Origin of the sequence: Streptomyces sp. R33 (assembly GCF_041200175.1) — a bacterium.
Lineage (GTDB): Bacteria > Actinomycetota > Actinomycetes > Streptomycetales > Streptomycetaceae > Streptomyces > Streptomyces katrae_B.
Genome location: NZ_CP165727.1, coordinates 674706 through 729262, shown reverse-complemented (window position 1 = coordinate 729262; position 54557 = coordinate 674706). Strand labels below are relative to the sequence as shown.

54 protein-coding genes, 3 pseudogenes and 1 riboswitch (2 of these 58 cut by a window edge) are annotated in these 54557 nt (G+C 72.4%); of the genes and pseudogenes, 23 read left to right on the top strand and 34 right to left on the bottom strand.

All coding sequences use genetic code 11. From position 1 onward, the window contains the following. A protein-coding gene (locus AB5J51_RS03745) for an MIP/aquaporin family protein (protein ID WP_369776826.1) crosses the window boundary here: on the top strand, positions 1–668 show its 3' portion. It extends 112 nt beyond the left edge of the window; the window shows 668 of its 780 coding nt (coding positions 113–780); its start codon lies beyond the left edge, outside the window; its stop codon occupies positions 666–668. Between the two features lie 106 nt (positions 669–774). Here the strand turns inward: AB5J51_RS03745 and AB5J51_RS03740 are convergent, their stop codons facing one another. The 3 genes from AB5J51_RS03740 to AB5J51_RS03730 form a co-directional block, all read right to left on the bottom strand. Then, positions 775–1203, bottom strand: coding sequence for a hypothetical protein (locus tag AB5J51_RS03740; protein ID WP_369776825.1), 429 nt, complete (start codon positions 1201–1203; stop codon positions 775–777). Next, entirely contained in the window at positions 1196–1645 is a 450-nt protein-coding gene (locus AB5J51_RS03735) for an Ohr family peroxiredoxin (RefSeq protein ID WP_136227313.1), read from the bottom strand. The genes AB5J51_RS03740 and AB5J51_RS03735 overlap by 8 nt, the downstream gene beginning before the upstream one ends. An 80-nt stretch (positions 1646–1725) precedes the next feature. Continuing rightward, positions 1726–1789: riboswitch (guanidine-III (ykkC-III) riboswitch) on the bottom strand. A gap of 90 nt (positions 1790–1879) precedes the next feature. Beyond that, positions 1880–2188, bottom strand: coding sequence for a putative quinol monooxygenase (locus AB5J51_RS03730; protein WP_053790567.1), 309 nt, complete (start codon positions 2186–2188; stop codon positions 1880–1882). Positions 2189–2487: 299 nt separating this feature from the next. On the opposite strand from AB5J51_RS03730, the gene AB5J51_RS03725 reads away from it, so the two are divergent. Beyond that, positions 2488–3597, top strand: a complete 1110-nt coding sequence (locus AB5J51_RS03725) for a hypothetical protein (protein WP_369776824.1) — start codon at positions 2488–2490, stop codon at positions 3595–3597. Between the two features lie 22 nt (positions 3598–3619). Here the strand turns inward: AB5J51_RS03725 and AB5J51_RS03720 are convergent, their stop codons facing one another. Then, entirely contained in the window at positions 3620–4075 is a 456-nt protein-coding gene (locus AB5J51_RS03720; protein ID WP_053790569.1) for a YbhB/YbcL family Raf kinase inhibitor-like protein, read from the bottom strand. A 226-nt stretch (positions 4076–4301) separates the two neighbouring features. Between AB5J51_RS03720 and AB5J51_RS03715 the strand changes: the two genes are divergently transcribed. Then, complete coding sequence (locus AB5J51_RS03715; protein WP_369776823.1) at positions 4302–5450, top strand: hypothetical protein; 1149 nt, start codon at positions 4302–4304, stop codon at positions 5448–5450. 95 nt (positions 5451–5545) lie between these two features. Beyond that, complete coding sequence (locus tag AB5J51_RS03710; protein ID WP_053790570.1) at positions 5546–5833, top strand: MoaD/ThiS family protein; 288 nt, start codon at positions 5546–5548, stop codon at positions 5831–5833. Between the two features lie 41 nt (positions 5834–5874). On the opposite strand, the gene AB5J51_RS03705 is transcribed toward AB5J51_RS03710, so the two are convergent. The 5 genes and pseudogenes from AB5J51_RS03705 to AB5J51_RS03685 form a co-directional block, all read right to left on the bottom strand. Continuing rightward, entirely contained in the window at positions 5875–7485 is a 1611-nt protein-coding gene (locus AB5J51_RS03705) for a PHB depolymerase family esterase (protein ID WP_369776822.1), read from the bottom strand. Positions 7486–7674: 189 nt separating this feature from the next. After that, a complete protein-coding gene (locus AB5J51_RS03700; protein ID WP_136227318.1) occupies positions 7675–7929 on the bottom strand; it encodes a hypothetical protein in 255 nt (84 codons plus the stop codon). A gap of 247 nt (positions 7930–8176) precedes the next feature. Further along, a pseudogene (locus AB5J51_RS03695) lies at positions 8177–8482 on the bottom strand (MFS transporter); the annotation flags it as partial. A 204-nt stretch (positions 8483–8686) separates the two neighbouring features. Then, entirely contained in the window at positions 8687–10984 is a 2298-nt protein-coding gene (locus AB5J51_RS03690) for a CehA/McbA family metallohydrolase (RefSeq protein ID WP_369776821.1), read from the bottom strand. Between the two features lie 302 nt (positions 10985–11286). Further along, a complete protein-coding gene (locus AB5J51_RS03685) occupies positions 11287–12078 on the bottom strand; it encodes an SDR family NAD(P)-dependent oxidoreductase (protein WP_369776820.1) in 792 nt (263 codons plus the stop codon). A gap of 140 nt (positions 12079–12218) precedes the next feature. Here AB5J51_RS03685 and AB5J51_RS03680 point away from each other — a divergent pair, with 140 nt between their 5' ends. Continuing rightward, positions 12219–12803 carry a TetR/AcrR family transcriptional regulator gene (locus AB5J51_RS03680; protein WP_053790574.1) on the top strand — a complete coding sequence of 195 codons (585 nt, stop codon included), beginning with the start codon at positions 12219–12221 and terminating at the stop codon, positions 12801–12803. Positions 12804–12884: 81 nt separating this feature from the next. Here AB5J51_RS03680 and AB5J51_RS03675 read toward each other — a convergent pair whose 3' ends face one another. Beyond that, positions 12885–13550 carry a response regulator transcription factor gene (locus tag AB5J51_RS03675; RefSeq protein WP_053790575.1) on the bottom strand — a complete coding sequence of 222 codons (666 nt, stop codon included), beginning with the start codon at positions 13548–13550 and terminating at the stop codon, positions 12885–12887. Beyond that, entirely contained in the window at positions 13547–14797 is a 1251-nt protein-coding gene (locus tag AB5J51_RS03670; RefSeq protein ID WP_369776819.1) for a sensor histidine kinase, read from the bottom strand. The genes AB5J51_RS03675 and AB5J51_RS03670 overlap by 4 nt, the downstream gene beginning before the upstream one ends. 266 nt (positions 14798–15063) lie before the next feature. On the opposite strand from AB5J51_RS03670, the gene AB5J51_RS03665 reads away from it, so the two are divergent. The 3 genes from AB5J51_RS03665 (at position 15064) to AB5J51_RS03655 (ending at position 19315) form a co-directional block, all read left to right on the top strand. Further along, positions 15064–17292 carry an MMPL family transporter gene (locus tag AB5J51_RS03665; RefSeq protein WP_369776818.1) on the top strand — a complete coding sequence of 743 codons (2229 nt, stop codon included), beginning with the start codon at positions 15064–15066 and terminating at the stop codon, positions 17290–17292. Positions 17293–17358: 66 nt separating this feature from the next. Next, positions 17359–18405 (top strand): FUSC family protein, encoded by a 1047-nt coding sequence (locus AB5J51_RS03660; RefSeq protein WP_369776817.1) that lies wholly within the window; start codon positions 17359–17361, stop codon positions 18403–18405. Between the two features lie 454 nt (positions 18406–18859). Continuing rightward, positions 18860–19315: a transglycosylase SLT domain-containing protein gene (locus AB5J51_RS03655; RefSeq protein WP_369776816.1), complete on the top strand. Its 456-nt coding sequence runs from the start codon at positions 18860–18862 to the stop codon at positions 19313–19315. A gap of 143 nt (positions 19316–19458) precedes the next feature. Here AB5J51_RS03655 and AB5J51_RS03650 read toward each other — a convergent pair whose 3' ends face one another. From AB5J51_RS03650 to AB5J51_RS03605, 10 genes are all read right to left on the bottom strand, one after another. Beyond that, on the bottom strand, positions 19459–20136 hold the full coding sequence (locus AB5J51_RS03650; protein ID WP_369776815.1) for a hypothetical protein: 678 nt from the start codon (positions 20134–20136) through the stop codon (positions 19459–19461). After that, positions 20133–21503, bottom strand: coding sequence for a hypothetical protein (locus AB5J51_RS03645; RefSeq protein WP_369776814.1), 1371 nt, complete (start codon positions 21501–21503; stop codon positions 20133–20135). Before AB5J51_RS03645 ends, AB5J51_RS03650 begins: the two co-directional genes overlap by 4 nt. A 243-nt stretch (positions 21504–21746) precedes the next feature. Next, entirely contained in the window at positions 21747–22409 is a 663-nt protein-coding gene (locus AB5J51_RS03640) for a deoxynucleoside kinase (RefSeq protein ID WP_030301591.1), read from the bottom strand. Positions 22410–22817: 408 nt separating this feature from the next. Continuing rightward, positions 22818–23948, bottom strand: a complete 1131-nt coding sequence (locus tag AB5J51_RS03635) for a hypothetical protein (protein WP_369776813.1) — start codon at positions 23946–23948, stop codon at positions 22818–22820. Further along, positions 23945–24889: a phytanoyl-CoA dioxygenase family protein gene (locus AB5J51_RS03630; protein ID WP_369776812.1), complete on the bottom strand. Its 945-nt coding sequence runs from the start codon at positions 24887–24889 to the stop codon at positions 23945–23947. The genes AB5J51_RS03635 and AB5J51_RS03630 overlap by 4 nt, the downstream gene beginning before the upstream one ends. 14 nt (positions 24890–24903) lie before the next feature. Next, positions 24904–25365, bottom strand: a complete 462-nt coding sequence (locus AB5J51_RS03625; RefSeq protein WP_369776811.1) for a lasso peptide biosynthesis B2 protein — start codon at positions 25363–25365, stop codon at positions 24904–24906. 1 nt (position 25366) lies between these two features. Then, on the bottom strand, positions 25367–25618 hold the full coding sequence (locus tag AB5J51_RS03620) for a lasso peptide biosynthesis PqqD family chaperone (RefSeq protein WP_053787937.1): 252 nt from the start codon (positions 25616–25618) through the stop codon (positions 25367–25369). Further along, positions 25612–27411, bottom strand: coding sequence for an asparagine synthase-related protein (locus AB5J51_RS03615; protein WP_369776810.1), 1800 nt, complete (start codon positions 27409–27411; stop codon positions 25612–25614). Before AB5J51_RS03615 ends, AB5J51_RS03620 begins: the two co-directional genes overlap by 7 nt. 120 nt (positions 27412–27531) lie before the next feature. Continuing rightward, positions 27532–27654, bottom strand: a complete 123-nt coding sequence (locus AB5J51_RS03610; RefSeq protein ID WP_133895650.1) for a lasso RiPP family leader peptide-containing protein — start codon at positions 27652–27654, stop codon at positions 27532–27534. 176 nt (positions 27655–27830) lie between these two features. Beyond that, on the bottom strand, positions 27831–28898 hold the full coding sequence (locus AB5J51_RS03605; RefSeq protein WP_369776809.1) for a heme A synthase: 1068 nt from the start codon (positions 28896–28898) through the stop codon (positions 27831–27833). A gap of 205 nt (positions 28899–29103) precedes the next feature. On the opposite strand from AB5J51_RS03605, the gene AB5J51_RS03600 reads away from it, so the two are divergent. Continuing rightward, positions 29104–30048 carry a class I SAM-dependent methyltransferase gene (locus AB5J51_RS03600; RefSeq protein WP_369776807.1) on the top strand — a complete coding sequence of 315 codons (945 nt, stop codon included), beginning with the start codon at positions 29104–29106 and terminating at the stop codon, positions 30046–30048. Then, positions 30045–30593: a hypothetical protein gene (locus AB5J51_RS03595; RefSeq protein WP_133895647.1), complete on the top strand. Its 549-nt coding sequence runs from the start codon at positions 30045–30047 to the stop codon at positions 30591–30593. Before AB5J51_RS03600 ends, AB5J51_RS03595 begins: the two co-directional genes overlap by 4 nt. Before the next feature lie 127 nt (positions 30594–30720). Here the strand turns inward: AB5J51_RS03595 and AB5J51_RS03590 are convergent, their stop codons facing one another. Next, a complete protein-coding gene (locus tag AB5J51_RS03590) occupies positions 30721–31206 on the bottom strand; it encodes a hypothetical protein (protein ID WP_369776806.1) in 486 nt (161 codons plus the stop codon). Between the two features lie 33 nt (positions 31207–31239). Here AB5J51_RS03590 and AB5J51_RS03585 point away from each other — a divergent pair. After that, positions 31240–31464 (top strand): annotated as a pseudogene (locus AB5J51_RS03585) (molybdopterin cofactor-binding domain-containing protein); the annotation flags it as partial. 110 nt (positions 31465–31574) lie between these two features. Then, complete coding sequence (locus AB5J51_RS03580; protein ID WP_369776804.1) at positions 31575–32117, top strand: molybdopterin cofactor-binding domain-containing protein; 543 nt, start codon at positions 31575–31577, stop codon at positions 32115–32117. 16 nt (positions 32118–32133) lie between these two features. Here the strand turns inward: AB5J51_RS03580 and AB5J51_RS03575 are convergent, their stop codons facing one another. Continuing rightward, the gene (locus AB5J51_RS03575) at positions 32134–33327 is read right to left on the bottom strand and encodes a hypothetical protein (protein ID WP_159047231.1); all 1194 of its coding nucleotides are present in this window, start codon (positions 33325–33327) and stop codon (positions 32134–32136) included. Between the two features lie 243 nt (positions 33328–33570). Between AB5J51_RS03575 and AB5J51_RS03570 the strand changes: the two genes are divergently transcribed. Beyond that, entirely contained in the window at positions 33571–33723 is a 153-nt protein-coding gene (locus tag AB5J51_RS03570; protein WP_369776802.1) for a hypothetical protein, read from the top strand. A gap of 54 nt (positions 33724–33777) precedes the next feature. Here the strand turns inward: AB5J51_RS03570 and AB5J51_RS03565 are convergent, their stop codons facing one another. Continuing rightward, positions 33778–35409, bottom strand: coding sequence for a sigma-70 family RNA polymerase sigma factor (locus AB5J51_RS03565; protein WP_369776800.1), 1632 nt, complete (start codon positions 35407–35409; stop codon positions 33778–33780). A gap of 316 nt (positions 35410–35725) precedes the next feature. Here AB5J51_RS03565 and AB5J51_RS03560 point away from each other — a divergent pair. Beyond that, positions 35726–35983, top strand: a pseudogene (locus AB5J51_RS03560) (Scr1 family TA system antitoxin-like transcriptional regulator); the annotation flags it as partial. Between the two features lie 70 nt (positions 35984–36053). Here AB5J51_RS03560 and AB5J51_RS03555 read toward each other — a convergent pair. Beyond that, positions 36054–36464 (bottom strand): DUF4345 domain-containing protein, encoded by a 411-nt coding sequence (locus tag AB5J51_RS03555; RefSeq protein ID WP_136226579.1) that lies wholly within the window; start codon positions 36462–36464, stop codon positions 36054–36056. A gap of 93 nt (positions 36465–36557) precedes the next feature. On the opposite strand from AB5J51_RS03555, the gene AB5J51_RS03550 reads away from it, so the two are divergent. Beyond that, positions 36558–37187, top strand: a complete 630-nt coding sequence (locus tag AB5J51_RS03550) for a TetR/AcrR family transcriptional regulator (protein WP_053787945.1) — start codon at positions 36558–36560, stop codon at positions 37185–37187. 164 nt (positions 37188–37351) lie between these two features. Here the strand turns inward: AB5J51_RS03550 and AB5J51_RS03545 are convergent, their stop codons facing one another. From AB5J51_RS03545 to AB5J51_RS03510, 8 genes are all read right to left on the bottom strand, one after another. Next, entirely contained in the window at positions 37352–37636 is a 285-nt protein-coding gene (locus tag AB5J51_RS03545; protein WP_053787946.1) for a hypothetical protein, read from the bottom strand. A gap of 166 nt (positions 37637–37802) precedes the next feature. Next, positions 37803–39227: an aminobutyraldehyde dehydrogenase gene (locus AB5J51_RS03540; protein ID WP_369776798.1), complete on the bottom strand. Its 1425-nt coding sequence runs from the start codon at positions 39225–39227 to the stop codon at positions 37803–37805. Further along, complete coding sequence (locus tag AB5J51_RS03535; RefSeq protein ID WP_369776797.1) at positions 39220–40533, bottom strand: flavin monoamine oxidase family protein; 1314 nt, start codon at positions 40531–40533, stop codon at positions 39220–39222. Before AB5J51_RS03535 ends, AB5J51_RS03540 begins: the two co-directional genes overlap by 8 nt. Before the next feature lie 52 nt (positions 40534–40585). Next, on the bottom strand, positions 40586–41692 hold the full coding sequence (locus tag AB5J51_RS03530) for an ABC transporter ATP-binding protein (protein WP_053787949.1): 1107 nt from the start codon (positions 41690–41692) through the stop codon (positions 40586–40588). A 4-nt stretch (positions 41693–41696) separates the two neighbouring features. Then, complete coding sequence (locus AB5J51_RS03525) at positions 41697–42515, bottom strand: ABC transporter permease (protein WP_369776795.1); 819 nt, start codon at positions 42513–42515, stop codon at positions 41697–41699. Then, complete coding sequence (locus AB5J51_RS03520) at positions 42512–43333, bottom strand: ABC transporter permease (RefSeq protein ID WP_369776794.1); 822 nt, start codon at positions 43331–43333, stop codon at positions 42512–42514. The genes AB5J51_RS03525 and AB5J51_RS03520 overlap by 4 nt, the downstream gene beginning before the upstream one ends. Positions 43334–43415: 82 nt before the next feature. Continuing rightward, the gene (locus tag AB5J51_RS03515) at positions 43416–44546 is read right to left on the bottom strand and encodes a spermidine/putrescine ABC transporter substrate-binding protein (protein WP_369776792.1); all 1131 of its coding nucleotides are present in this window, start codon (positions 44544–44546) and stop codon (positions 43416–43418) included. A 128-nt stretch (positions 44547–44674) separates the two neighbouring features. Continuing rightward, positions 44675–45835 (bottom strand): aromatic ring-hydroxylating dioxygenase subunit alpha, encoded by a 1161-nt coding sequence (locus tag AB5J51_RS03510; protein ID WP_369776791.1) that lies wholly within the window; start codon positions 45833–45835, stop codon positions 44675–44677. A gap of 438 nt (positions 45836–46273) precedes the next feature. Between AB5J51_RS03510 and AB5J51_RS03505 the strand changes: the two genes are divergently transcribed. The 8 genes from AB5J51_RS03505 to AB5J51_RS03470 all read left to right on the top strand — a co-directional run bounded on the left by AB5J51_RS03505 (position 46274) and on the right by AB5J51_RS03470 (position 54391). Further along, the gene (locus AB5J51_RS03505) at positions 46274–46711 is read left to right on the top strand and encodes a hypothetical protein (protein WP_369776790.1); all 438 of its coding nucleotides are present in this window, start codon (positions 46274–46276) and stop codon (positions 46709–46711) included. Beyond that, positions 46708–48006: an NADH-ubiquinone oxidoreductase-F iron-sulfur binding region domain-containing protein gene (locus AB5J51_RS03500; protein WP_369776788.1), complete on the top strand. Its 1299-nt coding sequence runs from the start codon at positions 46708–46710 to the stop codon at positions 48004–48006. Before AB5J51_RS03505 ends, AB5J51_RS03500 begins: the two co-directional genes overlap by 4 nt. Continuing rightward, positions 48003–48194, top strand: coding sequence for a ferredoxin (locus AB5J51_RS03495; RefSeq protein WP_053787955.1), 192 nt, complete (start codon positions 48003–48005; stop codon positions 48192–48194). The genes AB5J51_RS03500 and AB5J51_RS03495 overlap by 4 nt, the downstream gene beginning before the upstream one ends. 1 nt (position 48195) lies before the next feature. Continuing rightward, positions 48196–50265: an acetate--CoA ligase family protein gene (locus AB5J51_RS03490; RefSeq protein WP_369776787.1), complete on the top strand. Its 2070-nt coding sequence runs from the start codon at positions 48196–48198 to the stop codon at positions 50263–50265. Positions 50266–50328: 63 nt separating this feature from the next. Then, a complete protein-coding gene (locus tag AB5J51_RS03485; RefSeq protein WP_369776785.1) occupies positions 50329–51501 on the top strand; it encodes an acyl-CoA dehydrogenase family protein in 1173 nt (390 codons plus the stop codon). Between the two features lie 42 nt (positions 51502–51543). Further along, entirely contained in the window at positions 51544–52716 is a 1173-nt protein-coding gene (locus tag AB5J51_RS03480; RefSeq protein ID WP_369776784.1) for an acyl-CoA dehydrogenase family protein, read from the top strand. An 81-nt stretch (positions 52717–52797) separates the two neighbouring features. Beyond that, positions 52798–53658, top strand: a complete 861-nt coding sequence (locus AB5J51_RS03475; RefSeq protein ID WP_369776782.1) for a 3-hydroxybutyryl-CoA dehydrogenase — start codon at positions 52798–52800, stop codon at positions 53656–53658. Between the two features lie 121 nt (positions 53659–53779). Beyond that, entirely contained in the window at positions 53780–54391 is a 612-nt protein-coding gene (locus AB5J51_RS03470) for a TetR/AcrR family transcriptional regulator (RefSeq protein ID WP_369776781.1), read from the top strand. Positions 54392–54444: 53 nt separating this feature from the next. Here the strand turns inward: AB5J51_RS03470 and AB5J51_RS03465 are convergent, their stop codons facing one another. Then, positions 54445–54557, bottom strand: the end of a protein-coding gene (locus AB5J51_RS03465) for a dienelactone hydrolase family protein (protein WP_136226590.1). Its footprint extends 610 nt past the window's final position; the window shows 113 of its 723 coding nt (coding positions 611–723); its start codon lies off the right edge, out of view — the gene reads right to left on this strand; it ends in the stop codon at positions 54445–54447.

Sequence of the window (54557 nt, the reverse complement as noted above, 5' to 3'; positions counted from 1 at the left end):
TGACCGCGGTGCTGATGTTCGCCGTGGTCACGGCCATCCGCTGGGTACTCGATCCGGCTTCCCCCCTCGCCCTGGCACACGTCCGGTCGGCCCTCCTCGTGGTGGGTGCGCTGGCCGGGGCAGCCGTCTTCGGGCTGATCCGCTCCCCGTGGGGTCGGCGTTCGGGTGGTCACATGAATCCCGCGATCACGCTCGCGCTGTGGCTGTTGGGGGCTTTCCCCGGCCGGGGCGTGGCGGTGTACGTCGTCGCGCAGCTGGGCGGGTCGGTCGCCGGGACGGCTCTGGCCCGCCTGGCCTGGGGGCCGGCGGTCGCCCGGGTCGGCTACGGCGCGGCGGCTGCGGCGCCGTCGTGGAACGGCTGGGCCGTCTTTGCGGCCGAGGGCGGCTGCCTGGTCGTGATCACCCTGATGATCGGCTTTTTCCTCACCCGCCCGGCCCGCGAACGATGGTTCCCCTGGGCCCTGGCGGTTCTCATCTGCGCGATCGTGGCCGTCCTGGGCCCCCTCAGCGGCGGCGCCGCCAACCCCGCCCGGCAGTTCGGACCCGCGCTGATGTCGGGAAGCACCGCAGCCTTGTGGATCTACCTCGTGGCACCCGCTCTCGGCGCCGCCCTGGGCGCTGCCGTCCACCACCTGTTCCGGCGGGGCTCCGCCCACCGCATGGCTTGAAGTCACGCAACTCAAAACCTGACGATCCACACCGCGTACTACGGCACGTGACGGCGTGACGGCAGCGTGCCGGAAAGCGTTCAAGGACGCCTTCCGGCACGTCCGTTCATGTCCGCCAGTACGTGCCCGCACGGGAATCGACGTGTACGAGATGCCGGCCGACGCGCACCACGTGGTAGCCGGTACCGGCCCAGGAGCCGGTGTCGCCGTGGGCGGCGGGCAGTGGGGTCCAGACCTCCAGGAACGTACTGCCGTCCGTGTTGGTGCCCCACTCGATGAGGTTCGCACCCTCCCGCCGGAAGGTGCCCGTGTCCTCGCCGGGCTCGCCCTGCAGGTGGTGGAAGCGCACGCGCGAACCGTCGAAGGACGTGACGCCGGCGAAGCCCCGGCTGTCGGCGAAGTACGGACCGGCCTGCAGCCACACCACCTCGCGGTCTTCCACCAGGGGCCCGCCGTTGCGGCTGATGCCGCGCCGCAGCCACGCACCCCGCTCGGGCACCGGGATGCCCGGCCCGCCCGCCGCCGGCTCAGGCATCGACGGCGGCGGTGTCGTCCACGGCCTGCAGCGAGACCTCGATGTTCCCGCGGACCGCCTGGGAGTAGGGACAGACCGCGTCCGCCCGGTGGAGCAGGGGAAGCAGATCGGCCGCCTTCCACCCCGGCAGGCCGACCGTGAGGCCGACCGCGAGACCGTAGCCCGCGGGCGTGTCGGTGGTACCGAGCTGTACCTCGCACGCGACGCGCGCGGCCGAGGCATCCGCCCCGAACTCGGCGGCGACCTCGGCCAGCGCAGAGGTGAAACAGGCGGCGAACCCGGCCGCGAACAACTGCTCGGGGTTGGTCGTACCGGGCACCTTCTTGCGCGGCGGGGCCAGACGGACGTCGAGGCGCCCGTCGTCGGTGACCACCGATCCGGTACGTCCCCCGCTGGCGTGTGCGGTCGTCCGGTAGAGGGTGCGGGTCAGCGGCACGGTCATGTGGTCAGCCCATCTGTGCGACGAGGGAACGCCGCCCGGGGCCGGACAGCGCGTCGGCGCCTGCCGGTGGGACGGCGCCTGGCGCGTCGTCGTGCATGACCGGGTACGGCGCATCTCGTCCGGGGCCTCGGGTACCGGGCCGCCGGACAATCTAGCAACGGGAGCGGGCCCGCCGGGACCGCCACAAGTGGTGACCCTCCTCACCCGCCCCCACCCCCGGCTGACGCAGCCGGGTCAGCCCATGGTCTGGTGGTCCGCGATGTCGCAGTCGGTGTAGACCGGCGGCCTGGTCATCAAGGCCGAGAGCTGCTGGGCCAGCTCGTTCGTCTCCGGCGCGTTGCTGTTGGCCATCGCGGCCTCGTGGGACTCGAACTGGACCACGGCGAGGTAGCGGTTGGGATTGGCCCGGTCCTTGAGCAGGGTGCGGGACACCGGGGTACCGGTCCGGCCCGTCGATCGGGCCCGCTCCTCGTAGCCGCGCAGGAGGTCTCGGACCTCGTCGATGCGTTCGGTCTCGAAGTCGATGATCTGTGCGAACTGCATGCTTCCGGTTCCTCCTGGCGGATCGCGGCCCCCGCGGACGGGGTCCTTCCTGCCGCCAGCAAACACCGCCGCGCGTCGCACCCCCGCCTGATACGTCCGTCGGCGCGGCGATTCCACGAGGTTGGCGGGTGGCGCGGGGCCCTCCTTCCGGCGAGCGCGGAGCACCGCGGGCCACAGGCCCACGCCCGCCGCTGCGCGCCCGCCGGGGTGATCCGTGTCCGGCTTGCCTTCCGAGCCTCCGGTGCGCGCATCATCGGAAGGGGGGACGCCTGGGAGTCGCCTGGGGATGGTGATGAGGAATGAGGCTGTCGTTCCTGGAACCCCTGTACACGGCGTCCGGCCCGTTCGCCTCGGTGTACCTGGACACCTCGCGGGACATCGCGCAGCCCGACCGGTCCGTCGCCCTGCGCTGGGGCCGGCTCCGCGCGGACCTGACCCGGCAGGGCGCGGACCGGGCGCTGCTCGGCGCACTGGAGGAGGCGGTCGGCGCGGACGCGGAGCTGCCCGGAACGCACGGGCAGGCGATCTTCGCGGCCAGCGGCTCGCTCGTCATGGACGGGGAACTGCCCAGGCCGCCCGCCCGCGACTCGGCCCGCTACAGCACCCTGCCGGATGCGATGCCGCTGGTCACCCAGCATCTGCCGGAGATCCCCTACCTGGCGGTGGTCGTGCACTACGGCGGGCTGCCGACGGCCGAGACGCACGGCTGGGTGAGAGTGGAGGCGGAGTCCGGCACCTGGCCCGCCTCCACGGTGACCCCGGGTGAGCGGCTGCACCACGAGGTGGCGGTGGCCTCCTGGCACCACAGCGCCGTCCGGCTGGGCCACCGGCTGGACGCCTGGGCACGGCGCACCCACGCCGACGCCGTCGTCGTCGGCGGGGACGCGTGGGCGGGCAACGTCCTGGTCCGCCGACTGCCGCACGCCCTGAGCGGCAAGGTCGTACGGGTCGGGGGCCCCACCCCGACGGACACCGGACGGGCCCTGCTGGAGCCACAGCTCGAGAGCGTCTTCCGCGGCCGGATGGCCGCGCACGACCGCGACCTAGTGAACATCTTCATCGGCCGCCGGGCCCTGGGCGGACCCGCGACGGAAGGGATGGAGGCCACTTTGGCCGCCCTCCAGCGCGGCCAGGTCGCGGCGCTGCTGCTGAACCACCTGCCCGCCGCGTCACTGCGGCTGTGGACCGGTCCGCAGCCCAGCCAGCTCGCCCTGACCGAGGAGGAGCTGATCACTTTCGGAGTACGGGCGCCCCACGAGGAACCCGCCGCCGAGGCGCTGGTGCGGGCCCTCGTCGGCACCGCCGCGGAACTGGTCGTCGTACCGGCGGACGACCTGGATCTGGACGAGGGGGTCGGGGCGCTGCTGCGGTACGCCGACGCCGACGCCAACGCCGACCGCCCGGCCTGACGGTGCACCCCGAGGGGAGTCCCTAGCGCCGCTGATAGGTGCCCACCAGGGTGCCGCTCGCGAGGTCCTTGCCGTGCACGGCGCCGTGCACGGCGTCCACGCTGGGCCGGTCGTGCAGGCGGACCGGCTGCGACAGCGCGTACAGGCGGAAGAAGTAGCGGTGCGGCCCGTGCCCGGGCGGCGGCATCGGTCCGCCCCAGCCCGGCCGTCCGAACCCGTTGGGCCAGGACGTCCCGCCGTGCGGCTCCTGCCCCTCCTCCACCCCGCCGGTCCACGGATCGATGCCCGTCACCAGCCAGTGCAGGAAACTGGGCCCCGGCGCGTCCGGGTCCTCGCACAGGAGCAGCAGCTCCGCCGTGCCATCGGGGGCGGCCGTCCAGGTCAGGGGTGGCGAAACGTCTTCCCCCTCGCCGCTGTAGCGGCGGGGGATCTCCGTGTGGTCTGCGAAAACGGAGCTGGTCAGCTGAATTCCGGTCACGGCCGCCGTCTTCCCCGCCCGCGGCCCTCCCCGTACCGCTCCGGACCCGGATTCCAGCCGACCGGCCCCAAGGTCCGTCCCGTACGGGCGAGCGTGCTGCTGCGGCTGACCGGCCGGTCGGCGGGCACGCGACGGGTGGGCAGGGCATCCTGGAAGTGGTGTGCCGTTCTGCGCCGCCATCGTCACGCCGTCCCGAAAAGCCTTCCTGAACCCCCTGGGGGACATCATGGAACTCGGCTTTCTCAAACCTCTCTTCGCCCGCCAAGGGCCCTGGGCCTCGGTATACATCGAGACCACCCGGGCGACCGAGGACGCGCAGCGGATACAGAAGCTCCGTGAGCGCGAGGTCGCGTCCCAGTTGATCGACGCGGGCGCCGACGCATACACCGTCCGGGCCGTGGTGAACCGGCTCGCCGGGGAACCCGTCAGCGGGGCACCGCCCGGCCGCGCGCTGTTCGCCGCGGGCGCCGAGGTCGTACTCGACATCCCGCTCGGCGCGTCCCCGGCCGCCACCGGGGCGACCTGGTCGTTCCTGCCGCACGTCGCCCCGCTGGCCGGCCTGCGCGGCGACGAGCCGAGCTGCCTGGTGGCGTACATCGACCACACGGGCGCCGATCTGGAGCTGCGCGACGCCCATCACCGGGAGGCCGTGGGCCAGGCCCAGGGCCGGGAGTGGCAGGGCCGCGGGCACCGCAGCATCCCGGCGGACCGGTACGAGTGGCACTACCGGAACAAGGTCGAGAACGCCTGGAACGAGACGGCAGGCATCATCGCGACGGAACTCGCCCGGCAGTGGCCGGAGAGCGGCGCCGATCTGGTGGTGCTGACCGGCGATCCCCGCGAGCGCCGGGCCGTCCGCAACCAGCTGCCCGAGCAGATGCGGGCGATGACCGTCGAAGTCGACAGCGGCGGCAGGTCGCCCGGCGCCTCGAAGGCCGCCCTCGACCGCGAGATCGCGCAGGTGCGCGAGAAGTTCGCCCGCGAGCGGCTCGAGAGCGCCCTGGAGCGCTTCCGCATGGGCCGGGGCCGGCCCGGCGAGCACCGCGAGTCCACGGTGGACACCGGTCCGGGTGAGGCGGCCGAGGGCATGCCGGCCGTCGTGGACGCCGTACGCACCCACCAGGTGGCCACGCTGCTGCTCAGCCCCGACGGCTCCGACGCGGCGCGCGAGGTGTGGATCGGTCCCGGCGTCGACGAGGTCGCGGTGCAGCGCGGGCAGGCGGAGGCGATGGGCGTGCACAAGCCCGTACGGGCCCGGGCCGACGACGCGCTCCTGCGGTCCGCGGCAGCGGCCGGCAGCGAGGTGCTCCTCGTACCGGCGGGTGTGCCCGGGCCGTCGGGGGGTCTGGGGGCGGTGCTGCGCTGGACCATCTGACAGCGGACTTCGTGTTCCCCACCCCGGTCCGCGGCCGAGCGCCGGCGGGCCGGGCAGTCCGGCCGTTGTCAGTGGCGGCTCGTACGGTGCGGTGCATGAGTATGGTGACGTTCACCGATGAGACCACCGCCGCGCGCGGCGCCCGCGGCCGGGGTGTGGAGATCGCCGAGGACCGGCTCGCACTGCGTGAGCTGATCCGGCTGCGGGTCTCCAGGGACGCCGTCGATCCGAAGGCGTGCACGGCCCTGGCGCTCACCGCGTTCCGGCGCAGCGGTTTCCTCGTCATGGTCGACAACCGCCGGGTGCGGGACTTGGACGAGGAGATCGACCTCAGACCGGGCACCGAGGTCACCTTCCTGAAGCTGGCGCTGGCGGGCGGCTGACGAACGCCGTCGGCCCCCCCACGGCGGGCCGGGGCGGACGGCTACCGGTATTCGACGGTCAGCGTTGCCCGCGTGTTCCTGTTCACGAACAGATGGGCGAAGGCGGTCTGGTTCCGCTCGAACCGCAGCCGGATCTGGGTCCGGCCGGACCGGTTGACCGCGCCGAGCCCCGCCGGGCTCAGGTTCGTCGACGCCTTGCTGCCCGTGGTGAACGAGGCGACCTCGGCCGCCCCTTGGGCCGTCGCCGGGGCCGCCCAGTCCGAGGGGGCGACGGAGCAGCCGCCCAGGCAGCCGTTCTGGACGTCCACGAGGAGGCGGTTGCCGACCGGGCTCGCCCAGGGGTCGCCCGAGCCGCTGCTCCTGGTCAGCGTCACGTAGGCCCGGGTGATGGTCTTGTCCGCCGGGATGGCGGACGTGTCGAAGGACAGCACCGTCCGGTTGAACTTGGCGTCGGTGCCACGCCCGAGGGCCAGGCCAAACGTACCCTCCAGGGTGCCCACGGCGGCGCCGGAGCCGTCGGCCGCCGCCTTGGTGTAGCCGTCCTCCGCGTCGATGCTGGACAGTGTCACGCTGCCGCCCCCGGGCGGTGTCTCTCCGCCCCCGCCGCCGAGGGCGCGGACCATGGACATGATCGCCTCGATCTGCTTGCCGCCGTGCCGGGAGTAGGCGGAATCGCCGAGGTAGCCCCACCAGTTCCAGCAGCCGTTGGGGTTGTCCAGCGTCGTCGTGGGGATGGCCTGCGGGTAGAGCACGATGAGGTCGTTCGTGTCGGCGTGCTCGTTCAGGTGGGCCTTGTCGAGGAAGGTGGTTCCGAAGCCCTGGTACGAGTACCCCTGCTTGCAGCCGTGCAAGGCGACGACCACCTTGCAGGTGGCGTTGTTCGCACAACTCTGCGGCACGTAGACGAAGCCCGTCTCGTCCATGGAGACCGCCTTGGCCCGCCCGCCGGGTACGTACCGGTTCTGGTCGAACCGGATGAGCGAGCCGCCCGGTGCGGCCGCGGGCGCCTTGACGGAGCCGAGCAGATGGCCCAGGAAGGTCCGCTCGGCGTCGATCCCGCAGTTGTTGATGAACGGGGTGGCCGTGGCCGTGCAGGCATTCGGCCCCAGAGGACTGATCCAGGCGTGGCCCGCGGCGGTGCCCTTGTCGTAGAGGACGTTCGCTCCGAAGTGGGCGTAGTAGTCGGCCAGCGCGCTGACGACCGGCTGCTTGACCGTCGCGTCGCCCGTTCCGCTGAACAGGTAGACCGGATCACCGGACAGCCCCGCGACATCGTCGATCGCGCCCTGTGCCGCCCGGTCGACCGTGGTCTGCTCGAGCTGGGCGAGCTGCGGGTCCTGGGTGGTGTTCATACAGGCGTTCAACGCGGTGTCGAGGTTGTTCCGCGCACAGTGGTACGGGCCGGACGCGAAGACGGCCGAGCCGTCGAACGTACCGGAATAGGCCACGTGCAACTGGGTCGCCATATAACCCCCGGACGAGATGCCGGCGCTGTAGACCCCGTCGACGGCATAGGACTTCAGCTCGCCCGGCACGGGCGGCACCGCGGTCGCCCGCGGTGCCGGTACAGCGACGAGAGCCCCCAAGAGGGCCGCAGCAAGGACGGCAGCGGCCCTGCCGCGCACGCCCGGCCTGCCAAGGAACGAGTTCACGGACACCTCCGGGAAGCGAGCGGCTCACCCGACCCTGATGGCCGGAAGGTGACCGTACGCCCGGCCGGCTCCGCGTACCCATGGCGAGGAGCACCACAATCAGCCGCGGTGCGATGGTGCCTGCGCGCGCCGCCCGTACGGGCGGGAGACCGCGAGTTCCTTCTCCAGGAGCTGCGCGATCGGCAGCGGTCACGCGGGATCGTCCTGGCCACGGCCGGACCCGGAGAATTCCGCTTTCCCGGGGAGAAGGGCAACTGCCGCGGCCGCCGTGACCAGCACTGCCGCGCCCGCGTAGAACGCGGCCGAGACGGCGGTGGTGACCGCAGCCTTGAGAGCCGGGACCAGGTCGGCGGGGATCCCGGCGGGCAGGGGCGACCCCTGCTGTGTCGCCGCGACCGTCTTCCCGATGGAGCGCTCGACCTGGTCGAAGCGGTCGGCAGGCATACGGCCGTCCCGTCGGAGGATCTGGCTCAGCCGCGCGCCCTGTACATTCGCAACGATCGCGCCCATGACCGCCAGACCCAGCGCTGCGCTGATCTCCCGGGCGGTCTGCAACAACCCCGCCGCGCTGCCGCGCATCCGCGTGGCGGTGCCGTTGAGCGCGGTGCTCCAGGCCGGGCTGATGCAAAGAGACGCTGGACGAGATGCCCATGGCCTGGCCCCGCTCCCCGCGTCCGAATTCCTTGACGATGATCACCTGGGAGGCGGGCCGGAGGACCGCTGCACCGGCCCCCTGGGCCGCGCGCGCGGCGATGAGCCAGGCCTCGGACCGGGCCAGACCCGCCGCGATCGAGGCCACGACGAACAGCACGGTTCCGTAGCGGAAGGCGCGTGCGTGCCCGAAGACGTCGCCGACGCGTCCGCCGAGCGGGCTCATACAGGCGAAACTGAGCAGATACGCATTGATGACCCACTGCGCTCCGGTAGCCGAAGCGTCCAGATTCCGCTGGATGGTGGGAAGGGCGACCAACACCACCAGGGCATCGATGGCGATCATCGCCGAAGCGCAGGTCATCCCGCCCAGGACCCACCAACGGTGACGCGCGCCCATGAATTGCTGTCGCCGCTTCACGAATTCCCTTCCGGTAGATTCCGAGCGACGGAGACCAGAGCCTGACGGGAGTTCGGCCTGCTTCGAGAAGGGCACAACCGTAACAAGATGAGCTGACTCGGTTCGTGTGGACACTCTGACGAACGGGTTTCAGCCTGCGCTGACGGCCGTCACGTGCGTCGTGCCGTCACGCAGGGCGGTGATGCGAACCTGCCCTGCGGGGAAGGGGTCCCTCCCGTTCGGACCGGGAATCTGGGCGAACGGCGTCCAGGAGCCGTCCGGCCTCCTCACGTTGTGCCAGATCCGGCCGTCGAGCCCGACCGCCACGACCTGGGCGGAGCCGTCCGGAGTTCCGGCGATTCCGATGGCGCTGGCGCCCATGGTGGGGGTGGTGACGCCCCGCGGCGGCCGGAATCCGGTCCAGGAGCCGTCGGGCCGCCGCTGCTGGTGGTACACCATCCCGTCCAGCCCGATCGCGAGGACCTGGGAGGAACCGTCGGGCATGCCGGCGATGGCCAGGGCGGGACCCGAGAACGTCGCGGCACCGTTGTACCCGGCCAGGCGGCCCCAGGCCGTCCACGTACCGTCCCGCCCGCGAACGCAGTGGTACATGGCGCCGTCGGTGCCGTAACTGAGCAGCTGGGCGGACCCGTCGGGCATGGCGGTGACCGACACCTTCGTCGCACCCCAGCGGCTCTTCGCGCTGAACCCGGACACGGCCCGGAACCCGGGCAGGGTTCCGTCGGCGCGCCGCTGCTGGTGGTACGTGGTCCCGTCCAAGGCCGTCACCACGAGCTGGCAGGTCCCGTCGGGGAACGCGGCGATGTCCGCCTCCCGGATGGTGAACCCCGTTGCGCCGTCCGGTCCCGCGACGCGCTGCCAGGGCTGGAGCGTGGCCGAACCCCGTACGGCCGTCAGCCACAGGCTGTTGTCGAGCGCGATGCCGAGCACCACGACCGAGCCGTCGGCCATGCCGGCCGCCGCGCTCTGCACCCCCGCGAAGGACGCGGCACCGGCTCCGGCCCCCGGCAGCGGACGCATACTGCTCCACGATCCGTCGGGGCGGCGCTCGGTGTGGAAGAGCGCACGCCGCTCGACGTCGTACGGGGGCAGTTGCGCGGAGTAGAACCACACCGGGTTGGTGATGGCCACCAGTTGGTCCAGCGTGGTGGAGGCGGGCTTGGGCCGCCGCACCTCGGCGCGGGCGAACAGGGAGGCCTTGCCCCAGCCGCGCCAGTGCAACCGTCCCCTCCCGCTGCCGTCGATGCAGGTGGCGGCCATGATGCCCCACTCGGTGTACAGCGTGGCGATGCTATCCGGGGCGCCCGTCACGTCCAAGGTCACGTCGACGGCGTCGAAGAGCGACAGGGGCAGTTCCTCGCCGGGTCCGGCGACCGCCCTGCCGGTGCGGGCGGTGAAGTCCACGGTCACGGCCGCGGATTCGACGGCGTACGACCGGCCCAGGCGCAGTGCGTCCAGTACGGCCGTCGTGGACAGGCTGGTCGCGTGCACCACGTTGTGCGGCCGGCCGACGGCGTCCGCGGGGCTGTGGGCGTCGCTGTTGCCCACGGCGGCGACGCGCTTGCCCAGGCACAGCATGACGTGCCAGGCGGCGATGTTGGCCGCATCGTCCAGCGTCCACGGCCCGTTCCACACCTCCAGCGCGTCCACGCGGTCGAGCCCGAACTCCCAGAAGGAGCCCGCTGCCGGAGTGAGCGGATGGGCAGCGATCGTGAGGCCGCCCAGGCTGTGCACGCGCCGGGCGTGGCTCTCGAACGCCCCCTGGTCCGCAGGGCCGTAGCGCCAGTCCACCCATTCGCCCTGGGGCAGGCCGACGGCCAGCCAGTGACCGTGGCGGGTGGTGACCTCCTCGGCGTTGATGACCAGCAGGTCCGTCGGGACGTTGCCGCGCCATGTCAGGCCGGTGGAGCTGGTGTTGTGGTCGGACGTGGCGATGAAGTGCAGCCCCTCCTGGCGGGCGGCGGCGACGATCTCGTCCACCGTGCGCTTCCCGTCGGAGTGCACGCTGTGCAGGTGCAGGTCGCCCCGGTACCAGCCGGGCCCGTGGCCCGCCAGCGAGCCGGGCAGGAGGTCGTACGGGGCCCGGGGCAGCGGGTCTCCGAAGTGCAGGGTGACGTCGACCTGCCAGGCCATGCCGCCGTCGGCGCCGACCATCGGCCCGAGGATGACGGACCAGCTCCCGGGCTCGACCGGCGCCGGTATGTAGCCGGGGGTGGCGTCCGCCGCGGAGAGGGTGAAGCCGGCCCGCTCGCCGCCCGACCAGCCGCGGAAGCCGGACGGGCCGAAGACACCGAGGTCCAGGATGCCGGCGGCTGCGTCGTGTGAGGTCTCGACGGAGATCCGCTGCACCCCCGTGGGGACGTCGAAGGCGACGTACGCCCACTGGTCGTTGCCCTTCGGGGCGCGGCCCTGGTAGGTGGTGGTCACGGTGTCGGTCCCCTGGCCCCGCGTCGCGGCGTGCGCGATCGGTGCGGGAAGCAGTGCGGAGGCCCCGCCTGCGGCCAGCAGGGCGCCTAATCGGAGCAGGGACCTGCGCTCGACACCCGGGCCGGGGTCGGCCACGGCATTCGGGAGGTGTTCACTCGACACGGCGGTGCTCTCCGTTCACGTGAGGTGGCAGGGAAGGCGTGCGGGTGCGAGGGCGTGCGGGTGCGGGCTCCGACGGAGCCGCGCAAGGGTGGGGGAGGGGGAGCCGGCGGTCCCGCCGGGCGGAGCGGGACCGACACCCCCTAGCGGTGTGAGCGCTGGGCCTCGACGATCTGTCGCACGGAGCCGTCGAGGTCCGCGCGGGACTGGACCCGCTCGGCGAAGCCGGGGAACTGCCCGGCGATGGCGCTCAGCAGCCGCAGCTCGAGCGGTGCCACGTTCACCTCGCACCGGTCGCGGTGGACGGCCCGTACGACGCCGTCGGCGACCTGGCCGGGCGTCACGGTCCTGACGCCCTTCGGCGGGGTGGCTCCGGTGGCCGCGAACATCCCGGCGTCGCGGACGAACCCGGGCTGCACCAGGGACACGCCCACGCCCGTGCCCCTGAGTTCCTGGCGCAGGGCGAGGGCGAATCCGCGCAGACCGAATTTCGTCGCGTTGTACAGGGACGTCGACTTGGTCGCCGCCTTGCCCGAGAGGGAACCGACCAGCACGATGTGGCCGCGCCCGCGTGCCACCATCTGCTCCGAGAACAGCCGGGACAGCAGGACGGGCGCGCGCAGGTTGACGTCGAGTGCGCGGTCGAGCTGCTCCTCGGTGTAGTCCCTGAGGTCGCCGCTGGCGGGCAGGGCGGCGTTCGCGACGAGGACGTCCGTCTCGGCGCAGGTCTCGGCGAGGCGGACGATGTCGGAGCGGACGGCCAGATCGGCGACCGCGGTGCGGGCGCCCCAGGCATCTGCGACGGCCTCGAGGGCTTCCTTCCTGCGCCCGCTGACCGTGAGTCGGGCTCCTTGCGCCGTCAGGCGCGCGGCCAGTGCGGAGCCGATGCCTCCGGTGGCCCCGGTGAGCAGAACGTTCGATCCGGATATGTCCACGATCACTCCCGTGCAGCGGCCCTCTGTTGTTCGTTCGAACGAACAGTAGGGACTGTCCCGTCGGCTGTCCACACCTCGGACGCCCCAACTCCCCAACCCTGCCCGGGTACTGGCTTCGGCCGATGGGGCAGAATGCAGCCATGCCCCATGCTTCCGAAACCCGCCAGAGCATCATCGACGCCGTACTGCGGATCATCGGGCAGGACGGCATCGCCGCCGTCACCAACCGGCGGATCGCGAAGGAGGCGGAGGTCTCGCTCGGCTCGATCACCTACCACTTCGCCACTCAGCACGAACTTCTGCGCGAGAGCCTGCTGCACTTCGTGGCCGAGGAGACCCGGCACTTCACGACACTCGCGGACGAGTGCACCGACGAGTGCTTCGACATCGGGCAGGCGGCCGAGGTGGTGGCCCGGGTCGCGGGCGGCAACGCCTTCGACAGCCGTCACATCGCGCCCTTCGAGCTGTACGTCCAGGCCGGCCGCGACGAACGGCTGCGCGCCGCGGCGGCCGAGTGCTTCGCCGCCTATGACCTGCTGGCCACCCGGATCCTGACCCAACTCGGCGTGCCGGACCCCGAGCGCCTGGCCGGTGTGGCCGTCGCCCTGGTCTTCGGGCAGCAGCTGCGCCGCCTGGCCACCGGCGCCCCCGCCGAAGACCTCGTCGACACCCTGCTGATCCTCACGAGGTTCACCCCGACGCAGACCCCTTCTGTGTCGGGGTGAGTCCGGGCCCCGTGGACCGTACTCTCCGAGGAATTTTGAACTGCTGACGCCCGGCGCCGTCCTCTGCGGGGACTTGGCCGGTCAACCGCTCGCGTGACCCGCGGCCACCAGGCCCGATTCGTACGCCGCGATGACTGCCTGGGCGCGGTCGCGGACGCCCAGTTTGGTGAAGATGCCGGTGATGTGGTTCTTGACCGTGGAGACGCTGATCTCCAGGTCCCCGGCGATCTCCGCGTTGTCGAACCCGGTCGCCAGCAGCTGCCAGATCTCCAGCTCGCGCGGTGTGAGGCCGGCCGGGGCCGTCGCCGCAGGGCGCGGCCGGGCGGAGGCCCGTACGTACGTGGAGATCAGCCGGGTGAGCAGCCGGGGCGCGACGGCGGCTTCGCCGGTGTGCACCGTGTGGACCGCGGCGATGAGCTCCTCGGGGGAGATGTCCTTGGGGAGGAAGCCGTACGCGCCGGCGCGCAGGGCGGCGACCACGTACTCGTCCATGTCGAAGGTGCTCAGGGCCAGAACGCGGGATTCCGGCAATGTGCGCGCCAGCTCCTCGGTGGCCTGGACTCCGTCGAGTACCGGCATCCGGATGTCCATGACGACCACGTCGGGCCGCAGCTCGTGGGCCAGGGCGACGGCCCGGGCGCCGTCCTCGGCCTCGCCCACCACCTCGAACGCCGGGTCGGGCGCCAGGATCAGGGCCAGGCCCCGCCGTACCAGCGGCTGGTCGTCGGCTATGAGCACACGGATCATCCGCGTCGGTCCTCTCGCTGTCCCCCCAGGTCGCCTGCCGGGAGCCTGGCCGCCACCCTGAATCCGCCGCCGTCGCACGAGCCGGTCTCCAGGGTGCCGCCTTGCAGCGCGACGCGTTCCCGCATTCCGATCAGACCGTACCCGTTGCCGGCGCCCGGCCGCGAAGCCGCCGGCCGGCCGGTGCGCGCACCGTCGTCCCGTACCTCCACGTCGACTCCGTCCGGACCGTAGGTCAGCCGTACGTGGGCCCGCGCGCCGACGGCATGCTTACGGGCGTTGGTCAGGGCCTCCTGGACGATCCGGAAGACCGTCAGGCCGACGGTCGGCGGCAGCGGGCGGGCCGTCCCCCGCACGGTGAACTCGGTGGGCGTGCCGGCCAGCCGGGACTCGGAGATGATCCGGCCGAGGTCCCCGGTCCCGGGCTGTGGCGCCGGCGGTACCTGCTCCGGTTCCTCCCCGGCCCGCAGGACGTCGAGGAGTTGCCGCATCTCCCGCAGCGCCATCCGCCCGGACTCCTCCAGGGTGACCAGAGCCTCGCGGGCCGCACCCGGGTCGTGCGCCAGGTTGGCCCGAGCGCCTCCGGCCATCAGCTGCATGGTGGTGATGTGGTGCGCGACGATGTCGTGCAACTCGCGTGCGATCCGCCGGCGTTCCTCGGCCACCGCCCGGTCGGCCAGCAGGGTGCGCTTGGCGTCGGCTTCCTCCTGCCAGCGCCGCACCACCAGCCCGGCGCCGACGACGAGCACCACCGCGACCGTGTTGCCGAGCAGGCCCGTCAGGACGGACGAGTCGCCGTAGCCCCCGCTGATCATCGTGACCGGCACGGTCGCGACGGCGGCCGCCGCTGTGACCGCCGGGCTGCGCAAGCGGGTGACGGTGTACAGCGCGACCATGTAGGCGGCGGAGAAGTGCGGGCCCTGCGGCGTGGTCAGGTTCAGCGCCGCGCCGAGGGCGAGAACGGCGCAGAGCACGGTCACCGGCCTGGCCCGGCGGGCCAGCAGACAGGGCGCGGCCAGGACCACGAGGACGAGTGCCGGCACGGTGACGGGCCGGCCGTCGTCAGCGGCGCCGAGCGAATAGCCGATCAGGTCGTTCACGGCGGCCCCGATGGCCACGAGCGCGTCATTGCGGGTCCAGTCGAAGACCGGCCGGGACGCCTTGCCCCGGCCGGTCCCGCCGAAATCGCCCGCGGTCCCCGCCGCGCCCTCGTCCGCTTCCCCGGTCCGGCCCTCACTGCGTATCGGCATGTCCGCCGGTCCCCCCTGTCACCGGCCCGCCGGATGGGACCGGAGCGCCGCGGTTCGCGTACGGGATCCATTCTCGCAGCGGAGAAGGAGGCGGCCCTGGCCCCGCAGGGGGAGGCCGGACCAGGACTCCGGTCCTGGTCCGGGGGGTGTGCCGGACCCCGGTCCCGGGCCCGGGTTCCTCCCGGGCAACGACGTTTCGCGGCGCGGCCGCTGATGAGCTGGACGACGTCCGGGAACCCCCGGTCGATCGAGTTACGGAGGACCCTGTGATCCGCGCCCTGACCGGCTTCGCCACCCGAAGTCCCTGGAAGGTCATCGCCCTATGGGCGGTGCTGGGCATCGCCGCCACCATCCTCGGCCAGGCGTTCCTCTTCCGCGCCACACAGCCCAGGACGGGCGAGTTCCTGCCCGCCACCTACGATTCGGCGGCCGCGCTGAAGGTCGCCGAAGAGCACTTCGGGGTCGAGCCCGACGCCAACCCGCTCACCATGCTGGTGGCACGGGCGGACGGCGCGAAGCTGTCCGAGTCCGACGAACGGCGGATCGACGACGAGGCCGCGAAACTCGCCCGGCGCAAGGTGACGATGCCGAAGACGGAGGAAACGCCGCCCTTCACGCAGGACCACTCGCAGGTTCCCCGGGTCAGCCCGGCGATGACGGCGCCCGACCGCACCTTCCGGCTGCTGTCGGTCGAACTGACCGGCAACCCCATGGATCCCGGGATGCAGGACCTCTACCGGGCCTTCCGCGACCACGCCCGGGCCGAGTTCGCCGAGGCGGGGCTGCGGACCGGGTTCACGGCAGGGCTCGCGGACAGCGTGGACACCGCCGATGCCGAGAAGACCCGCTCGACGGTCGTCGGCATCGCCATGCTCGCGGTGATCGTGCTGCTGCACGTGCTGGTCTTCCGCAGCGTTCTCGCGGCGCTGCTGCCGCTGCTCGTGGTGTCGGTGGTCGGCGGCGCTGCCGCCGGAGTGGTGGTCGGCGCCTCGCTGCTCACCGGTGTCCAACTCGACGCCTCCACGCCGCAGTTGATCAACGTGGTGCTGATCGGGATCGGCATCGACTACTTCCTCTTCCTGCTGTTCCGCTTCCGTGAGCAGCTGCGCAGCAGGCCCGAGCAGACCGGGCGGGCCGCGGCGGCCGAGGTCGCCGGACGGGTGGGTACGGCGGTCACCTCCGCGGCGCTGACGATCGTCGCCGCGTTCTCCACCCTCGGGGTCGCGTCCTTCGGCCAGTTCCGGGTGCTCGGCCCGGCGATCGCCGTGTCCGTACTGGTGATGCTGCTGGGCAGCCTCACCTTGATGCCCGCGCTGCTGGCCGTCACCGGGCGGAAGATGTTCTGGCCCTCGCGCCGCCTGCGCCGCGAACCCCCGGAGGGGCCGGCCGGGCGGATGGGCCGCCGGGTGGCGACGCGTCCGGTGACCATGGTGCTCGCCTCGCTGGCACTGCTCGGCGCACTGGCGGCGGGCCTGGCCGGGATGCGTACGGACTACGGACCGGGCGGGTCGGGCGACAAGGGCACGGCGGCGGCGCAGACGGCGGCCGAGATCTCGCGCGCCCTGCCGGCCGGGGTGTCGGACCCCACCACCGTTTTCGTCACCGCTTCCGACGGCGGCAGGCTCGACCCCCGCACGCTGGGCGGACTGTCGAAGGCGCTCGCGGCGGTCGACGGCGTCGGCCAGGTCGCGCCTGCCGTACCCAGCGAGGACGGCACGGCGGCGCGCATCGATCTGTTCCTGACCGCCGATCCGCAGGGGCAGCAGGCCCGCGACCTGGTGTCCGGACCCGTCCGGGACACGGTGGCCGCGCACCGGCCCGACGGAACCGAGGCGCACGTAGGCGGCACGGCCGCGCTCTTCGCCGACATCTCGTCCGCCGTCTCGGGCGACCTGCAGGTGGTCTTCCCGGTCGCCGCGGGCCTGATCGCGCTGATCCTCATCCTGCTCCTGCGCAGCCTGCTCGCGCCGCTGGTGCTGATGATCTCCGTCGGCCTGGGCTTCGCGGCGACCCTCGGTGCCTCGGCGCTGGTCTCCCAGAACCTCCTGGACCGGCCGGGGGTGAACTTCATGCTGCCTCTGGTCCTGTTCCTGTTCGTGGTCGCGCTGGGCACCGACTACAACATCCTGATCAGTGACCGGATTCGGGAGGAGATGGAGAAGCCCGGCCCGGCCCGGGCGGCGGTGGCCCGGGCGGTACGGCACACCGCTCCGGCCATCGCAACGGCGGGCCTGGTCCTGGCGGCCTCGTTCGGCAGCCTGGCCGTCAACCCGAATCCGGGCACCCAGGAGATCGGCTTCGCGACGGCGCTGGGGATCGTGCTGTCGGCGTTCGTCCTGTCGGTCGTGCTGGTTCCGGCGCTGGCCGCGCTGCTGGGCCGGTCGATCTGGTGGCCGGTACGGCCGCGGCACACGGGCCACACCGCCCGGCACACCGGCGAACACGCGTACACGGGGCATGCCGACGACACGGAGCGGCCCGTACCGGTGGGCTGACCGCGCGCCGGCGCTCGGGCGGGTCTGCCGGCGGTCGCGGTTTCGCCGGGACCTACGATGTCCGCTATGTCCGGTCTGGTTGCCGCTTCGTACGTGTCCTCCTCCGGCAGGTGGCTGCGGCCCGCCGCACGGCTGGTCCTCTGCGCGGCCGTGTCCTGGTACCTCTGCCTGTGGTGGGGCACGAGCACGGCGCCGGTACCCGCCGCCCTCCCGGCGGTGCTGATCCTGCGCGAGGACATGTACGCCTGGCCGCGGCTGGGGTGGGAGCGCCTCACCGGGGTGGTCGTGGGGGTGGTGCTGAGTACGGTGGTGCTGCACTGGGTGCCGGACCCGTCGTGGTCCTTCCCGCTCCTCCTCGTCTCGGGCTGCGCCGGAATGTACCTTCTGGGGCGGCCGGGTTCCCCCAACCAGCAAGTGCTGATCACGGCGCTCATGGTCTACGCAACCGCGGTTCCCGGGTATCCGCTGGTGCGGCTGGAGGAGAGCCTCGTCGGCGTCGCCGTGGTCGTGTTGCTCGCGCCGCTGCTCTGGCCGCCCGACCCGTACCGGTCGGCCGCTGCGGGACTCGACGGCTACCGGACCGGGGTGGGGGAGCTGCTGAGCGGGATCACCGGCGGGCTGGAGCGGGGTGTGGGGGCCGTGGGGCCGGCTGCACTGCCGGAACGGGCGAGGCTGTGGCTCGGCCCGCAGGCCTGCCGGGACGCGCTCGACCGGGCGGCGGCCGGACGGCCCCTGTTGCGCCGCCGTGCCGGCCTGCCGCCCGAAGGTCTCGACGGACGCGTGGTGCTCGCTGCCCGGACCGCGCTGACGCTCCAGTACTTCACCCAGGAGCTCTGCGAACGGACGCGCGGCGGCAGCCCTGGCGCGCCCGTGGAACCCGGTATGGACGGTACGTCCGACCCCGCCCTGCGCGCCCTCGCACCACTGGTCCGGGTCACCGCCGGCGCCCTGGACGCCGCGCTGCTCGGCGAGGACTTCGCCGAGCCCCTCGACCGGGCGCGCGCACTCGACCTCGCCCACCGCACGGCCCACCCCAGTCGGCACGACGCCGTGCTGCGGGCCGGGCTCCACCTGACCCACGTGGCCCTCGCCGACCACCTCCGGGGCCGCTGAGCCCGGGGCGGTGGCGGCCGGGAGCCGGGCGGCGGCACGGCCCGGTCCGACGGGCCCCCGCCGACACCGGGGTAAGCCGAAGCGCCTCGGGCCCCTTTCCTTCGATCCCGAGGTGGTTCCGGCGTCCGGCCAGGCCTCTCAAAGGGGTACAAGGGATGACATTCAGTGAGATTCAGGTGCTCTGGGGGTGAGCCGCCCCATAGGGCCCACGTCACATACGACCCGGGGTAGTAGCTCCCCGAGGGCCCGGTGTCTCGTCCTCGCTCCCGCTCCCACCTGCTCGGATCTCTCCCGGGCCGCCGGGGGGTCACGGGTCGCCTGCTGCGAGGGCGGCTAGTAGGAGGGGTCGTTGCCAGGGGGTCGGGACGTGCGTAGAACTGGATGTGTCGCCGGGCGGCACGGGTGCTTCACCCGCTGCCGGTGAATCCCTCTCCTCCGTGTGAGTGGCTCACGCATGTCTTCGGCATGCCCGCGACCGTCCCTGTCGCCTTCGGAAGGTTCATCCGTGTCCCACGCTGTCATCCGCCGCATCGCCGCTTCCAAGAAGACCCTCGCCGGCTCCATCGTCGCCCTGGGCGTCGCCGGCTCGATGCTCGCCACGGTTCCCGCCCAGGCGGCCCCGACGAGCGCCAAGGCGATCGCCCAGCAGATGATCAAGGACCCGGCGCAGTTCGCGGCGTTCAACAACATCGTTTCCCGTGAGAGCGGCTGGGACCACACCGCCACCAACGCCTCCTCGGGCGCCTACGGCCTGGTCCAGGCCCTGCCGGCCTCGAAGATGGCCTCCGCGGGTGCCGACTGGAAGACCAACCCGGCCACCCAGATCAAGTGGGGCCTGGACTACATGAACTCCCGCTACGGCAGCCCCGTCGGTGCCTGGAACTTCTGGCAGACCCACCACTGGTACTGAGCCACCAGCAGGCAGCAGACACGCGAAGACGCCCGGCCGGGACCTCCCGGCCGGGCGTCTTCGCGTACGCGGCCGCCGAGCTCTTGGCACTGAGGGTTGAGGAGCGCGTGTACACCGCGTACCCACTGGCATGGCCACAGGGCCTACCCGCGCCCCCAATCAACCGGAGGATGTGGTGGAGGGGGTGGACCGAGTGGCGGCGGGGGCGGTGCCGTGGGCGGGACCGGCGGCCGGTCCCGCAGCAGATCGATCGGCTCGCGCAGGCGCAGCGCGGCGGGGAGGTCCAGCCGCCCCTCGCGCGAGGCGACCACGACGTCTCGTACCGCGAGCTTGCCCTCCACCCCGCACTGCCCGCTGCGGACGGCGACGAGCAGGCCGTCGCGGACGACCCCGACGAGTCCGCTGATCCGGAACAGGATGTTGAGGTTCACGGGGACGGTGGCGGCCGGCGCGCCGTCCACGAGGAGGTCCACCGACGGGTGGTGCGCGGAGCTGATGGTGTGGGTGGCCAGGGCGACGACCTCCTCGCTGCCCGGATGCCGGTGCGTGCGCCGCGCCGCCTCCTTGAGGGCTTTGTGCTTGGACCAGCCCGAAGCCACCAGGGAGACGAGGTCGAGGTCGAGGAAGCCGTTGACGACGGTGGCCAGCTCGCGGCCCACGGCCCGGTCGGCCGCGGTGCTCAGGCGGTGCACGCCCGGGAGGAGGCCCGTCACCGCACCGTGGGCCTGGAGGGAGTCGGCGAGTGCTCCGGGGGCCTGGTCCTGGGGGCCGAGCAGCAGGTCCCGGACGGTGAGGGGCTCGACGACGGGGGCCGTGGTCATGAGTCCTCCTCCTTCAGCGTCTGGTCACCCGGGTCCGGGTGTGGTTCCAGCCGTACGGAGCGGGTCGGCGGGCCGGTCTCGGAGGGCTCGGCCGTGTCCGTCGCCGCGGGGGCGGGTCGCAGCCGGGAGCTGACGTGGTCGTGGACCCAGCGCGGCCCGCGGTGGCGCTGGCTGAGGTACGCGGATCCCGCGAGGGCCAGCAGGGCCGCGCCGAGCAGGACCGAACCGACGAGCAGGCCGACGGGGACCGTGACGGGGGCGGGTTCGGGGTTCGGGTTCGGGTTCGGGTTCGGGTTCGGGGTCGGCGTGGACGGAGTCGGGGTCGGAGGCGTCGGGGTGGGTGGGACCGGACCGGCGCCGGTCACCGCGAACACCGCCTCGGCGCCCACACCGGAGTCATCCGTGCACTCGGCCCGTACGGTGTACGAGGCCTCGCCCGTATCGGGCGTCACGTCGAACCCGGTGTCGAAGGTGCCGTCCTCGGCGGGAGCCGCGGTGCCCCGCTGCTCGCCCTCCCACGACAACGCCACTTCCGGGCAGTTGAATCCCGAACCGGATACGGCCACGGACCCGCCACCGAACGGCAACGAGGGGGGATCGAGCGTCACCTCCGGCTGCGGCCCGGGCGCAGCGGTCACCGTGAACCGCTGCTCGGCGGAAACCTGCTCGTACCCGGCGCAGGCTGCGGTGACCGTGTGATCCGTGGCGTCTGCGTCGGACGGAACGGCGAACTCGGCCGTGAACGCGCCGCCGTCCACCGTGACCTCCGCCGGCGTGACATCCGGGAGCGGACTGCCGTCCCACGTCAGTGTGACCGTACCGGCCGCGCCGCGGTCCGCGGTACAGCCGTCGAACCCGGAGCCGGTCACGGCGACCGGCGTCCGTACGGCACCCTCGGCCGGGTCCAGCGTCAGGGACGTCGGCACGGGCTCGGGGGTGACCTGGAAGTCGGCGGTCGCCTTGAGCTTCGAGTCGACCGTGCAGAGCGCGGTGACGTCGTAACTGCCCGGTGTCGCATCGGACGGAACCGCGACGCCGATCTCGAACTCACCCTGGGCGTCGGCCGTGACGAAGCGCGGGTTCTCGCCGCCCTCCCAGGAGACGCGGATCTCGGCGGCCTCGGCGGTCTCGGTAGGACGCGGCTCGGGCGCGAGGCCGGCGGTCGTGCAGTGGTCGAACCCGTAGCCGTGGACCCCCACCCTGCTCCCCGGCGCGCCCTGGGACGGATCGAGCGTGATGGACCGCGCTGCAGCGGCCTGGACCGGCGGGGCGGCAGCAGGGGAGGCAACGGGCACGCCCCACGCGAACACCGTGCTCAACAGCACCGCGGTCAGCGAGCGGCCGGCCCATCGGGCAAGGGGAAGCATGACCCTCCGTGAGCTGCTCCCCATTCTCCTCCGAGTCCCGCCGCCCCGCCTCCGCCGCCTGCCGGGGCCCGGTCGCGTACGTCCGGAGCGAGGACGATCCTGCGCAGGTCGTCCGGCTCGCGCCCGTACGGCGTTTCGGGCGCGCGCAGGGCAATGAAGGACGCCAAGTGCGCTGCGTCGGACGGAAGTTCGCCCAGGCCCTCGGCCACCAGGCCGAGGAATCCGCCGGCGGCGGGGGCGAGCTCAGACTCGGTGCGAGACCGCCGCCAGGGCGTCCTTGACCTCCTGGGCCACGCGGGCCGCGTCCTCGGGGTTGTTCACCACGTCTGTGTGGTTCATGTCGACGACGAGGACTTCGCTGGCCGAGTAGTGCTTGTGGACCCAGTCGTCGTAGCCGGACCACAGCGTCCGGTAGTACTCGACGAGGCTCTCGTCCTGTTCGAAATTGCGACCCCGCAGCCCGATGCGGTGCAGCACCGTCTCGAAGTCCGCCTTGAGGTAGACCATGAGGTCGGGTGCCTTGCGGTACGGCAGGCCGTCTATTTCGCGCATCATCTCGTTGAGCAGCCCCTCGTACACCTGCATCTCGAGGGAGCTGATCCGGCCCAGGTCGTGGTTGACCTTGGCGAAGTACCAGTCCTCGTAGATGGACCGGTCGAGGACGTTGTCGCCCTGCTTGTACGCGTCCTTGATCGAGGCGAACCTCGTCTGCAGGAAGTACAGCTGGAGCAGGAAGGGGTAGCGCTTGGCCTGGATCTCCTCGGGGCTCGCCGTGTAGAAGAGCGGCAGGATCGGGTTGTCTTCCACGCTCTCGTAGAAGACTTCGCTGCCCAGCTCCTTGGCGAGCAGTTCGGCCACACTCGTCTTGCCGATGCCGATCATGCCTCCGACGCAGATCACTGGCATACCTCACTTCTCCCTGGCGGTCTTCTGTTCGTGGGCGGGTGGGCTGGGTGCCCCACACCACTGAGACGCACGCCGGTGGTCACGCGACTTCCCGGGATCTTCATGATCAGCGTCATGTGGTGGTCCCCGTCCGGACCAGGGCTCTGGCACGGGCCGCCCCCCTCGACCGGTCGGCCTGCCGTTCCGCAGTCGCCACGCACAGCGACGAGCCGCAGCCCCGCGGCCGCCTTGAATCTTAAATGACGATTCACCCCATGCAGGCCAGAGCTCCCGGCACCCGCCTCACGTACGGCGGGGCCCGCGCGCTGCCGGGCGCGGGGCCCACGCCCACCGCGGCCTCCCGGGGGAGTGGCGAAACGCGCCACGACGCTGTCGACCACAGGGACCCGGTGGCCTCGCCCAGCAGGGCTACGTCGCGACCGGAAGGGTGTCGGGGCGGGGGCGCGCCGGGGTCCGGGCCGTCCGGGCCGCCTCCACCGCCGCGGCCGAGGTGTAGAGGGTGAGGGCCCCTCCGCCGTGGAGCAGCTTGGCCGCCGCCCAGTGGAACGGGTTCGCCCGCCCGTCCACGGCCGCGGCGTGGTCGCTCACCAGCCGCCCCACCCGGGCCAGGAGCACGGGGTTGAGCCTCCTGCGCAGCCGCCTGTGGGTCTCCTGCTGCTGCGGGGCGTACAGGTTGAACGGCAGGTACAGCGTGGCGTCGTCCGGCCGTGTCCCGTCGCGCGAGGTCATGCTCCAGCACAGGGTCGGGCGCACCCCCGGCGTGTCCAGCGCCGCCCCGCCCTGCGGGGCGGCGTCCGCGACCAGGCCGGCCGCGGCAGCCGCTGCACCGTGGCCCAAAGGGGCCAGCCGTGCTTCGAGTTCGGCCGTCGAGCGTTCCGCGACCGTGGTGTAGAACTTGATCCGGGCGTGCGGAGACTCGTCCACGTCGAGCGCGAAGAAGGCCGGCATCAGGTGCGCGATGCCCTGTGGGTCGTGGCGCCGCAGCCAGCTCCACGCCCCGCCCTGGCCGAGCCGGTCGAGCGCGGTCCCGACCATCTGCCGGCTCTGTTCGGTGCCCGCCGCCAGCGTGTCGAAGTACACCTTGGGGCGGGCGATGCCCGAGGCGCGGACCGAAGCCGCCAGACACATCCCGAACGCCGCCCGCTCGCTGCGCGGCCGGAACAGATCGGCGACCTCCCGTGTCCGCTCCAGGCGCGCGACGCCCCGGCGTTCCAGCTCGGCCAGCGTCCGCCCGCCGCGTTCCCAGCTCCCGTCCGCCGTGGCCGGTCCCCGCTCGGGGAGCGGCCGGAAGAACAGCCGTACGTCGACGCGGTCCTCCCGCAGCACCAGCGAGTACTCGAACGGGGCGGTCGACACGGCGTCCTGCCTGGTCCCGCCGCCGTCGGTGTCCCGCGAGACCCGGTGGCCCCAGCCGTCGAAGAGGGTGCGGACGGACTCCTCGGCCGCCGCGTCGAAGCCGCGCCCCAGTTCCAGTACCTCTCCGAGGTAGCGCAGCCCGTCGACGGCCAGTCCCGCGTACCCGGACCGCTCCGTCGTCACGGGACGACCGGTGCCGGGACCTGAGCCGGGACCTGGGCCGGGACCTGGGCCGGGGTCGGCGGCAGGTAGGGCTTGGAGTCGATCCCGGGGTACATCCGCTCCAGGTGCCCGATCGTCTCGTCGGTCCAGTAGTCGTCCCCGGGGGGCGGGAAGCCCAGGAGGTGGCGCTGGCGCGGGTCCAGTTCGACCATGAGCTCGTGCAGGGTGTTCCAGTTCGGGTGGGCCGGCCGCATTGACCACAGGTGCTTGTCCGTCCAACGAGCCTGCGCACCGTGCATGTTGAAGAAGAGTGCGAGCCGCCGTCCGAGCCGTTCGTGGTAGGCCGACCCCCGGTGGACGATGTCGCCGACGAACAGCAGGAGCGAGCCGGCCTCGGCCTCCACGGGCCGCTCCTGCTCGTACAGTCCGGGATACTCCGCCTTGTCGTACGAGCCCTTGCCCGCGTCGGTCAGCAGGGGAAGCCCGAGGTGTGCGGCGCGGTCGACGACGTAGGTGGGCGCGGTGTCCACGGTCACGTCGGTGAGGTAGAGGATGCCGTACACGCGCTGGTAGACGCCGTCCGCCCGCGGGTGCACCAGGCTGCTGGCCGCCCAGGCGTCGTTGTGCAGGGTCTGGTCCCGGCTCTCTCCGTAGGCCGTGCCGTACTTGGCCTGGATGAAGGAGCTCGTCAGCCGCAGGTCGTCGGTGCCGAGCAGCTCCTCGACGACGTCGATGACCCGGGTGTCCAGTGCGTGCCGGTTCAGGTCGTTGCTGGTGAAGGGGAACGGGACCGCGTGCTTGAGGGCGTTGACCTCCTCGGGGGTGCTCCCGCTCGCCTCCGGGTCGGGGAAGTAGGTGTCGATCGCGGCCTGCGCCCGCGCGAGGGCCTCGCCCGTCACGAAGCCGGGTACCAGGGCGTATCCCCGGCTCGCCAGTTGCTCCACTGTGCGCTTGGTGTCCATGGTGTCCGTCCGTCTCAACTCTCGGAGGTGTGCTCGTCTCGCCGGCGGCTCCGCTCCGTGCCGGGGGCGCGGGAGACGACGATGTTCTTGTGGAAGGCGTCCAGCCGCATGGACTCGCCGACCGCCCGGCCCTCCACCTCGATCCACGCGTGCGCGGCGAACGGCATCAGGCTGACGCCGGAGACCCAGTCGGGCCAGCTGCCGCGCATTCGGGCCAGCAGGGCCGCGGCGATCGAGCGTTCCAGGCAGTACGGTCCGGCGGCGCGACGGCTGACGGAGACGACGTCGCTGCGCGCGGCCAGTGCCTCGGCGTGGGTGGCGGGGCGGGCGCCGCCGCTGGCCCGCCACAGCACCCGCTCCAACGCGTGCGGGCTCAGCCGGGTCAGGAGGCGGCTCGCGACGACGGCCAGCATCGGCAGGGGCCGCCGGCGCAGGGGCAGCCGGGCGCGTGGCTCCAGGGTCATGGGCAGCGTCACGTCACACCAGCACCTTCGCGCGCCGCATGGTGTCGATCAGCTTCGCGACGTCGCCCGGTATCCGGTCGGCAGCCGCCGGGTGGCGTGCGGACAGCTCGCTCACGACCTCGTCCTGGGTGCGTCCGGCGGCGAGCATCTCGAACACCGCCGTCCCCATGGGATTGATACGGAAGTACGTGCCGGACTTCTTGTCCAGGAGAACCGCGGCGTCCTCGGTCCTGGTGAGTACGACGTGAGGGGAGATCTTCAGCATGGTGAGGCCAGTCGTCGGTTCGGGAGGGGGAGTTCGGGCGCCGGCGCCGGGGCCGCCGCGACGGCCTGCATCCAGGCCTCGGCGGCGACGGTCAGCTCCAGCGCATTGGTCTCGTACTCGGGGCGCATCGTGTCCCGCAGGGTGGCGCGCAGCCGGTCGATGTCCACCAGGCCGTGCTCGGCGAGCAGCGAGTCCTCGAACAGGCCGAGGAGCGAGCGGCGGTTGCGGGCCAGGCCGCGGTGCACCGACATGCTGAACTCGCCCTTGGTGGAGCGGGAGAGCGCGCCCGCGCGGGAGTCCGGCGTCGCGTCCACCCGCATGGCGGCCTTCAGGACCGGCTTGAACCCGGTGCCCGGCAGCGCCTCGGCCCGCGAGACCGACAGGGCGGCTTCCAGTACCGCGTCGTCCATGTACGGCAGCGAGAGGGTGATCCCCTGGTGCTCCATCAGCGCGCGCAGCGGGCCGAGCCGTTGTCCGCCGATGCGGTGTCCCGCGATGCTGGTGTGCACCGAGCGGGAGTCCGCCTGCGGTGTCCGGCCGGCATCGCCGGCGGCGGCGACCGCGCGGACGGCCTCGACGTTGGCGGGTGTCGACCACGGGGTCACGCGGACCTGCGGACCCCAGCTCAGGCCGGGGCCCAGGACGTCCGGCCGGGGCAGGTGCAGACTGCCCAGCTGTTCCTCGAACCAGCCCTGGTACGTCTGTTGCCGGGCCAGCGCGCGCAGGACGGAGGGCAGGCTCCAGCGCCTCAGCCGGGCCAGGTCGCGGATGCCGCGGACCGCCCGCAGGGGTGCGCGAGCGTAGAGGTCGCCGAAGTACGACGGCGCGATGGTGAACAGTTCGTCCCCGCCGAATCCGCCGATGTGCACGTCGGAGCCGGTGGCGGCGAAGATCGTGGACATCGCGGTCTTCCGCGCGCGGTTCCGGATGAGGGTGTACGGCTCGCCCAGTCCGTAGGGGACGTCCTGGACGAGTCCCCGGCCCGGTTCCCAGATGCCGTCGTACGGACCCGGGACGTCCTCGGGGCCGAGGACCGTCAGGGGCCGGTCGATCTCCCGGGCGGCGATCTGCGCCCAGTGGGCGTCGTCGTGGTTGGGATCGACGGTCTGCTCGACGAAGGACCGGAACCGGGCACCCTGGCCGGCCAGGAGGAAGCAGAGGGACGTGGAGTCCATGCCGCCCGACAGGTCCGCCGAGAGGCCGCGCGCCGTGGCGAGCCGGACGGCCACCGCCTCCTCCAGCGCGGCCCGTAACCTCGGTGCGCCGTCGGCGACCGACAGCTCCGGCGCCGGGGGATGCCACCAGGTGCCGGCCTCGACCCGGTCGGCGGTCATGCGCAGCCGCTGGTCGGCGGGGAGCCGGTGGACCCCGTGCCAGTAGGTGCCGTGGGTCAGCCCGTAGTCGAATCCCGGGTGCAGCATCCCCCAGGCGACCATCTCGATGCGCGGCGTGGCACCGCTCAGCCGGGCCAGTGGTTCGGCCGAGTCGGATGCGGCGTACGAGCCGTCCTGGCGACGGGTGTAGAACACCTGGCGCAGGCCCGAGGCGCTGCCCTGGATGTGGGTGGAGCGGCCGTCGGTGTGGAGGATGTGGAAGCTGCCCGGGATCTCGTGCGCGGCGGCCATCAGGTCGGCGGCTCGGTCGTGCTGCGCCAGCAGGCGGGCCAGACGCCCCGCGTCGATGCTCGTCTCGCCGAACAGCGCGAGGCGTCTGGCGCCGGCTTCCGCGGCAATCAGGCGGGAATGGGAGCGGTTCGCGACCACCCATGTCCGGCCCGAGGCGTACGTCAGCACTTCGGTGTTGTCAGGCGGCCCGGTGGAGACCGGAAATGCGTCATCGACGTTCTCCGGGAAAGCGATGAACCATGACGCACCCAAGGAATCCCCCTAGCCAACTGAATTTGCGCGCGGCGATCAGATGATCGCCGTGCCCTCACCGTCGTTGCTGGCCCAGCCGTACCACATCGTGAGCTCGGAGAACTCGCCGATGGGCAGCATTTCGGGCGCCTCGTACTCGACAACCTCGTGGTCGTTCATTTGTGTCACCCCCTTCCGCTCGATTGATTTTTAACCTAACAAGCGGTGGCGGGGATTTGCGAGAACGTTTTTTCGATGCCGTCGCCCATGGTGGCCGGAAGCCGAGGTGCGGGTGGAAACGGAATATTGAATTCCAATTGTCGAGTACATGGCAGATACACTGGTCTCCGGGTGAATCAGGCGTGCGTAGCGGCGCCCCGCGCACGCGGCAGCGGTGCACCGTCCGGCGGGCCGGAATGACCGAAAGAGGCCCTCTTGACCGTGAAGTGCACCTGAAGTACTCCCGTCCACACGAGCGCCGAACCCAGCAGGTGGAGCATCACGACGAGCGAGGGCAGGGCCGTCAGTGACTGCACGAGCCCCACGACGCCCTGACCCAGGAGCACGGCGAGGAAGGCGGCGGCCTTGCGGCGCGCGGCACCGAAGCCGTCCCGGGGCAGCGCGGACAGCAATACTCCGGCCAGGACCAGGACCGCCACGGCCAGCACGCCGTGGACCACCGTCACGGCCGTCCAGTTGAAGGGCATGCGCGGAACGTCGGAGGAGTCACCCGCGTGCGGTCCGGAACCGGTGGCGAGCGTGCCCACGACGACCAGCACGGCCGTCACCGCGACCAGGGACGCCGACAGCGACCGGATCCGCGCGGCGGACCGCGGCGCGAGCGGGGACGGTGCGCCGGGCCGGCCGACCTCGCCGCCCTTGCTGTTCTCATCACTTCCGCTACCCACGCCACCCACGTCACCCGCGCCATCCGCAGCGCCGTCGGCGCCGGCGTACGCCGCGTGCCAGGTGTACACCGCGGCGGTGAGCAGCAGCGTGGCGGCGAGGAAGTGCGCGGCGACGATGTACGGGCTCAGCCGCATCCACACGGTCACTCCGCCGACGACCGCGTTCAGCACGACGATCCAGAACTGCGCCCAGCCTCCGCGCAGGACCGCGGGCATCGGCCTTTCCTGGAGGCGCGCGGTAATGATGACCCAGCCCACCACCGCGCACAGCGCCCCGGTCAGGAGCCGGTTCCCGAATTCGATGGCGCCGTGCACTCCCATTTCCGCAGTGGGGGCCAGTGTCTCTCCCGTGCACATGGGCCAATCGGTGCAGCCGAGACCGGAGCCGGTGACGCGGACGATTCCACCGGTCACGATGATCGCGATACTTGCCACGACCGAACCCAGTGCGGCCAGTCTGACGCTCCTCGCTCCGAGCGAGTACCTGCCGGCAAGCCATGAAAGGGGAGTTCGCACGATCAGCCTTCCTTTATTCCGCTTTTACGTGCCGTGGCACGGAACCCCCAGCCTACGCCGCGCATTTACCCCGGCCTGACGGGGCGTCGCACACAAGAGGGAGCGGGAAGAAGGGGCGGAATCGACGCGCGATCCGGCGCGGGCGGGCGGGCCGCCCCCACGGCAGTGCAGGGCGGCCCGCCCGCGTGCGGTTAGGGTTCCGACCGTGCCCCATCTCGAGATATCCGACCTGATCACCGTCACGGACCCGGCAAGCGGAGCGCGCCTGCCCGTCCGCCGGGCCGAGGTGGTCCGCCGGCTGCGCGAGGCGGGTGATCCGCGCGCCGCCCGCATCGTCGCCGCGTTGCCGGCCGACCGCGACGACGTACTCGACCCGCACGCCGTGGACCGCCTGATGATCGGCGTGCACACCGAACTGCAGCGGCTCAGCGAGGAGCTGCGCATCGGCGAGCGCCTCGTCCACGTACTCCGCCCCCTCTTCGCCGCCCTGCGCGCCACCGCCGGGCAGCGCGGGCCCGCCGAGCCGCTGCGCCTGGTCGACATCGGCTCCGGCCTCGGCTACCTCGTCCGCTGGCTCGCAGCCACCGGCGCCCTCGGCCCGGGCGTCGAACTCGTCGGCGTCGACCTCGACGCGGCGCTGGTCGGCGAGGCCGAGCGGCTGGCCCGCGCCGAAGAGCTCGACTGCCGATTCGTCCACGGCAACGCCTTCGACCTGCCGGAAGCCGCCACCGTCTACGTCTCCACCGGCGTCCTGCACCACTTCCGCGGCCCCGCCCTCGCGGAGTTCTTCCGCGCCCAGGCCACCTCGCCCGCCCTCGCCTTCTGCCATTTCGACATCGCCGCCACCCGGCTCGCCCCCATCGGCGCCTGGGTCTTCCACCGGGCCCGCATGCGCCACCCCCTCGGCCGCCACGACGGAGTCGCCTCCGCCCTGCGCGCCCACACCGACGAGACGCTGCTGAGCGCCGCGGCCGCCCCCGGCATCCGGCCCCTGCTGTACGAGCCCCGCGGTCTGGCGAACCCCTTCTGCACCACCCTGCGCCCCGTCCTCGGCATCCGCCCCCACCTCGAGGCGCCGCTGCGCCAGGCCATGGGCCGCGCCTCCCGGCGCCTGGTGGGTCCTGAGCAACTCGCCGGGACCGTACGGTGAACCCGGCCGTCCCGGCGCTGGCGCTGGGCGCACTCGGCCTGGTCGACGCGGCCTTCAGCGGATTCCGGGCCTACGCCGGGCGCGATGCCCGGATCCGCAAGCACCGTGCCGTCGCCCGGGCGGCGCTGCGGGGCCTGGCCACCGGCGCCGTCACGCTGCTCGCGCCCGCCCTCACCGCCGGCTGCGTGCTGCTGGCCGCCGACGACCGCTCCCGCACGTACGCCGTACTGGCCGACGGCGCGATCGGCTACCTCGTGCCGCTCGCGCTCTACGCCGCCGCGGTCCTGCTCTCGCTCGCGGCCTACTTCGTTCTGCCGTTCCGGGCCAGCACCCTCGCCATGGTGGTGGGCCTGGGCCCGCTGACCCTCCTGCGGCCGGTCGTCGTGGGCATCGCCTGTCTCGGCGCGTTCGCGGGCGGCGGTCCCGCCTCCCTGCTGGTCGGCGCGGTCGCGGGCCTCGCCGTCCTGTGCGTCGAACCCTTCGTACACCGCCGCTGGTACGCCGAGGCGCTCACGGCCGACCGGAGCCTGCGGGCCGGGGCGTGATGGCCGGACGGCCGTTGCCCCGCCAGGCGCCGGGCCCGGCGGGGTGCCGGCCCCTCCGCGAGCCGGGGACGCGTCGGCGTCTGCCCGTGCTCCGCCGCCCGCGTGGACATGGCGGCGGGCAGACTCCTCAGATCTCCGCCCAGGCCCGCAGCAGATCCTGCCGCACATGTGCCTTGGGCGTGCCCTCCGAGCCGTGGTCGGAGCCCCATGCCTCCAGCGTTCGCGGGTTCGCGGTCCCGGTCACGAACCGGGCGAGCAGCTCCTGGGAGAGCGCGTCCTCCTCGGCGTCGTAGCCTCCGGCCGCCGCCGAGTACACCCGCAGCTCCTCCACCCCGTACTCGGTCTGCAGCCGCAGCGTCATACCCGGTGGCTCCTCGCCGCCGCTGACGGACGAAAGCAACGACTCCAAGATCCCCGACAGACGGCCCGAAGGCCCCTGCCGCGGTACGTCCTCGATGACTGCGGAACGCAGCCCTTCCCACGCCCACGACCGGGAGCCGTCGGGACCCACGGCCTCCAGCCCGTGGGCGGTCAGCCGGACACAGCTCCCGTCGGCGGCCGGCGGGGAGCCGACGTACGCCGCGTCCGGAGTGATCCAGAAAAGTCCGACCATCGCCACAACCGACTCCCACTCTCGTCTTTTCGGATGCCGGGCCCGCCGGACCACGGGCCCTTCTTTCCCACCGACTGTTCGCACGGCGACGTGGAGTCGGCCCTGTCGCACGCTCCGGCGCGGATCGAGGCCACCTACACCACGCCCCCCTATCACCACCATGCCCTCGAACCGCACGGGACCGTCGCGTATTGGCACGACGGCGCGCTGACGGTCCACGACACCACCCAAGGGCCGTCCGGAACGCGTGACATCCTCGCCCACCTCTTCGGCATCCGCCCTGACCAGGTGCGCGTCATCGCCCGGCACGTGGGGGGGGAGGGTTCGGTTCCAAGGCCGCGCCGAGAGCCCAGGTGGTCATCGCCGCCATGGCGGCACTCGCCGTCGGCCGGCCGGTCAAGACCGTCCTCACCCGGGAGCAGCTCAGCGTCGTGGCCGGGTACCGGACACCGACCATCCAGCGGATCCGTCTCGGGGCCGAGACCGACGGGCACCTCCTGGCCGTGTCCCATGTGTCGTTCGAGCAGGCGTCCCTGACGGGTGACCACTGCGAGTACCCGGCCGCGCCCACGCGCACCATGTACGCGGCGCCGAACCGCGAGACCAGGCACTGGCAGGTGAGGCTGCACGTTCCCTCGCCGACCTGGATGCGCGCACCCGGTGAGTGCCCGGGGATGTTCGCGCTGGAATCGGCCATGGACGAGCTGGCCGTCGCGTGTTCGCTCGACCCGGTCGAGCTGCGCCTGCGCAAGGACACCGCGAACGATCCGCACAGCGGCCGGCCCTTCAGCACACGCAACCTCGCCGCCTGCCTGCGGCTGGGCGCGGAGCGGTTCGGCTGGGCCGAACGCGACCGCCTGGCTTGCGACACACTGGTCGCCACGCTCTGCGCCCTGTGCGAGGAAGGCTGACCGGGTTCACGCTCGCCTACGCCACCGTGTGCGGCACCCAGACGGTGGCGTGGAAAGGGCCGTTGGCGGTGGACGGGTCGGCGGGCGGAAGTGCTGCGCTGCCTGCGACGACGCCGTGGCTGTTGACCTGCGTCGCGGAGGAGTTGAGGCCGCCGAGGGAGGCCAGGTAGGTGAAGTCGCCGTTGTCGGCGCGGGAGACGAAGGCGAAGGAGTTGGGGGCGAAGTTGTTCCCGACCATGAGGTTCCCGGCGACCTGTTCGACCTCGGTGACACCACGGCCGGAGCCGATCACGGCACTCTTGTGCGTCGTGAGGTCGAACGAGCTGGCGAGCAAGCCGTCGCCGCCGACCACAGTGTTCCCGCTGACCAGCTGCGCGGTCAGGAAGCGGGACCCCAGGTCCGTGCGGATGCCGGTGCGCAGATCGTAGGCGTATCCGGTGAGTCGGTTGCCGGCCGTTCGGGACTGACCGACCACGGTTGAACCGCTGATGTCGTTGGCCGTGCTGGAGCTTCCGCCGAGGGTGCCGAGATCGGTCATGGTCCGGGTGCGCAGGTCGTACGCGAACCCGTGCTTCGTGGAGGCGGGCGTGTCCGGCAGGGAAGAGCTGCCCACGACGATCGCACCGCTGACGGCCGCCGCGGTGCTGTTGCCCGACGGGCCGGCGAGGCTGCCGAGGTCGGTCATGGTCCGGGTGCGCAGGCTGTACGCGAACGCGTGGGTGACCACGTCGCCGGACAGCGACGACGTCCCCACCACGGTGTCACCGTCGAAGCCGGTGATGTTGGTGGTGCTGCCGCCGAGTGTGCCGATGTCGACGAGCCGGCGGGTCCGGAGGTGGTAGGCGAACCCGTGAGTCGGGCCGTCGGCGGAGAGGTCCGACTCCCCGACGACGTAGCCGCCCTCCACGCCGGTCGCCCGGCTGGAGCCCCCCAGCGTGCCGAGATCGGCCATGGTGCGCCTGCGCAGGTCGTATGCGAAGGCGTGTTCGGCGGCGTCGCCGCTCGTCAGTGAGCTCCCGACGACCGTGTTGCCGTCGATGGCGGTCGCCTTGCTGCGGGTACCGCCCAAGGTGCCGAGGTCCTGGACGGTGTACTGCACGGACCCCGCCGCCGGCACGGCCGACGACGTGTCAGCCCCGTGGGCCGGCCCGGCGCCCACGGCGAGCAGGCCCGCGCCCACCAGAATCCAGGCACGTGAACGCATGCGCATGATGCCCCCCTGAAATGATCGGTCGAAACGAGCACGATTCGGCAGACCGCTGTGCCTTCCCCGAGCACGGGCCGGCCGGATGCTGTACGGCCTTCACTTGTACGTCAGTTCCGACCGGTCAAACAGTGGGCGGTCGGCCACAAAGATGACGTTCGCAACCGCCACGCTCGCCAACAACCACATCGAGCGCCTGCTGTCAGCCGGCAAGGGCGAGTCGATCCGAAGAGGAGGTGAGCTCGCAGCATGACGGACAGCGAGAACTCCCTGAAGGCCGCAGAGATCGTCACGGAACGCTGGAAGGAGTTCCTGGGGTTCGGGGGCGACGTGATCGACCCCGCCATGGTCCGCGCCGCATGCTGCGGCCCCGCCATCCTCGGGACGAAGGACGACCCGTAACCGCGGCCGCCGGCATCGCGGCGCGGAGCGGGCGCCGACTGTACGGACGGCGCCTCAGCTTCCGAGAGTGAAGAGGAAATTGACCGAGTTGTAGTAGTTGGGCAGCTGTACCAGGGCCGAACCTTGGCGCGGAGGATCGGACTTCGGCCAGTTCCGCGGGCCCAGCAGGTGATCGGCGTAGTCGCTCTTCGGGACCGGTGGCACGAACCAGAGCCGGAAGGCGCCGGATCGTCCGGCCGGTTCGGACCTCCAGAGCTGCGTCTCACGGCCGGTGCCGGAGCGGCAGGTGCGAAGGGTGACGTCGACGACGTTTCCGCCGGCGGCGGTTCCGTCGAGGCAGGTACCGGTGCCCGTGTTCCGGAACTGGTACGTGCCCTGGCCGGCCGGCAGGCGCTGCCAGCCCTGGGAGGCGTCGCCGGTGCACGGCTGGAGCTTCAACGGTCCTTCGGAACCGCTGCCGGCGAAGCCGACGCACAGCCCCGAGCCGGTGTTGACCAACGGCAGACCGGTGGGGGAGGGGGCCGGCGAGGGCGAAGCGGAGGACGGCGTGGGAGTCGCGGGGGCCGATGGGACGGCGACGGCCGACATGGGGGCGCCGATGGACACGATCGGTGGCGTCGAGTCCGTCGGGGACGGCAGCAGGTACGGGTTCGGCTCCGAGCTCGGGTTCGGGCTCGCGACCGTGGGCGTCGGGGCGGCCCGCTCGGGCCGGTCCTCGGCGGGCAGCAGGGCGAACGCGGTCACCGTCGTACCCGCGACGGCCGCCGCCGCGGTCCACTTCGCAGCGCCGAACCGCGCTGCGGCCACCTTGATCCCCGCCAGCTTGGCCGCTGCCAGGTGGTGGGCGCCGTGCGCACCGGTGGACAGCGCGGAGGAGGCGGGATGCCACAGCAGGATTCCGGCCGGCAGCAGCGCGCCCAGCCGGCTGTTGACCGCCCGCAGATCACGCTCGGCCCGTCCGCAGGCCTCGCACGCCTGCAGGTGCCGTCCCAGGTCCCGTGTGACGCGCTTGCCCGGTCGGCGGAGCGCGGCGGCGAGCTGGCCGCCGTAGTGCCGGCACTCGTCGCTCGCGCTCTGGTCCAGGTGGGCGCGCAGGTACGCCTCGCGCAGGCCCTCCCGGGCGCGCGCCGCCAGGGAACCGACGCCACCCGCCGAAATCCCGAGGCGCCGGGCGGTCTCGGCCGCGGGCTCGTGTTCGACGACCGCGTGCCACAGCACGGCCTGCCAGCGCTCCGGCAGCGACCGGAACGCCCGCAGAACCAGCGAGCCCTCCTCCGCCAACAGCGCGGCGCCCTCGACGTCCTGATCGTCGGACAGGCCGGCCGCCCACGTGTCGAAGTCGTCCGACAGCTGTGTGCGGGCACCGCGGCGTGCCCATTCGGCTGCCACCCGGCGCACGCAGGTCAGCAGGTACGGCCGCCAGGCGTACTCGGGGCCGGCACCCCAGGCGACCGCCCGATAGGTGCGGGCGAAGGCCTCGGCCGCGAGGTCACCGGCGGTGGCCAGGTCGCGGCAGCAGGTACGGGCGTAGGCGAGTACGGCGTCGTGGTGACGGGCGAACACCTCGCCCATCACGTCGCTGAGATCGGCACCTGGCGCCGAGTCCCGCTCGCGGAGCAGCGCGCAGAGCTGTGCGTCGCTGAGGCCGTGGAGGTCCTGCTGGCGGGCAGTTCCCGATGTGCTCAACCTTGCTCCCGTTGGCTTGCTGATGGCCGACGCGGCGCATGCCATGCAGGTGGGCAGTGGGGTGTGACGCTGCGCCCGGCCGGAATTCGCGCAAGTGTGCACGCTTTCAGGGCCTGTGAGCAACCAGACGCCCCAGCACTGTCCGGCCTGACACAACTTCAGTAAACACCTGGCAAAGCCGCGGGACGGCGCTGCGGCCACGCTGTCTCCCACGCGCCAACGTTCAGGCCAGGGGGTCCGCTTGGGTCGACTGGGCAGCTGCGGCGGAGTCCCGGGTCAGCGCTCCGGCTCCGGCGGCCTCAGGAACAGCGCACGGATGCCGTTCCGGCCGCTCACGGCGGCCGGTCGCGACATCTCCCGCGCGCGTGAGCAGCACCTCGACCCCGGACGTTCGAGGGGCGACGTCGAAGGTACCCTCACGGTCGAGCTCCCCGACGACATCGATGCAGGGGTGGCTGCCCGTACGGCTCGCGCGCAGTTCATCGGTCGGGAAGGCCGTACCTTCCACATCCTGCTGGGCGAGCAGGCGCTGTACGCCCATCTCGGCGGGCCTGAAGTGATGCGCGTCCAGCTTCGCCGATTGCTGGACGCAACCGACCTGCCGGGCCTGTCCCCGGGGATCGTCCCGGCCCGCCGGCTCTCCCTCACCCGGCGGGCACGGCCTCGGCGTCGCTGCGCAGCTCCCGCTCCTCCGCGTCGGCCAGCCAAAAGAAGACGGGCGGCATGCCGAGTTCGAGGGCTGCAAGGGCGACCTGGAACCACTGCGGCCAGCCGTGCACGGCGAGCGAGAGCACCCGGCCCACGCCGCCCAGCAGGAAGACGCCGGCCAGCCACCGTACCGCCGGTGCCGGGATCGGACGCTGCCGTGCCGCCCAGAGCCAGGCCAGCCCGTAGCCGACGAAAACTGCCCCCATGAACCGGCCCCAGCTGTCGACCGTCGCACCGGCGGAACCGGCGCCGGGTATCGCGGCGTTGCCGAGTGTCACGTGGAGCAGGCCGATCGCCACGCAGGCCCAGCCCATCAGCTGGGTGAGTACGCGCAGAGCCCTGGACATCGTCCCTCCAAACCGTTTTGGTGGAGCGTAGTTGACATGTGTCTACTACTACCTTGAGGGCAGTAGTAGACACATGTCAACTAGACTGAGTTCATGCCTCCTCGCCAGCGACTCGCTCCGGCCGACCGCCGCGCCCAACTCCTCGCCGTCGGCGCACGGCTCTTCGCCGCCCACCCGTACGCCGACGTGCTGATGGAGGAGGTCGCCGAAGAGGCCGGTGTCTCACGGGCCCTGCTCTACCGTCACTTCCCCAGCAAGAAGGCCCTCTTCGCAGCCGTCTACCAGCAGGCCGCGGACCAGCTGCTCGCCGAGACACGGCTCGCCCCGGCCGACTCGCTCGTGGAACAGCTCATCCAGGGCATGGACGTCCATCTCGACTACTTCGTGGCCAACCGCAACGCCGTCCTCGCCGCGAACCAGGCCCTCGCGGGCGACCCGGTGATCCAGACGATCATGACCAACGAGCTCGACGCGCTCCGAGCGCGGTTGCTGGCCGCGCTCCCGGTCGTGGACGAGAGCGCCCGAGAGGCCGTGTCCGGAGTCCTGAAGAGCTGGTTGGTCTTCGTGCAGATCCTCTGCGTGGACTGGCTCGCCCACGAGACCTGCACCCGCAACCAGTTGCGCGATGTCTGCATCGGAGCGGTTCTCGGCGCCCTCCGGCCGTTCCTCGCCGAGGACCCGGCCCCCGACTGGCCGCCACGACGACCCGGCGCGAATGCCTAGCACCTGCCGCCACCGGGTCGACTCGAACGCCTGCACGGGGAAGCCGACGCTCACCGAAAGAGCCGTGGGAGCGACCGCGCGGGAGGACCTGGAGATCGTGTTGCGACGGCGGGTCGAGCCGGCGCCCGCGCAGGCTGCGGAGTCGCCGCCCACTTCGCAGGTCGTCAGCCGGCGGCCACGACCGGGCCGGCTGTGACCTGTGGACGGTTGGGGAGCAGCGACGCGAGGTTGTCCCTTACGAAGTCCGCCGCCTGCCTGACCGACTCCTCGGCCCCGGATCGGTCTTCGAAGATGCTGGTGGACACCATCACTCCGTCCCCGGCGTCCACCCAGTAGTAAGCCACGAAACCGGGGACCCGGCGGAGGAGGGTCACGAACCCCTCGTCCACGCGGCGTCCTGCCTCGCCGGGGTCGGTCACTCCTTCGTAACGCCGAATCACTGCGTACACGGCTGATCTCCTCATGCATCCCAAGGGTCACGTTGCGCGAAGCGACCTACCCCCACCGAGCGTCTCCCGCTCGGGGGACGTCCGGAAGTGACCCGGATAGCGCACCGGTGGTCCGAACAGGGCCCGGCGCCGGTGCCGGAGAGCACCGGAGTCACCCGGACAGAGCTCACAGCATGACGTGCTTGGCCTGGGTGTAGTCGAGGAGGCCGGACAAGGAGAGGTCGCTGCCGTAGCCGGAGTGTTTGACACCGCCGTGGGGCATCTCGGAGACGGTGGTGCCGTGGGTGTTCACCCAGACGATGCCCGTGTGCAGGATCCGGGTCGCGCGCATGGCGCGGTCGTGGTCCGAGGTCCAGACGCTGGCGGCGAGGCCGAAACGGACGTCGTTGGCCAGGTGCAGGGCCTGCGTCTCGTCGGTGAACGGCTGGACGGTCACGACGGGGCCGAAGGTCTCCTCCTGCACGATCTCGTCGTCCTGGCGCACGCCCGCCACGACGGTGGGTGCGACGAAGAAGCCGGGTCGGGCGAGTCGCGCGCCGCCGGTGACGATCTCGGCGTGGGCCGGGAGGCGGTCGAGCTTGGCCCGTACCGAAGCGAGCTGGGCCGCGTTGTTGAGGGGCCCGAAGTCGGCGTCCGGTTCGTCCGGCGGGCCCGTGCGCAGCTTTCGCGCCGATGCCGCGAAGGCCGCGAGGAACGCGTCGTGCACCCGGTGGTGGACCAGGAGCCGCGTGGGCGCGGTGCAGTCCTGGCCTGCGTTGTAGTAGGCGACGGCGGCCAGGGCCGCGGCCGTCGCCTCGACGTCCACGTCGTCGTGGACGATGACGGGGGAGTTCCCGCCCAGCTCCAGGTGGACGCGTTTGAGGCCGGCCGCCGCGGCCGCCGCGATCTCCTGGCCCGCCCGCACACTGCCCGTGACCGCGATCAGGGCCACGTCGCGGTGGGCGGTGAGTGCCCGGCCGGTGTCGCGGTCGCCGCAGACGACGTTGAGCACGCCCGGTGGCAGGTGTGCGGACGCGATCCGCGCGAGCAGCGCGGACGAGGACGGGGTGGTGTCGGCGGGCTTGAGCACGGTCGTGTTTCCGGCGGCGATCGCCGGGGCGATCTTCCACGCCGCCATCATCAGCGGGTAGTTCCACGGGGTGATCTGGGCGCAGACCCCGACCGGCTCGCGGCGCAGCAGGGAGGTACGGCCCTGTGTGTACTCGGCCGCGGCCGCTCCCGGGAGGTTCCGGGCGGCCCCGGCGAAGTAGCGCACCGTGTCGACGATCGCGTGCAGCTCCTCCTCCCTGAACTGCCGCGCCGATTTGCCGGTGTCCGCGGTTTCCGCGGCCGTCAGGGCGTCGGCGTGCGCCTCCATCGCGTCGGCGAGGGAGAGCAGGGCGCGCTGCCGGACGGCGGGGGTGGTCGTGGACCAGTGCTCGTACGCGGCCGCCGCCGCCGAGACGGCGGCGTCGGTGTCGGCCCCGCCGGAGCGCGGGGCACGGGCGTGCACCCGGCCGGTGGCGGGGTCGGTCAGCTCCATCGTCTCGCCGGAGAGGGCCGGCCGGTCCACGCCGCCGATGTGGTTGAGGGCGAGCAGGGGGTCAGCCACGGCGCAGCACCTCCTCGGCGGTGTCGCGTCCGGTGCGCACGGCGCCCTCCATGTAGCCGGCCACCCACTGGTCGGACCCGCAGACGTAGAAGGGCGGTTCGTGGGTGCCGTGCCCGGGGCCGACGGCCATGACGTCGCCGGGGGTCCACTGGGTGACGTACCCCCGGGTCCACGGGTCGGTGCCCCACATGCGCAGGTAGGTGGCGAGCGGGCGGTGCGCCTCGTCGCCGTAGAGGCGGGCGATCTCGCCGAGAAGTTCGGGTTCCCGCAGGTGGGCGGGCGTGCCCAGGAGTATGCCGAACCGTTCGGGCGGTACGAGGGCGGAGAGGATGCCCTCGCTCTGCGGCCAGGTGCTGCCGAGGACGCCTTCGCATTCGGAGAGGCCGCTGAGGCTGTGGTCACGCCAGAAGGGCCTGTCGTACGCGGCGGTGAACTTGGCGGCGAGGGCGTGGCGTTGGCGGTGCAAGGAGGCGAGACGGTCCTCGCTGACCCCGGTGACGGCGACCGAGCGGAGAGGGCCGACGGGGAGGGCGCTGACGAGGGCCGCCGCGGTCAGGGTCTCGCCGCCGGCCAGGTGTACGGAGCAGCGGCGGGGTGACACCGTGACCGCCTCGGCCGCGGAGCCGGTGCGTATCCGCCCGTCGAGGGCGTCGGCCATGCGCAGGGCCACGGTCGCCGAGCCCTCGGCCACCCGCAGGCCCTCCCACGCCTCGTACTCGTAGTGGCCGACGCCGGGGACGGCGGCGTGTTTGCGCAAGGAAGCCAGCAGGGAGGTGCGTTCGCAGGAGCCGTCGGCGAGGGCGAGCTGTCCGATCTCCCAGAGGCGTACGACGGCCGGGGTCGCGCCCTCGGCGCGCAGCCAGTCGCCGACGGACTGCCGGTCCAGGGCGATGGCGTCGGGGTGGGACCACGGGTCGTCCGGGTCGACGGTGCGGGCGAGCGCGGCGAAGGCGGCGGTGACCTTCTGGTGGCAGGTGTCGTCGCCGGGCCCGTACCAGTGGGGCGGTTCGGCGGCGGAGACTCCTTCGGGGGTGGCGCGGACGAGGTCGCCGGGCTCGGCGACGTAGCTGGGGACCAGGGTGAGGCCCAGTTCGGCGACGAGGTCGGTGTAGGCGGTGTGGGACCGGCCGACCACTTCTCCGCCGAGCTGGACGAGGCGGCCGTCGGGGAGGCGGGTCTGCTCGACGCGTCCGCCGACCCGGTCGCGGGCTTCGACGACGAGGACGTCGGCGCCGCCCTCGGCCAGGTCGCGTGCTGCGGCGAGGCCTGCGAGGCCCGCGCCGAGCACGATGACGTCGTGGTTCATGGGGTGTTCCTTCGCTGGTGCGGGAAGGCGGCCGGGGCGCCGGCCCGGAGGGTCAGTCGAGGACCAGGCAGTGTTCGGGCTTCCAGCCGATCTCGACGCGCTCGCCGCCGCTCCAGCGGTCCTCCATGCGGGAGCGGACGGTGTTCTGCTCCAGCACGGACACCGTCACGCCCGACGCCAGTTCGATGAGGTAGGTGGTGGTGGCACCGCAGTAGACGGTCTCCCGCACGACGCCGCCCACCCGGGCCATGCCCGGTTCGAAGTCGGAGAGCCAGATCTTCTCGGGCCGGATCGAGAGGCTGACCCTGGTGCCGTCGGGGACTGCGGACCGGAGGCCGACGGGCAGCGCGGGGCCCTGGTCCAGGACGACCTCGCCGGAGCGGTAGGTCCCGGGGACGAGGTTGGAGGTGCCCATGAAAGCGGCCGTGAAGGTGCTGGTGGGGCGCTCGTACACGTCCTCCGGGGTGCCGCACTGCTCGATGCGGCCCTCGTTCATGACCGCGATGCGGTCCGACATGGTCAGCGCCTCGTCCTGATCGTGGGTGACGAAGACGAAGGTGATGCCGACCTCGCGCTGGATCTGCTTGAGTTCCACCTGCATCTGGCGGCGCAGCCTCAGGTCGAGGGCGGCCAGCGGCTCGTCCAGCAGCAGCACTTGGGGGCGGTTGACCAGGGCGCGGGCCAGGGCCACGCGCTGGCGCTGGCCACCGGAGAGCGTGGGCGGTTTGCGGGCGGCCAGGTGCCCGAGCTGTACGAGGTCGAGCATGCCGGCGACGCGCTCGCGGATCTCGGCGCGGGCCACGCCCTTGCGTTTGAGGCCGAAGGCCACGTTGTCCGCGAGGGAGAGGTGGTCGAAGAGGGCGTAGCTCTGGAAGACGGTGTTGACGTTGCGCTTGTCCGGCGGCAGCCCGGTGACGTCCTCGCCGTCGAGCAGGACGCTGCCCTCCGTGGGATCGGCGAAACCGCCGATCATCCTCAGCAGGGTGGTCTTTCCACAGCCGGAGGGGCCCAGGAGGGAGAAGAACTCGCCCGGGGCGATGTCGAGGGTGACGTCGCGGACGGCGTACGCGTCGGCGGCGCCGGCGTACCGCTTGCCGACCCGGTCGAGCCGGACTGCGGGGTGCGGACGCGGGTGCGGGGGACGGGGAGGGTGCTGCATGGGGTCACTTCCCGGAGAGCAGATCGAGGCCGCCACGGCGGCCGAACAGGCGCGGGATGGAGAGGGCGAGGACGATGAGCGCCACGGAGCCGAGGAGCATCAGGGTGCCGACGGCGTTGATGGTGGGCTGCACGCCGAACCTGATCGCCGAGTAGATGCGTACGGACAGCGGCTGCGGATCGACGCCGGTGGTGAAGTAGGCGAGGACGAAGTCGTCGAAGACGAGGGCGAAGATCAGGACGGCCGAGGCCAGGATGCTGGGGAGCAGCGCGGGCAGGGTCACCAGGCGCAGTGCCTGCCGGCGGGTGGCGCCGAGGTCCATCGCCGCCTCTTCCACCTCGGGGTTCAGGGCGGCGATGCGGGAGCGCAGGATGACCGTCACGTACGAGATGGAGAAAGTGATCTCGGCGAGCATCACCGTGCCGGTGGACAGCGTGACGCCCGTGCCCTTGAAGAGGAGCATCGCCGCGACGCCGGTGACGATCTCCGGGGTGATCAGCGGGACGAGCATGACCAGGCCGGCGAACGAGCCGAGCCGGCTGCGCGCGCGCACCAGCCCGAGCGCGAGGGCCACGCCCAGGACCAGCGAGCCCGCCATGGCGACCAGGGAGACCTGCAGGCTCATGCCGAGCGAGTCGAGCAGTACGTCGTCGTGGAAGAAGGCCTCGTACCAGCGCAGGCTGAGCCCCTCGAAGACGGTCAGGGACTTCTGTGCGTTGAAGGAGAACAGGACGACGACGCCCACGGGAAGGTAGAGGAGCGCGAAGAAGACCACGGTGACCGCGATCGCGAAGCGGGGTCGTCGCTCGGCGCGTCGTGTCATCGGGCGGCCTCCGCCTCGTCCTTGCGGGTGCGCCGCAGGTAGCCGAGCATCCCGAGGAACAGGACCGCCATCAGCAGCATGGTCAGGGCCGAGCCGAGCGGCCAGTTCTGGCCCTGGAAGAACTTGTCCTGGATCAGGTTGCCGATCATGATCTGGTCGGGTCCTCCCATCAGCTGGGCGCTGACGAAGTCGCCCATGGCGGGCAGGAAGACGAGGACGCATCCGGCGGCGGCACCCTGCCGGGTGGCGGGCACGGTGACGAAGAGGAAGGTCCTCAAGGGGCCGCCGTAGAGGTCGCGTCCGGCCTCGATGAGCGAGGTGTCCATGCGTTCCAGGGCCGCGTACAGCGGGATGATCATGAATACGACGAACCCGTAGACGAGGCCGGCGATGACGCCCGCGCCGGTCTGAAGGATCTTGGTGTCGTCGCCGGCGATGCCGGCCGCCCGCAGGGCCCGCAGCAGCGGTCCGTCGTCGGAGAGGACGACGGACCAGCCGTACATCCGTACCAGGTAGTTGGCGAAGAAGGGGACGACGATGGCCGCGATCAGCGCGTTCTTGAAGCGCCCGCCGTGCAGCGCGATGGTGTACGCGACCGGATAGGCGACGGCCAGGCAGATCGCGCAGGTGACGAGCGCGTAGCCGAGGGAGCGCAGCAGGACGGTGCTGTACGCCGGGTCGGCCAACGTGGCGATGTTGTCGAAGTTGAGCCCGAAGCGCGGGTTTCCCAGCGGGTCGGTGGTGCCGAACGCGAGGGTGGCCACCAGGACGAGGGAGGCGAGCAGGAAGCCGGTCATCCACAGGGTGCCGGGGAGCATGAGCCAGGTCCACAAGCGCGCCCCCGACGCGGACGGCCCCCGGTCCGGACGGGTCGCGCCGGATGGTGTGCGTCGTGTCATGTCAGCCGGCCTTCACGTCGGTCCAGGCGGCGTCACGGGCCCGCTCGTCCGCCGCGGTGCCGTTGCGGAAGAAGAGGTCGGCTCCCAGGTCGTCGGCGGTCACCAGGCACTGGGGGAACGGCTCCACGAGCGCGGCGTAGGTGTCCTCGGTGCCGCGCACCGGCATCGGGTAGCCGATGTACTCGATGTTCTTCTTCACGTTCTCCGGGCGGAGCATGTAGTCGATGAAGAGCATCGCCGTGCCGGGGTGCTGGGCGGTGGCGGGTATGGCGTAGCAGTCGGAGTTGACGGGGGCGCCCTCCCGGGCGACCTCGAAGCCGAAGACCGAGGGGTCCTCGGCCTGGGCGAGCATCGCGGCCATGTCCCCGCTCCAGGCCTGCGTCATGTCGGCGTTGCCGTTGAGCAGGTTGTTGTAGCTGTCGCTGGAGAAGCCGCGCAGCCGGGGGCGGAGCGAGCGCAGGGTGTCGGTGACGCGGTCGAGCTCGGCCGGGTCGCCGGTGGACAGGCCGAGCCCGAGCTTGAGCGCGCCCATGCCGAGCACCTCGTCCCGGTCGTCGAGTACGAAGACCTTGCCCTTGGCCTGCTCGTTCCACAGGTCGCTCCAGGAGCCGGTGAGGTCCCCGAGACGGTCGCGGCGCCATCCGATGCCGGTCTTGTACATGGTGAAGGGGACCGTGTGCGCGGAGCCGGGGTCGTACCAGGGGTCGGCGAAGTAGCCGTAACCGCCGAACACCGCCTCGGCGTTCTTCAGCCGGCTGTGGTCGATCGTGCGCAGCCTGCCGCCCGCGGCGAGGCGCTGCGCCCACTTCGCCGTGGGGAAGATGATGTCGTAGCGGTTGCCGGCGTTGAGTTTGGCGGCCATGCCCTCCATCGAGTCGAAGTTGGACTGGACGACCTTGACCCCGTACTCCTTCTGGAAGCCTTCGAAGACGGCCGGATCGACGAAGTCGGCCCAGTTGAAGTAGACGAGGTCGCCGTCGACCTTGACGTCGATCGGGGCGTGCGCGGCCGCTGCTCCGGCCGGGTCGTCGTCGGACGCGAACCCGCAGCCGGCCGCAGTGAGGGCGAGGGCCGCGGTGGTGCCTGCGCGGAGGAAGGAGCGTCTGGTCAGGGGAAGTGCCTCGGGGGACATCGGGGTCCTCTCCGTAGGGGCCCGCTGCCGTGGGGGACGGCGGGAAGGGAACAGCGGCGGGGGCGGCCGTGCGGGGGCGCGGTCGTGCCGTGGTGCCCGCGCGGACGGCGCGCTTCAGTGGGAGCGGCTCACAGTTCGGCGGCGTCGAGGTCGGCCCGGATGCGGCCGGCGAACCAACCGACCGCCGACTCGCGCCGCGACAGGGGTCCGGGCTCGAACCCGGGGGTGGAAAGTCCCTTCTGGACGCGGGCGACCAGCTCGGCGTCCTCGTCATTGGTGATCCACCCGATGTGGATGTTCAGGCGCCGGGCCAGCCGGGTGCGCAGGCTCGTGCCGCGGCGGGTGTAGAACGCGCCGGGTACCGCCACCCGGTCCACCGCCGTCGGGATCGCGGTCCAGGCCAGCACATGGTCCGGGTAGAAGTCGATGAGGGTGTTCGGGTAGATCACCGCGTACCGCCAGACCCTGCGGTCGGCCTCGGCGAGGCCCGGCATCGGGGCGGCGATGCGCTGGTAGAGGCGTTCGGGCCAGTTGGAGGAGGGCTTGTCCCGCAGCGGCGAGGTGAACAGGGCGTAGGACTCCTCGATGTCGCAGGTGTAGCCCTGGTAGTCGAGCAGCCGCATCAGCCCGGGGTGGGCCACCGGGACGTGGTAGCCCTCAAGGTAGTTGTCGACCGCCACCTTCCAGTTGGCTTCCTGTACCTCGGCGCCCGCCAGGTCGTGGATACGGGCGCGGCCGACCGGGACCAGATCGGCTCCGGCGTAGTGGCCGACCGCCTCGGCGAGCCCCGCGCAACTCTTCGCCAGCGGTACGGCGTCGAGGTCGAGGTTGGCGAAGACGAAGCCGAGGAAGGACTCGACGCGGGCCGGGAACAGGGCGAGGCTCGGCTTGTCGAGGCAGGGGATCTGCCGTGCCTCCGGGGCGCCGACCAGGCTTCCGTCGAGCCGGTAGGTCCAGCCGTGGTACGGGCAGCGGATCGCCTTGCCGGCCGGTTCCGGGGCGGTCACCAAGCGCGTTCCACGGTGGCGGCACACGTTGAGGTGGGCGGCCAGGCCGCCGTCCTCGGTGCGGACGACGAGTACCTCGCGGTCCGCGACCGTGGCGGCGAGCCGGGCCCCCGGGCCCGGGAGGTCGGACTCGTGGCAGACGACCTGCCAGGACTTGCCGAAGACGTGCCGCATCTCCGCGGCGCCCGTCCCGGGATCGGTGTAGTAGCGGGCTGACAGGGCGGGCCCGGGGGAGTCCTGGCCGGGCGGGCCGATCCGTGTTTCGGGTGCTCTGTGCTGCATCGGGTGACTCCTTGCCGTACGTGCGGCGATCGGTGTCGGCGATCGCTGTCAGCGATCGTGTCGAGGCGACCCAGCTGCGGGCAGGGGGAGGTACGGCGGACGCCGCGACCTCGCTGACCGATTGGACAGCCAGATTGCTGGCTGATTTCCGCCGGGTCAAGACTTGTGGGCTGACCGATCGGTCAGCTAGCGTATTTGCTATCGCTGACCGATCGGTCAGTCAACGCGTCATCCGTCGCTGGTCCGGCGCCACCGTGCATCCGCCCTGTTCCCCGCGCCGGAAGCAGCCTGCCCGCCCCGGCATCCGCCCGGGCCCGCACCCCCCGTTCCGCCGCACGACTCGGCGTCCCCCTCGGCGAGCCCCGGGCTTCCCCTCACGCCCCGCCCGCCGCCGGCGCACCGGCCCGTCCCGGCACCCCACCCCTCCCGGAGGCACGTATGAGCGGTCGTCGGCGTCTGGACTGGCTCGGCCTCACCCCCGAACCGGAGCGGGAACTGCCCGTGGCGGTCGCCGCTCTGCGCGCCCCGTCCCCGGCTTCGTCTTCACCGTCGCCCCCACCGCAGGCTCCGGCGCCGGCCGCGGAACTGGCAGCCGCCGAGCGGCGGCGCGTGGAGCGGCTGGTCCTGCGGGGCAGCCGGCACGGCTGGCTCCGCTACCTGGCCGAGGTCACCGAGCTGGTGACCTCCGTGGCCGAGGGCTCACGACCGGGCGACCGGGCGGCCGCCCTGCTCGCCGCGGAGGTGGTCCTCGACCACCACCGCATGCTCATCGGCCTCCCGGGCACCGGATACGGCCGCACCGCCGCGGACCGTGCCGCGCTCGAGAGCGCCGTACGCACCCTGCGGACCCCCACCTGGACAGGAGGCAGCCGATGACCACGATCCGACTCCCGACGGCGCAGCCGCCGGACTCCGTACTCGGAGCGCGACCGGACGTGACGGAAAGCGCCGGCGCGTACCGCGCCACCGGCGGTTACCGGAGCGCCACCACCCACCCCGACGAACTGCTGCACCACCTCGAAGCCTCCGGCCTGCGCGGCCGCGGCGGGGCCGGATTCCCGGTCGCCGTCAAACTGCGCGCCGTCCGCGAGGGCGGCGCCGTCCCGGTCGTGGTCGCCAACGGCGAGGAGGGCGAACCGGGCTCGGTCAAGGACCGCTGGCTGCTCCGGGCCCGGCCCCACCTGGTGCTCGACGGCCTCGCCCGCGCCGCCGCGATGACCGGGGCCGCACGCGGCTACGTCTACCTCTCCGACCCGGAAGCGGGGGCCCGAGTACGCCGGGCCCTGGCCGAGCACCCGCCGCCCCTGCCCATCGAGGTCGTCGAGACCGATCACACCTACGTGGCCGGCGAGGAATCCGCGGTCGTCCGCAGGATCGACGGCGGCCCGGCCCTGCCCACGGCCAAGCCTCCCCGCCCCTTCGAGCGCGGCGTCGGCGGCGCGCCCACCCTCGTCTCCAACGTCGAGACGCTCGCCCGCATCGCCCTGACCGCCGCCCGGCCCGGACTGCGGCGGCGGGTCGCCCGCTCCACCCTGGTGACGCTGTCCGGCGGGAGCGGCACCCCGCTGCTCACTGAAATCCCCTACGGCGTCCCCCTGCGCACCCTCGCAGCCGCCCACGGCATCCCTGACGCCGCCGGGGCCCTGATGGGCGGGCTGTTCGGGGGACTCGTCGACGCCCAGGGCCTGGACCTCCCCCTCGAGCCCGGTGCGCTCGCCGCGGCGGGCACCGCACTGGGCTGCGGAGCGATCCGCTTCCTCGCCGCCGGTACCTGCCCGGTGACCGCCGCCACCGAAGCCGTCGGCCACCTCGCGGCCGAGAGCGCCCGGCAGTGCGGTGTCTGCGTCACCGGCACCGCGGCCGTGCACGACGCCCTGAGGGCGCTCGCCACGGGCACGGCCGGCCCCGACACCCTCGCGAACCTGACCCGCTGGGCACAGGGCCTGCCCGGGCGCGGCGCATGCGGCCTCCTCGACGCCGCCGCGGGCACCGCCGGCAGCCTCCTGCGCGCCTTCCCCCACACCCTCCCCTCCCACCTCGGCGCGGCATGCCCCGCCTGCGCCGCCGACCTCGCCGCGGGCGGCCCCGGACGCCTCGCCGTCGCCGTACCGGAGGTCTCCGCCGAGCCCTCCGCCCGTATCGCGCTGTCCGCGCCGAAAGGAACGCCGTGAAACTCCTGCTGGACTCCACCCGCTGCCAGGGCTACGGACTGTGCCAGGAACACGCCCCCGAGCTCGTCGAGCTCGACGAATGGGGCTACGCGAAGCTCATCGCCCTCGCCGTCGAGCCCGCAGCGGAGGAAGCTGCGCGCGCCTGCGCCGACAGCTGCCCCAACGCCGCCCTCCGATTGGAGAAGTGACATGGGACGCGACCTGACCGCCCTCTTCGACCCGGGTTCCGTCGCCGTCGTCGGAGCCAGCGACGACCCGGCGAAGTACGGCCACGCCGTGGCCTCCCAGGCCCTGCGTGCCCCCGACCGCAGGCCCGTCCACCTGGTGAACCGGCGCGGCGGCACCGTCCTAGGCCGGACCGCGGCCCCCTCCCTCGCCGCCATCGGCGAACCCGTCGAGCTGGTGGTGATCTCCGTTCCCGGCGCCGGCTTCGAGGCCGCCGTCGACGACGCCCTGGCCTGCGGCGCAAAGGCGATCGTCGGCATCACCGCCGGCTTCGCGGAAGCCGGACCTGCGGGACTGGCCCGGCAGCGGGCGGTCGCCGCCCGCGTCCAGGCCGCCGGCGCCGTGCTCGTCGGCCCCAACTGCCTCGGCATCGCCGACAACACGACCGAGCTGTACCTCGCCTCAGACCGCTTCGCTCCGGGCGGCGTGGCCCTGCTGAGCCAGAGCGGCAACCTCGCGCTCGAACTCCAGCTCCGCGGCGCGCCGCACGGTCTGGGCTTCTCCCGGTTCGTCTCCCTCGGCAACCAGGCCGACGTCACCCTCGTCGACCTCGTCGAGGACTGCGCCCGCCACGAGGCCACCTCGGCGATCGCCGTGTACGCCGAGGACTTCGGCGACGGCAGGGCCTTCGCGCGGGCCGCCGCGGCGGCGGGCAAGCCGGTCGTCCTGCTCACCGCGGGCCGGGGCACCGCCTCCGCGCGCAGCGCCCAGTCGCACACCGGGGCGCTCACCACCTCGGCCGACGTGGTGGCCGCCGCCTGCCGCGACGCCGGGGTGGAACTCGTGCACACTCCACGGGAGATGACGGTCGTCCTCGCCGCGCTGAGCGCGGGACCCCGTACGAGCGGCCGCCGTACCGCCGTCTTCACCGACGGCGGCGGCCACGGCGCCATCGCGGCCGACGCCGCCGAGGACGCCGGGCTCGACGTGCCGGAACTCGGCGCGCGGGCACGGGAGCGGCTGCGGGCCGTGCTGTGGGAGCAGTCCGCGGTCGGCAACCCGGTCGACCTGGCCGGGATGGGCGAGCAGAACCCCCTCTCGTACGCCGATACGGTCGCGGAGCTGCTCGCCGCCGACGAGGTCGACGCCGTCCTGATGACCGGCTACTTCGGGGGGTACGCCGCCTCCGACGGCGGCCTGGGCGGCGGCTCGGCCGGCGGCTCCGTGCTCGCGCAGGGCGAGCAGCAGGCCGCCCGCGCGATCGTCACGCACCTCGCGGCCGCGCCGAAGCCCCTGGTCGTGCAGTCGATGTACCCGCAGTCGCCGAGCTGCCGGGTGCTGGCCGGGGCCGGGGTACCGGTGTTCGCCGCGACCGAGGACGCCGCCCGCGCGCTGGCGGCGATGACCGCCCGGGGGACCGCGGGCAGGCCCGGGCTCCCCGCGCTGCCGGCGCCCGCCGCGCCGCTGCGGGACACGGGGTACCACGGGGTGCGGGCGCTGCTCGACTCCGCCGGCGTACCGTTCCCGCCCGCTCGCGAGATCACCGACGAGGCCGGACTGCTGGCCGCAGCAGCGGAGTTCGAGGGCCCGTACGTCCTGAAGGCCCTGCACCTCCTGCACAAGTCCGACGCGGGCGGCGTCGCGCTGCGGCTGGCCGGCCGGGACGAACTCCTCGCCGCTTACCGGGAGATGCACGCCCGGCTCGGTGCCTCCTCGTACTCCGTCGAGGCGATGGCCGACCTGACGGACGGCATCGAGCTGATCGTGGGCGTGAACCGCGATCCGCGGTTCGGGCCGGTGGCCCTGGTCGGGCTCGGCGGGGTCCTCACCGAAACCCTGCGCGACGTCGCCTTCGCGCTCGTGCCCGTACCGGCCCGGCGGGCCGAGGAGCTGCTCCGCGGCCTGCGGACTGCCGCCCTGCTGGCGGGCGTACGCGGTCGGCCGGCCGTGGACGTGGCCGCGGCGGCCGCCGTGGTCGAACGCATCACCACGGTCGCCGCCGCGCACCCGGAGATCGCCGAGCTCGAGGTCAACCCGCTGCTGGTGCGCCCGGACGGGGCCGTCGCCCTGGACGCGCGGGCCGTCCTGCTCTGAGCGCCGCCGTACCCCCGCTCACCCCGCTCACCCCTCTCACCCCTTCGCGTCCCGGAGGACACCATGGACTTCCGCTACACACCCGAGCAGGCCGACCTCAAGGCCCGCGCCGCCGCCTACACGTGGCTCCTGATGAGGTACGAGGACCAGTCCGAGGAGGCCGGCGGCCCGCTGCCCGCCGAGACCGTCCGCGAGCTGACCCGCGAAGCCATCGAGGCGGGCGTCTACGCCATCAACATGCCCGCCGAATGGGGCGGGGCCGGGCTCTCCCTGCTGGACCAGGTCATCGTCGAGGAGGAGTTCGGCAAGGTCACCAACTGCCTGTGGGACATCCCCTGGCGGCCCGCGAACGTCCTCGCCCACGGGACCGAGGCGCAGCGGGAGAAGTACCTGCTCCCCGTCATCCGGGGCGAGCGGTTCGACGCGTTCGCCGTGACCGAGCCCGGCGCGGGCTCCGACCCGGGCTCGTGCACCAGTACGGCGACCCGTACCGACGGCGGCTGGCTGCTGAACGGCGAGAAGTGGTTCGTGACCTGCGGAGACATCGCCGACTTCCTGCTGGTGCAGGCCGACGCGGGCCCGGAGCGGGCCGCGACGCTCTTCTTCGTGGACAAGCAGGCGGAAGGCGTCCGGATGACCCGGGTCCCCCGGTTCATGCACTCCGCGGTGAACGGGCACCCCGAGTTCACCTTCACCGACGTCTTCGTCCCCGACGAGGACGTGCTCGGCGGCGTGGGCGACGGCTACGAGCTGACCAAGGAATGGTTCACCGACGAGCGGCTGATGATCGCCGCCCGGACCGTCGGCGCCGCCGAACGGGCCCTGGAGCTCGCCCGCAACTGGGCGGTGGAGCGCCGCCAGTTCGGCTCGCCCATCGCCGACTTCCAGCTGGTCCAGGGCATGCTCGCCGACTGCGCGGTCGACATCGCCGTCAACCGGGCCTACACCCACCAGGTCGCCTGGGAGGCCGACCAGCCCCACACCGACCGCAAGACCCTGCACGCCAAGGCGTCGACGGCGAAGCTCGCGGCGAGCGAGGCCGCCGGGCGGGTCATCGACCGCTGCGTACAGATCTTCGGCGGGCGCGGCTACGACCGCTCGTACCCCGTCGAGCGCATGTACCGCGAACTGCGCGTCGACCGGATCTGGGAGGGCACCTCCGAGATCCAGCGCCTGATCATCGCCAACGAGCTCGTCAAGCGCGGCACCCGGGCCCTCGCTCTGCCCGGCGCCTGACCCCCGTACCGCACCGCCATTCAACGATCGAAGAGGAGTGACATGGACTTCCGCCTCACCCCCCGTCAGGAAGAGCTCAAGAGCTCGGCGCGCGCGCTCACCGAGTTCATCATGAAGTACGAGCTCGACTGCGAGGAGAACAACGGCCTGCCCCCGCACGCCCACACCGAGATCCGCGACGCCGTCCTCGACAGCGGCCTGCAGGCCGTCAACATGCCGGAGGAATGGGGCGGCGCCGGGCTCACCATCCTGGAACAGGTCACGGTCCAGGCGGAGCTCGGACGGCTGACCGGCGCACTGTGGGACATGGTGTGGCGCCCGGCCAACGCCCTGTCCTTCTGCACGCCCGAGCAGCGGGAGCGCTACCTCGTCCCCGTCATCCGGGGGCAGCGCCGCGACTGCTACGCGGTGAGCGAACCCGAGGCGGGCTCGGACCCGCAGAGCCTGCGCACCACGGCGACGCGGACCGACGGCGGCTGGGTACTCAACGGCGAGAAGTGGTTCGTCACCGTCGGCGACCACGCGGACTTCATGATCGTGCTCGCCGCCGCCGGGGAGGAGGGCGCCCCGACCCTGTTCCTCGTGGACAAGGAGACCCCGGGCATCGAGATGACCCGGGTCCCGCGCTGGATGCACACCTTCGTCTACGAGCACCCCGAGTTCACCTTCACCGACGTGCGAGTGCCCGAGGACGCCGTGCTGGGGGAGGTGGGCCACGGCTACGACATCACGCGCTCCTGGTTCACCGAGGAACGGCTGATGATCGCCGCCCGGACGATCGGCGCCGCCGAACGGGCCCTGGAGCTCGCCCGCAACTGGGCGGTGGAGCGCCGCCAGTTCGGCTCGCCCATCGCCGACTTCCAGCTGGTCCAGGGCATGCTCGCCGACTGCGCGGTCGACATCGCCGTCAACCGCGCCTACACCCACCAGGTCGCCTGGGAGGTCGACGAGGGCCGCACCGACCGCAAGACGCTGCACGCCAAGGCGGCCATCGCGAAGCTGGCGGCGAGCGAGGCCTCCGGCCGCGTCATCGACCGCTGCCTGCAGATCTTCGGCGGGCGCGGCTACGACCGCTCGTACCCCGTGGAGCGGCTCTACCGCGAACTGCGCGTCGACCGGATCTGGGAGGGCACCTCCGAGATCCAGCGCCTGATCATCGCGGGTGAACTGGTCAAGCGCGGCACGGGCGTGCTGCACATGCCGTCCTCCGTGTGACCGTAAGGCGGTCCCGGCCCCGGTTCGGGGCCGGGACCGCCGCCGCGTACGGCACCAATCCTGCATGTGAACGGAGAACCGATGACCGATGTGGAACGTGTCGGGATCGTGGGCTGCGGCCTGATGGGATCCGGCATCGCCGAGGTCTGCGCCCGCGCGGGCCGCGACGTCGTGGTGGCGGAGACGAGCACGGCGGCCGCCGACGCCGGCCTGCAGCGGATCATGCGTTCCCTGGCGCGCGCTGCGGACACCGGGAAGCTGACCACGGCCGAACGGGACGCCGCGGCCGGCCGGATCACCATGACCACGGACATGGCCCTGATGGCGGACCGGGACCTGGTGGTCGAGGCCGTGGCGGAGGACGAGCGGGCGAAGCTGGAGGTGTTCGCCCGGCTCGACCGGGTGGTGGAGCGCCGGGACGCCGTGTTGGCCACGAACACCTCTTCCATACCCGTCATCCGGCTGGCGGCCGCCACCGCGCGACCCGGCCAGGTGGTCGGCCTCCACTTCTTCAATCCCGTCCCGGTGCTCCCCCTGGTCGAGCTCGTGCCCTCGCTGCTCACCGACGAGGGGACCGCCCGGCGCGCCCACGCCTTCGCCTCCGAGGTCCTGGGCAAGCACGTCGTCCGCGCCCAGGACCGGGCCGGATTCATCGTGAACGCGCTCCTCGTGCCGTACTTGCTGGCCGCGGTGCGGATGGCGGAGTCCCGGGCCGCCTCCCCCGAGGACATCGACCGGGGCATGACCCTCGGCTGCGCCCACCCGCTCGGGCCGCTCGCGCTGGCCGACCTCATCGGGCTGGACACCGTACAGGCCATCGCACGGTCGATGTACGCGGAGTACCGGGAGCCGCTGTACGCCACGCCGCCGCTGCTGGCCCGGATGGTGGACGCGGGCCTGCTCGGCCGCAAGACGGGCCGGGGCTTCCACACCTACCGCTGACCCGGTGCGCCCCGACGGCCGGTGCGAGGGGGCGTGATGCGCGAGGATGAGGGTCTGGCGGCCGGCAGCCAGGCCCGACCACCCACCCGCCCTGCAGGCGCCGACACGGGGAGTAGCCAACGTGACCAAGGCCGAGCGTGCACTGGAGACGCGCGAGCGCATCCTCAAGGCCGCGTGCGAAGTCATCGCCGAGATCGGCTTCGAAAACGTCAGCATGCGCAAGGTCGCCGAACACGCCGGGGTTTCGAAGGCGCTGCTGCACTACCACTTCGACACCCGCGAGAAGCTCTTCGCGGAGGCCATGACGCACTCCTTCGCCCAGACCGGCACGGATACGGAGGACGGCGGCGACACGGCTCCGGCCACGGTCGTCCTGGCCCGTATCCTGCGCAGCATGCTGCCGAGCGACGCGGATCTGCGTCAGGACTGGAAGCTCTGGCAGGAGTTGTGGGTGCGCGCACAGCGCGACCAGACGGCCCGTCACCTCGCCGTGGACCTGTACGACCAGCTCCACACCTGGGTCGGGGGAGCCGTGGAACGGGGCATCGGATCGGGCGAGTTCACCGAATGCGACGTCGCCGCGGTCAGCACGCTGGTCCTGGCGCTGTGCGACGGCCTCGGTATCCGCCTGATGCTGGACGACCCCCGGGTCGACCTTGCCACGGCCCGATCGACGATCTGGCAGGCCATCGCCCCGGCGCTCGGGATCGCCCCGGTCTTTCCGGAGGTGTGACACCTCTTCCCGGAGGTACGAGAGGCGGCGTGCGTGCTCGTGCCTGCCGCCGCTCACTTCAGGTGCCGGTCGTAGAACCGGCCCCCGTCCTCCACCTCGAACCACGGGGTGCCGACGTGTCCGCCCAGATTGGCGTGCAGGGTCTTCTCCTTGCTGCCGAAGGCGT

Coding starts and splice junctions, on each gene's coding strand:
- AB5J51_RS03740 (WP_369776825.1), bottom strand. CDS start 1,203: ATGCCTGAGCCGGCGGCGGGCGGGCCGGGCATCCCGGTGCCCGAGCGG.
- AB5J51_RS03735 (WP_136227313.1), bottom strand. CDS start 1,645: ATGACCGTGCCGCTGACCCGCACCCTCTACCGGACGACCGCACACGCC.
- AB5J51_RS03730 (WP_053790567.1), bottom strand. CDS start 2,188: ATGCAGTTCGCACAGATCATCGACTTCGAGACCGAACGCATCGACGAG.
- AB5J51_RS03725 (WP_369776824.1), top strand. CDS start 2,488: ATGAGGCTGTCGTTCCTGGAACCCCTGTACACGGCGTCCGGCCCGTTC.
- AB5J51_RS03715 (WP_369776823.1), top strand. CDS start 4,302: ATGGAACTCGGCTTTCTCAAACCTCTCTTCGCCCGCCAAGGGCCCTGG.
- AB5J51_RS03710 (WP_053790570.1), top strand. CDS start 5,546: ATGAGTATGGTGACGTTCACCGATGAGACCACCGCCGCGCGCGGCGCC.
- AB5J51_RS03700 (WP_136227318.1), bottom strand. CDS start 7,929: ATGCCTGCCGACCGCTTCGACCAGGTCGAGCGCTCCATCGGGAAGACG.
- AB5J51_RS03680 (WP_053790574.1), top strand. CDS start 12,219: ATGCCCCATGCTTCCGAAACCCGCCAGAGCATCATCGACGCCGTACTG.
- AB5J51_RS03675 (WP_053790575.1), bottom strand. CDS start 13,550: ATGATCCGTGTGCTCATAGCCGACGACCAGCCGCTGGTACGGCGGGGC.
- AB5J51_RS03670 (WP_369776819.1), bottom strand. CDS start 14,797: ATGCCGATACGCAGTGAGGGCCGGACCGGGGAAGCGGACGAGGGCGCG.
- AB5J51_RS03660 (WP_369776817.1), top strand. CDS start 17,359: ATGTCCGGTCTGGTTGCCGCTTCGTACGTGTCCTCCTCCGGCAGGTGG.
- AB5J51_RS03655 (WP_369776816.1), top strand. CDS start 18,860: ATGTCTTCGGCATGCCCGCGACCGTCCCTGTCGCCTTCGGAAGGTTCA.
- AB5J51_RS03650 (WP_369776815.1), bottom strand. CDS start 20,136: ATGACCACGGCCCCCGTCGTCGAGCCCCTCACCGTCCGGGACCTGCTG.
- AB5J51_RS03645 (WP_369776814.1), bottom strand. CDS start 21,503: ATGCTTCCCCTTGCCCGATGGGCCGGCCGCTCGCTGACCGCGGTGCTG.
- AB5J51_RS03640 (WP_030301591.1), bottom strand. CDS start 22,409: ATGCCAGTGATCTGCGTCGGAGGCATGATCGGCATCGGCAAGACGAGT.
- AB5J51_RS03630 (WP_369776812.1), bottom strand. CDS start 24,889: ATGGACACCAAGCGCACAGTGGAGCAACTGGCGAGCCGGGGATACGCC.
- AB5J51_RS03620 (WP_053787937.1), bottom strand. CDS start 25,618: ATGCTGAAGATCTCCCCTCACGTCGTACTCACCAGGACCGAGGACGCC.
- AB5J51_RS03610 (WP_133895650.1), bottom strand. CDS start 27,654: ATGAACGACCACGAGGTTGTCGAGTACGAGGCGCCCGAAATGCTGCCC.
- AB5J51_RS03590 (WP_369776806.1), bottom strand. CDS start 31,206: ATGGTCGGACTTTTCTGGATCACTCCGGACGCGGCGTACGTCGGCTCC.
- AB5J51_RS03580 (WP_369776804.1), top strand. CDS start 31,575: ATGGCGGCACTCGCCGTCGGCCGGCCGGTCAAGACCGTCCTCACCCGG.
- AB5J51_RS03575 (WP_159047231.1), bottom strand. CDS start 33,327: ATGCGCATGCGTTCACGTGCCTGGATTCTGGTGGGCGCGGGCCTGCTC.
- AB5J51_RS03570 (WP_369776802.1), top strand. CDS start 33,571: ATGACGGACAGCGAGAACTCCCTGAAGGCCGCAGAGATCGTCACGGAA.
- AB5J51_RS03555 (WP_136226579.1), bottom strand. CDS start 36,464: ATGTCCAGGGCTCTGCGCGTACTCACCCAGCTGATGGGCTGGGCCTGC.
- AB5J51_RS03550 (WP_053787945.1), top strand. CDS start 36,558: ATGCCTCCTCGCCAGCGACTCGCTCCGGCCGACCGCCGCGCCCAACTC.
- AB5J51_RS03535 (WP_369776797.1), bottom strand. CDS start 40,533: ATGAACCACGACGTCATCGTGCTCGGCGCGGGCCTCGCAGGCCTCGCC.
- AB5J51_RS03530 (WP_053787949.1), bottom strand. CDS start 41,692: ATGCAGCACCCTCCCCGTCCCCCGCACCCGCGTCCGCACCCCGCAGTC.
- AB5J51_RS03525 (WP_369776795.1), bottom strand. CDS start 42,515: ATGACACGACGCGCCGAGCGACGACCCCGCTTCGCGATCGCGGTCACC.
- AB5J51_RS03520 (WP_369776794.1), bottom strand. CDS start 43,333: ATGCTCCCCGGCACCCTGTGGATGACCGGCTTCCTGCTCGCCTCCCTC.
- AB5J51_RS03515 (WP_369776792.1), bottom strand. CDS start 44,546: ATGTCCCCCGAGGCACTTCCCCTGACCAGACGCTCCTTCCTCCGCGCA.
- AB5J51_RS03510 (WP_369776791.1), bottom strand. CDS start 45,835: ATGCAGCACAGAGCACCCGAAACACGGATCGGCCCGCCCGGCCAGGAC.
- AB5J51_RS03505 (WP_369776790.1), top strand. CDS start 46,274: ATGAGCGGTCGTCGGCGTCTGGACTGGCTCGGCCTCACCCCCGAACCG.
- AB5J51_RS03500 (WP_369776788.1), top strand. CDS start 46,708: ATGACCACGATCCGACTCCCGACGGCGCAGCCGCCGGACTCCGTACTC.
- AB5J51_RS03490 (WP_369776787.1), top strand. CDS start 48,196: ATGGGACGCGACCTGACCGCCCTCTTCGACCCGGGTTCCGTCGCCGTC.
- AB5J51_RS03485 (WP_369776785.1), top strand. CDS start 50,329: ATGGACTTCCGCTACACACCCGAGCAGGCCGACCTCAAGGCCCGCGCC.
- AB5J51_RS03480 (WP_369776784.1), top strand. CDS start 51,544: ATGGACTTCCGCCTCACCCCCCGTCAGGAAGAGCTCAAGAGCTCGGCG.
- AB5J51_RS03475 (WP_369776782.1), top strand. CDS start 52,798: ATGACCGATGTGGAACGTGTCGGGATCGTGGGCTGCGGCCTGATGGGA.